This is a genomic window from Halostagnicola bangensis (genome assembly GCF_054653435.1).
On the sequence record NZ_BAAIGG010000002.1, the window covers coordinates 3,094,943 to 3,152,613 of the forward strand.

General features: G+C 53.7%; 49 protein-coding genes and 6 pseudogenes (2 of these 55 running past the window's edge). 29 read left to right on the plus strand and 26 right to left on the minus strand.

Annotated elements, in window-relative coordinates:
- The 4 genes from ACYQ14_RS17135 to ACYQ14_RS17150 all read right to left on the minus strand — a co-directional run.
- On the minus strand, positions 1 to 32 hold the beginning of the coding sequence (locus ACYQ14_RS17135) for a hypothetical protein (RefSeq protein WP_459889659.1). Its footprint begins 1,945 nt before the window's first position; 32 of the gene's 1,977 nt are visible here — the first part of the coding sequence; the start codon lies at positions 30 to 32; its stop codon lies off the left edge, out of view.
- On the minus strand, positions 22 to 984 hold the full coding sequence (locus tag ACYQ14_RS17140) for a glycosyltransferase family 4 protein (protein WP_459889661.1): 963 nt from the start codon (positions 982 to 984) through the stop codon (positions 22 to 24). Before ACYQ14_RS17140 ends, ACYQ14_RS17135 begins: the two co-directional genes overlap by 11 nt.
- 4 nt (positions 985 to 988) lie before the next feature.
- Positions 989 to 2,065, minus strand: coding sequence for a DUF354 domain-containing protein (locus ACYQ14_RS17145; RefSeq protein ID WP_459889663.1), 1,077 nt, complete (start codon positions 2,063 to 2,065; stop codon positions 989 to 991).
- 94 nt (positions 2,066 to 2,159) lie between these two features.
- Positions 2,160 to 3,554 (minus strand): nucleotide sugar dehydrogenase, encoded by a 1,395-nt coding sequence (locus tag ACYQ14_RS17150; protein ID WP_459889665.1) that lies wholly within the window; start codon positions 3,552 to 3,554, stop codon positions 2,160 to 2,162.
- Positions 3,555 to 3,947: 393 nt separating this feature from the next.
- On the opposite strand from ACYQ14_RS17150, the gene ACYQ14_RS17155 reads away from it, so the two are divergent.
- Both ACYQ14_RS17155 and glmS read left to right on the plus strand, forming a co-directional pair.
- Positions 3,948 to 4,559: a helix-turn-helix transcriptional regulator gene (locus tag ACYQ14_RS17155; RefSeq protein WP_283835377.1), complete on the plus strand. Its 612-nt coding sequence runs from the start codon at positions 3,948 to 3,950 to the stop codon at positions 4,557 to 4,559.
- An 815-nt stretch (positions 4,560 to 5,374) separates the two neighbouring features.
- Positions 5,375 to 7,183, plus strand: coding sequence for a glutamine--fructose-6-phosphate transaminase (isomerizing) (gene glmS / locus ACYQ14_RS17160; RefSeq protein ID WP_459889668.1), 1,809 nt, complete (start codon positions 5,375 to 5,377; stop codon positions 7,181 to 7,183).
- Positions 7,184 to 8,009: 826 nt separating this feature from the next.
- On the opposite strand, the gene ACYQ14_RS17165 is transcribed toward glmS, so the two are convergent.
- Positions 8,010 to 9,080, minus strand: a complete 1,071-nt coding sequence (locus tag ACYQ14_RS17165; protein WP_459889670.1) for a carboxypeptidase-like regulatory domain-containing protein — start codon at positions 9,078 to 9,080, stop codon at positions 8,010 to 8,012.
- A gap of 382 nt (positions 9,081 to 9,462) precedes the next feature.
- Between ACYQ14_RS17165 and ACYQ14_RS17170 the strand changes: the two genes are divergently transcribed.
- On the plus strand, positions 9,463 to 11,280 hold the full coding sequence (locus ACYQ14_RS17170) for a carbamoyltransferase family protein (RefSeq protein WP_459889672.1): 1,818 nt from the start codon (positions 9,463 to 9,465) through the stop codon (positions 11,278 to 11,280).
- Positions 11,281 to 12,266: 986 nt separating this feature from the next.
- On the opposite strand, the gene ACYQ14_RS17175 is transcribed toward ACYQ14_RS17170, so the two are convergent.
- Positions 12,267 to 13,442, minus strand: coding sequence for a Fic family protein (locus ACYQ14_RS17175; protein ID WP_459890110.1), 1,176 nt, complete (start codon positions 13,440 to 13,442; stop codon positions 12,267 to 12,269).
- A 182-nt stretch (positions 13,443 to 13,624) separates the two neighbouring features.
- Here ACYQ14_RS17175 and ACYQ14_RS17180 point away from each other — a divergent pair, with 182 nt between their 5' ends.
- From ACYQ14_RS17180 to ACYQ14_RS17195, 4 genes are all read left to right on the plus strand, one after another.
- A complete protein-coding gene (locus tag ACYQ14_RS17180; RefSeq protein ID WP_459889674.1) occupies positions 13,625 to 13,957 on the plus strand; it encodes a hypothetical protein in 333 nt (110 codons plus the stop codon).
- 358 nt (positions 13,958 to 14,315) lie between these two features.
- Entirely contained in the window at positions 14,316 to 14,846 is a 531-nt protein-coding gene (locus tag ACYQ14_RS17185) for a DUF7342 family protein (protein WP_459889676.1), read from the plus strand.
- A 53-nt stretch (positions 14,847 to 14,899) separates the two neighbouring features.
- Positions 14,900 to 15,322, plus strand: coding sequence for a toxin-antitoxin system TumE family protein (locus ACYQ14_RS17190; protein WP_459889678.1), 423 nt, complete (start codon positions 14,900 to 14,902; stop codon positions 15,320 to 15,322).
- Between the two features lie 265 nt (positions 15,323 to 15,587).
- Positions 15,588 to 15,842, plus strand: a complete 255-nt coding sequence (locus tag ACYQ14_RS17195) for a hypothetical protein (RefSeq protein WP_459889680.1) — start codon at positions 15,588 to 15,590, stop codon at positions 15,840 to 15,842.
- A gap of 568 nt (positions 15,843 to 16,410) precedes the next feature.
- Here the strand turns inward: ACYQ14_RS17195 and ACYQ14_RS17200 are convergent.
- A pseudogene (locus ACYQ14_RS17200) lies at positions 16,411 to 16,711 on the minus strand (DUF8008 family protein); the annotation flags it as partial.
- 62 nt (positions 16,712 to 16,773) lie between these two features.
- Here ACYQ14_RS17200 and ACYQ14_RS17205 point away from each other — a divergent pair.
- The 4 genes from ACYQ14_RS17205 to ACYQ14_RS17220 all read left to right on the plus strand — a co-directional run bounded on the left by ACYQ14_RS17205 (position 16,774) and on the right by ACYQ14_RS17220 (position 19,699).
- The gene (locus tag ACYQ14_RS17205) at positions 16,774 to 17,124 is read left to right on the plus strand and encodes a MarR family transcriptional regulator (protein ID WP_459889682.1); all 351 of its coding nucleotides are present in this window, start codon (positions 16,774 to 16,776) and stop codon (positions 17,122 to 17,124) included.
- Positions 17,121 to 17,465, plus strand: coding sequence for a type II toxin-antitoxin system PemK/MazF family toxin (locus ACYQ14_RS17210; protein ID WP_459889684.1), 345 nt, complete (start codon positions 17,121 to 17,123; stop codon positions 17,463 to 17,465). The genes ACYQ14_RS17205 and ACYQ14_RS17210 overlap by 4 nt, the downstream gene beginning before the upstream one ends.
- Positions 17,466 to 17,882: 417 nt before the next feature.
- On the plus strand, positions 17,883 to 18,824 hold the full coding sequence (locus ACYQ14_RS17215; RefSeq protein WP_459889685.1) for a MarR family transcriptional regulator: 942 nt from the start codon (positions 17,883 to 17,885) through the stop codon (positions 18,822 to 18,824).
- Between the two features lie 2 nt (positions 18,825 to 18,826).
- On the plus strand, positions 18,827 to 19,699 hold the full coding sequence (locus ACYQ14_RS17220; protein WP_459889687.1) for a hypothetical protein: 873 nt from the start codon (positions 18,827 to 18,829) through the stop codon (positions 19,697 to 19,699).
- A 232-nt stretch (positions 19,700 to 19,931) separates the two neighbouring features.
- On the opposite strand, the pseudogene ACYQ14_RS17225 reads toward ACYQ14_RS17220, so the two are convergent.
- Positions 19,932 to 20,201 (minus strand): annotated as a pseudogene (locus ACYQ14_RS17225) (DUF8008 family protein); the annotation flags it as partial.
- Between the two features lie 342 nt (positions 20,202 to 20,543).
- On the opposite strand from ACYQ14_RS17225, the gene ACYQ14_RS17230 reads away from it, so the two are divergent.
- Both ACYQ14_RS17230 and ACYQ14_RS17235 read left to right on the plus strand, forming a co-directional pair.
- Positions 20,544 to 21,236 (plus strand): nucleotidyltransferase domain-containing protein, encoded by a 693-nt coding sequence (locus tag ACYQ14_RS17230; protein WP_459889689.1) that lies wholly within the window; start codon positions 20,544 to 20,546, stop codon positions 21,234 to 21,236.
- Positions 21,217 to 21,732: a DUF8154 family protein gene (locus ACYQ14_RS17235; RefSeq protein WP_459889691.1), complete on the plus strand. Its 516-nt coding sequence runs from the start codon at positions 21,217 to 21,219 to the stop codon at positions 21,730 to 21,732. Before ACYQ14_RS17230 ends, ACYQ14_RS17235 begins: the two co-directional genes overlap by 20 nt.
- Before the next feature lie 219 nt (positions 21,733 to 21,951).
- Here the strand turns inward: ACYQ14_RS17235 and ACYQ14_RS17240 are convergent.
- Both ACYQ14_RS17240 and ACYQ14_RS17245 read right to left on the minus strand, forming a co-directional pair.
- Positions 21,952 to 22,365, minus strand: a pseudogene (locus tag ACYQ14_RS17240) (DUF8008 family protein); the annotation flags it as partial.
- Between the two features lie 3 nt (positions 22,366 to 22,368).
- A complete protein-coding gene (locus tag ACYQ14_RS17245; protein ID WP_459889693.1) occupies positions 22,369 to 22,506 on the minus strand; it encodes a hypothetical protein in 138 nt (45 codons plus the stop codon).
- An 80-nt stretch (positions 22,507 to 22,586) separates the two neighbouring features.
- Between ACYQ14_RS17245 and ACYQ14_RS17250 the strand changes: the two genes are divergently transcribed.
- Positions 22,587 to 22,886 carry a toxin-antitoxin system TumE family protein gene (locus tag ACYQ14_RS17250; RefSeq protein WP_459889695.1) on the plus strand — a complete coding sequence of 100 codons (300 nt, stop codon included), beginning with the start codon at positions 22,587 to 22,589 and terminating at the stop codon, positions 22,884 to 22,886.
- The gene (locus tag ACYQ14_RS17255) at positions 22,873 to 23,313 is read left to right on the plus strand and encodes an HVO_A0114 family putative DNA-binding protein (RefSeq protein ID WP_459889697.1); all 441 of its coding nucleotides are present in this window, start codon (positions 22,873 to 22,875) and stop codon (positions 23,311 to 23,313) included. The genes ACYQ14_RS17250 and ACYQ14_RS17255 overlap by 14 nt, the downstream gene beginning before the upstream one ends.
- Before the next feature lie 339 nt (positions 23,314 to 23,652).
- On the opposite strand, the gene ACYQ14_RS17260 is transcribed toward ACYQ14_RS17255, so the two are convergent.
- Positions 23,653 to 24,459, minus strand: a complete 807-nt coding sequence (locus tag ACYQ14_RS17260) for a DUF8008 family protein (RefSeq protein ID WP_459889699.1) — start codon at positions 24,457 to 24,459, stop codon at positions 23,653 to 23,655.
- A complete protein-coding gene (locus ACYQ14_RS17265; protein WP_459889701.1) occupies positions 24,452 to 24,763 on the minus strand; it encodes a hypothetical protein in 312 nt (103 codons plus the stop codon). The genes ACYQ14_RS17260 and ACYQ14_RS17265 overlap by 8 nt, the downstream gene beginning before the upstream one ends.
- 225 nt (positions 24,764 to 24,988) lie before the next feature.
- On the opposite strand from ACYQ14_RS17265, the gene ACYQ14_RS17270 reads away from it, so the two are divergent.
- From ACYQ14_RS17270 to ACYQ14_RS17315, 10 genes and pseudogenes are all read left to right on the plus strand, one after another.
- Positions 24,989 to 25,267: a winged-helix domain-containing protein gene (locus ACYQ14_RS17270; protein ID WP_488193331.1), complete on the plus strand. Its 279-nt coding sequence runs from the start codon at positions 24,989 to 24,991 to the stop codon at positions 25,265 to 25,267.
- Positions 25,268 to 25,567: 300 nt separating this feature from the next.
- Positions 25,568 to 25,786 carry a HalOD1 output domain-containing protein gene (locus ACYQ14_RS17275; RefSeq protein WP_459889703.1) on the plus strand — a complete coding sequence of 73 codons (219 nt, stop codon included), beginning with the start codon at positions 25,568 to 25,570 and terminating at the stop codon, positions 25,784 to 25,786.
- Positions 25,779 to 25,931 carry a hypothetical protein gene (locus ACYQ14_RS17280; protein ID WP_283835535.1) on the plus strand — a complete coding sequence of 51 codons (153 nt, stop codon included), beginning with the start codon at positions 25,779 to 25,781 and terminating at the stop codon, positions 25,929 to 25,931. Before ACYQ14_RS17275 ends, ACYQ14_RS17280 begins: the two co-directional genes overlap by 8 nt.
- A gap of 158 nt (positions 25,932 to 26,089) precedes the next feature.
- Positions 26,090 to 27,910 (plus strand): ABC transporter ATP-binding protein, encoded by a 1,821-nt coding sequence (locus ACYQ14_RS17285; protein ID WP_459889705.1) that lies wholly within the window; start codon positions 26,090 to 26,092, stop codon positions 27,908 to 27,910.
- Positions 27,911 to 28,048: 138 nt separating this feature from the next.
- The gene (locus tag ACYQ14_RS17290) at positions 28,049 to 28,915 is read left to right on the plus strand and encodes an FkbM family methyltransferase (RefSeq protein WP_459889707.1); all 867 of its coding nucleotides are present in this window, start codon (positions 28,049 to 28,051) and stop codon (positions 28,913 to 28,915) included.
- Positions 28,916 to 29,069: 154 nt separating this feature from the next.
- Positions 29,070 to 29,504: pseudogene (locus ACYQ14_RS17295) on the plus strand (transposase); the annotation flags it as partial.
- Positions 29,482 to 30,110 (plus strand): annotated as a pseudogene (locus tag ACYQ14_RS17300) (IS6 family transposase). The pseudogenes ACYQ14_RS17295 and ACYQ14_RS17300, both read left to right, overlap by 23 nt.
- Before the next feature lie 109 nt (positions 30,111 to 30,219).
- The gene (locus ACYQ14_RS17305) at positions 30,220 to 31,509 is read left to right on the plus strand and encodes an oligosaccharide repeat unit polymerase (RefSeq protein WP_459889708.1); all 1,290 of its coding nucleotides are present in this window, start codon (positions 30,220 to 30,222) and stop codon (positions 31,507 to 31,509) included.
- Between the two features lie 437 nt (positions 31,510 to 31,946).
- A pseudogene (locus ACYQ14_RS17310) lies at positions 31,947 to 32,788 on the plus strand (IS1595 family transposase).
- Positions 32,789 to 32,898: 110 nt separating this feature from the next.
- The gene (locus tag ACYQ14_RS17315) at positions 32,899 to 34,005 is read left to right on the plus strand and encodes a glycosyltransferase family 4 protein (protein WP_459889710.1); all 1,107 of its coding nucleotides are present in this window, start codon (positions 32,899 to 32,901) and stop codon (positions 34,003 to 34,005) included.
- A gap of 25 nt (positions 34,006 to 34,030) precedes the next feature.
- On the opposite strand, the gene ACYQ14_RS17320 is transcribed toward ACYQ14_RS17315, so the two are convergent.
- The 5 genes from ACYQ14_RS17320 to ACYQ14_RS17340 all read right to left on the minus strand — a co-directional run bounded on the left by ACYQ14_RS17320 (position 34,031) and on the right by ACYQ14_RS17340 (position 39,697).
- A complete protein-coding gene (locus ACYQ14_RS17320) occupies positions 34,031 to 35,521 on the minus strand; it encodes an asparagine synthase-related protein (RefSeq protein WP_459889712.1) in 1,491 nt (496 codons plus the stop codon).
- 211 nt (positions 35,522 to 35,732) lie between these two features.
- Complete coding sequence (locus tag ACYQ14_RS17325; RefSeq protein WP_459889714.1) at positions 35,733 to 36,824, minus strand: glycosyltransferase; 1,092 nt, start codon at positions 36,822 to 36,824, stop codon at positions 35,733 to 35,735.
- On the minus strand, positions 36,821 to 37,645 hold the full coding sequence (locus ACYQ14_RS17330) for a hypothetical protein (RefSeq protein WP_459889716.1): 825 nt from the start codon (positions 37,643 to 37,645) through the stop codon (positions 36,821 to 36,823). Before ACYQ14_RS17330 ends, ACYQ14_RS17325 begins: the two co-directional genes overlap by 4 nt.
- A 60-nt stretch (positions 37,646 to 37,705) precedes the next feature.
- Positions 37,706 to 38,809 carry a glycosyltransferase family 4 protein gene (locus ACYQ14_RS17335; protein ID WP_459889717.1) on the minus strand — a complete coding sequence of 368 codons (1,104 nt, stop codon included), beginning with the start codon at positions 38,807 to 38,809 and terminating at the stop codon, positions 37,706 to 37,708.
- 120 nt (positions 38,810 to 38,929) lie between these two features.
- Complete coding sequence (locus ACYQ14_RS17340; RefSeq protein ID WP_459889719.1) at positions 38,930 to 39,697, minus strand: class I SAM-dependent methyltransferase; 768 nt, start codon at positions 39,695 to 39,697, stop codon at positions 38,930 to 38,932.
- A 736-nt stretch (positions 39,698 to 40,433) separates the two neighbouring features.
- Between ACYQ14_RS17340 and ACYQ14_RS17345 the strand changes: the two genes are divergently transcribed.
- On the plus strand, positions 40,434 to 42,905 hold the full coding sequence (locus ACYQ14_RS17345) for an MFS transporter (RefSeq protein WP_459889721.1): 2,472 nt from the start codon (positions 40,434 to 40,436) through the stop codon (positions 42,903 to 42,905).
- Between the two features lie 75 nt (positions 42,906 to 42,980).
- On the opposite strand, the gene ACYQ14_RS17350 is transcribed toward ACYQ14_RS17345, so the two are convergent.
- The 4 genes from ACYQ14_RS17350 to ACYQ14_RS17365 all read right to left on the minus strand — a co-directional run bounded on the left by ACYQ14_RS17350 (position 42,981) and on the right by ACYQ14_RS17365 (position 47,878).
- On the minus strand, positions 42,981 to 44,399 hold the full coding sequence (locus ACYQ14_RS17350; RefSeq protein WP_459889723.1) for an ATP-binding protein: 1,419 nt from the start codon (positions 44,397 to 44,399) through the stop codon (positions 42,981 to 42,983).
- 203 nt (positions 44,400 to 44,602) lie between these two features.
- Positions 44,603 to 45,688 carry a glycosyltransferase family 4 protein gene (locus ACYQ14_RS17355; RefSeq protein ID WP_459889725.1) on the minus strand — a complete coding sequence of 362 codons (1,086 nt, stop codon included), beginning with the start codon at positions 45,686 to 45,688 and terminating at the stop codon, positions 44,603 to 44,605.
- A gap of 155 nt (positions 45,689 to 45,843) precedes the next feature.
- Positions 45,844 to 46,344 (minus strand): ArsR family transcriptional regulator, encoded by a 501-nt coding sequence (locus ACYQ14_RS17360; RefSeq protein WP_459889727.1) that lies wholly within the window; start codon positions 46,342 to 46,344, stop codon positions 45,844 to 45,846.
- A gap of 91 nt (positions 46,345 to 46,435) precedes the next feature.
- Complete coding sequence (locus tag ACYQ14_RS17365) at positions 46,436 to 47,878, minus strand: sugar transferase (protein WP_459889729.1); 1,443 nt, start codon at positions 47,876 to 47,878, stop codon at positions 46,436 to 46,438.
- A gap of 984 nt (positions 47,879 to 48,862) precedes the next feature.
- On the opposite strand from ACYQ14_RS17365, the gene ACYQ14_RS17370 reads away from it, so the two are divergent.
- A complete protein-coding gene (locus ACYQ14_RS17370; RefSeq protein ID WP_459889731.1) occupies positions 48,863 to 49,771 on the plus strand; it encodes a hypothetical protein in 909 nt (302 codons plus the stop codon).
- A gap of 386 nt (positions 49,772 to 50,157) precedes the next feature.
- Positions 50,158 to 52,011, plus strand: coding sequence for a receiver/sensor box histidine kinase (locus tag ACYQ14_RS17375; protein ID WP_459889733.1), 1,854 nt, complete (start codon positions 50,158 to 50,160; stop codon positions 52,009 to 52,011).
- 132 nt (positions 52,012 to 52,143) lie between these two features.
- Here the strand turns inward: ACYQ14_RS17375 and ACYQ14_RS17380 are convergent, their stop codons facing one another.
- From ACYQ14_RS17380 to ACYQ14_RS17390, 3 genes are all read right to left on the minus strand, one after another.
- A complete protein-coding gene (locus tag ACYQ14_RS17380; RefSeq protein ID WP_459889735.1) occupies positions 52,144 to 53,049 on the minus strand; it encodes a DUF4097 family beta strand repeat-containing protein in 906 nt (301 codons plus the stop codon).
- Positions 53,050 to 53,378: 329 nt separating this feature from the next.
- Positions 53,379 to 53,786 (minus strand): response regulator, encoded by a 408-nt coding sequence (locus ACYQ14_RS17385; RefSeq protein ID WP_459889737.1) that lies wholly within the window; start codon positions 53,784 to 53,786, stop codon positions 53,379 to 53,381.
- Positions 53,787 to 53,932: 146 nt separating this feature from the next.
- Positions 53,933 to 55,666, minus strand: coding sequence for a PAS domain S-box protein (locus tag ACYQ14_RS17390; RefSeq protein ID WP_459889739.1), 1,734 nt, complete (start codon positions 55,664 to 55,666; stop codon positions 53,933 to 53,935).
- A 385-nt stretch (positions 55,667 to 56,051) separates the two neighbouring features.
- On the opposite strand from ACYQ14_RS17390, the gene ACYQ14_RS17395 reads away from it, so the two are divergent.
- Entirely contained in the window at positions 56,052 to 56,501 is a 450-nt protein-coding gene (locus ACYQ14_RS17395; RefSeq protein WP_459889741.1) for a universal stress protein, read from the plus strand.
- 138 nt (positions 56,502 to 56,639) lie between these two features.
- On the opposite strand, the gene ACYQ14_RS17400 is transcribed toward ACYQ14_RS17395, so the two are convergent.
- Together ACYQ14_RS17400 and ACYQ14_RS17405 are read right to left on the minus strand one after the other, a co-directional pair.
- The gene (locus tag ACYQ14_RS17400) at positions 56,640 to 57,152 is read right to left on the minus strand and encodes a hypothetical protein (RefSeq protein WP_459890114.1); all 513 of its coding nucleotides are present in this window, start codon (positions 57,150 to 57,152) and stop codon (positions 56,640 to 56,642) included.
- 431 nt (positions 57,153 to 57,583) lie between these two features.
- A protein-coding gene (locus ACYQ14_RS17405; protein ID WP_459889743.1) for a hypothetical protein crosses the window boundary here: on the minus strand, positions 57,584 to 57,671 show its 3' portion. It continues 413 nt past the right edge of the window; 88 of the gene's 501 nt are visible here — the last part of the coding sequence; its start codon lies beyond the right edge, outside the window; the stop codon is at positions 57,584 to 57,586.

Below are 57,671 nucleotides of genomic sequence, written 5' to 3' on the forward strand. Positions count from 1 at the left end.
GGCCTGAGTTCCGAGAGGGATTTATATTCCATGGACAACACCCCTTCGAGACGGTGCAGATTCGTTCGTTTCGAGTAACTGTCTGTAAAGGGAGACGAGCGTCTCACCCATCGACTCGAGGCTGAGCCCGTCGATCACCTCGCGTCCATCGGAGCGACCTCGCTTTCGGGCGATGGTGCTGAGACCGTTAACTAGGTCGTCGTCGTCGTCGCTGACGAAACAGTTCGAAACGCCGTCGACGGTCTCGCGAACGAATCCGACATCGGTCGAAACGACCGGAAGGTTACACGCGGATGCCTCTTTGACGACCATTGGGCCGCTTTCACGCTTTGATGTGACCAGAAGGGCGTCGCTCGCGTTCATGTAGTAGGGCATCTCGTCGTGGTCGACGCCGTTTATTGCCCGCAGTTGAAGGTCGGTTTCCGTTTGCTTGGCGAGCGTTCGAGCGCGCTCGAAGTCTTTGACCGACCGCTCCGTGTCGTAGGGAAACAGCACAACCGGTTTGTCGGTATCCCAGCCGACACGCCTTCTCGCTTTTATCTGCGAAATCGGTCGAAAGATATCCGTATCCACGCCGAACGGGATTAGTTCGTGCGGCGTCTCGAGTCGCTTTGCCATCGCTCGACTCGGAGCGACCACGGCGTCCGATCGCCTGGCCCCGTGTTGACTGATCGATCGAAGCCACTTCTGGTCGCTCATCAGATCGGTTCCCCACAGCGTCAGCACGACAGGGCGGGTCGGCTGTGCGAGCGCGAACGGAACGGTAAGTCCGTAGTTCGCGTGGACCAGGTCGAAGTCAGTCGACCGAATGGCTGAAAGAATCTTTGGGTAGTATCGAACGTAGTCGAGCGGCGTTCGACCCGAATCCCCGTCGTATTCGCCCGGGACGCCGAGGACCGTACACTCGATACCGCGGTCCTCGAGAACCGATACCTGTTGTTCGAAAAACGGTCGCGGAGACGTGACCAACTGTAGTACCTTCATTGTGCTAGCTCGGGTTAGTCGCGAGTGCGGACCGATCCGGGTCGACCGCGCCTGCTTTCGTTTCGATGATATCGACGATCAGTTCCGTCACGTCGATGCGTTCCTCCAGGAGACGCTCCCGTCGCCGCTCCCACGTTTCGACGTCGTCGTCTGCCGATTCGACGATCGAAACGGCCTTTTCGAGCGATTTCGCGTGCCGATCCGCATCGTTGAACCCGAACAACAGCTCGTACTCCTCCTCGAGTTCGGTCGTGTATCCGAGCGGTTGGGAATTGACATAGACGGACGGCGTTCCGAGCACCGCTGCCTCCGCTGCCGTCGTCGCCCCCTCACCGACGACGACGTCGGCGAACGCGAGGAGATCATGCATCCGTTCGGGAGCCGCCGTAAATTCGTAGGATTTCAGATCGGCCGGCGGATCGCCTTCCGCGGTGAGCAACACCTTTGCACCGGCCTCCTCGAGTCGGTCGACGACCTCGTGTGGGTCGTCGAACCCCCCCTGTCCGACGTCGTGTGAGGCCTCCCAACTACTCAGTCTGACGACGGCGAAGGTGTCGTCTCGATCCACTCCAACGGTCTCGAGGACGGTCGGATCGGGATCGAACCGGTTGGGATGGAGGTACGCCAGCTCGTGATAGCCGGGGTAGGTTACCTGTTTCGGACCGATTTCGCCGTCGTAACACGCCGGAGTACAGATCACGTCGGCGAAGGGATACCCGAGCTTCTGAATGAGCGCCGCGTGCTCGGTGTCGTAGAAAACGATGCTCTTCGACCGGAGGATCGTCCCAATGTGAGCCGCGGCGACCCCGCCGATCGCGGTGATGACATCGGGCTGGATTCGTTGGGCTCGGCACAACAATCGTGCCTCGTAGGTCGCCTGGACGGTCGCGAGCGATAGCATCGAGTCGGAGTCCGTGGCCAGAAGCTCGTACTCGATTCCGTAGGCCTCGAGCAGGGCAACTGCAACCCCGCTCTCTCGAGCGAAGACGTGAACGTCGTGTCCTCCGGAATCCAGTTCCGAGATGGCGTTGCGAAAGAAGTGGACGTGGCCCGGGTGCTGTATCGTAACGATGATGTCCATTAGTGTTCCCCCTCGTTGTCGAATCGTTTCGCTTGTTTCGTGCTCCCCATCCCGCATCCGTCAGCCGAGTCGATCAACGGCGTTGCGTTGTTCATCATAACTTCCGATAGACGAATCCTGCATCCGCCGCGTCGGCCTCCTCGAGCGCGCCCATTACGTCTACTAGCGCAGGGTTCTCCGCGACATCAGTCGCGACCGCGGAGAGGTCGATGTGTTCGAACTCGGCGTGTGGCGTCGCGAGCAAAATCGCGTCGAATCCGTCGAAGGATAGGGTTTCCTGGACGTCGATGCCGAACGATTCTCGGACGACATCGTTGTCGGCGAACGGATCGTAGCCCTCGATATCGATGTCGTACTCTTGGAGGACTTCAATGACATCGGCGACTTTCGAACTTCGGATGTCACCGACGCCCGGCTTGTACGCCAGGCCGAGCACCAGAACCCGGCTCGTACTGAGCGCCTTTTTGCAGTCGTTGAGCGCTTTGATCGTCAGGTCGGCAACGTGGTTCGGAACAGATTCGTTGACTTTTCGGCTCGTTTCCATTAGCTCCGGAACGAACCCTTCCTGAGTCGATCGATACGTGAAGAAGTACGGGTCGACTGGAATACAGTGCCCCCCCACTAACCCCGGTCGGTATCCGTGGAAGTTCCACTTCGTACTCGCGGCATCGAGGACCTCCTGCGTATCGACGTTCATGTGATCGAACGCGATCGAGAGTTCGTTGACGAAGGCGATATTGAGATCCCGCTGGGTGTTTTCGACGACCTTGGAGGCCTCGGCGACTTCGATCGAGGGGGCGCGGTGAACGCCCGCGTCCACGATGGACTCATATAGCGTCGCGACGTCCTCGAGGACTTTCTCGGTTTGACCGCTGACGACCTTGACGACATCCGCGAGGCCGTGTTCCGCGTCGCCGGGAGTTGCACGTTCCGGTGAGTACCCGACGAAAAAGTCTTCACCAGCGGTCATTCCGGATGCGTTTTCCAGTGCTGGGATGAGCACCTCTCGAGTCGAGCCGGGGTAGACTGTCGATTCCAGAATAACCGTCGTCCCGGCGTCCATCTTCGATCCAACCGTCGTCCCCGCGCTCTCGACGTAGCTCAGATCCGGGCGGTCGTCGTCTCGAACCGGCGTCGGCACGGCGATGATAACGTATTCTGCTTGGGTTAGCGCCGCCGCATCGGTTGTGTACGTGAGTTCGTCCTGCTGGACCGCTTCGTCCGTCAGATCTCCGGTCGTATCCGTCCCCCCCTGCAGCGTCTCGACGGTCGAGTCGTCGACGTCGTACCCGATAACGGGATACGAAGACGATGCGAAGCCGACCGCGAGCGGAAGCCCCACGTAGCCGAGGCCGACCACGCAGACAGTCGGTTTGTCGGCGGCCTGTCCGTGTTCGAGTGAAACACCGTTCTGTTCGGAATTGAGTGTCTGATGGCCGCTTTCTTGCTCGTCATTTCGATCCTCGGTATCGCTAATTGTTGGGGTCATAGGTAATATATCGTTTTGGTCCATCGCACGCGGCTGTGCGACGGAACCGCGTAGACGGCGGTTCCGTATTCGTGGAACCGGCTTCACACTCGACAAGCAGGTTTGATCGGTTTACTATACCGCAGATAAACAGTTGTGGCACCCTCACGTGTGCTCGAACCTATCGATAGCGGCTACAATAGCGGAAATACCGCACAAACAGCGATTTGTATCGCCTCGAGAGTTAGCAGCCTGTTAAACGCGACTGTGTAAACCCATAATGAAGGTGCTATAGAGCGGCTACATAATACGATCAGCGTGCTGTCGAGGCGAGCTCGGCCACGCCCCGATCACCCAAATGGCGAAACTATGGTGCCCAGTTCACAGTCCGATAACGGCGTTTTCCAAGCCGCGGTGACTAGTATTGACTCCGCCGAAACCGTTCCGGGTTCGATTTCGCAATTCGGCGACGTTCCGGACGTATCGACGGTTCACGTCCCAGAAATAATCGAAATTTCGGCAGGGCCTCCCCTCTTGATTCAGATGATTCGGACGGTTTCAGATCTGGAGGCTGCCCTGATCGTGATCCTCTTTCTCATGATCACGGCGCTCGTTGGTATACGGGTTACGGAAGCGATGTCGGATCGCGAACTTTCGGTGCCGACACAGGCGTTGGCCTCCGACGAGCAACGCGAATCCGTCCCACAGAACGAGACGACTCCGCGGGAGCAACCACCCGCCTACGAAAGCGTCGTCTCAGCCGAGACCCCGCCCGAACTGTTAAGCGATGAAGGGCAAGTCGTGCGATTGCTCGTCGAAAACCACGGTCGAATCCGCCAACACCAGATCGCGGAAGAAACCGGATGGTCGAAGTCGAAAGTCAGCCGAACGCTCTCAAAGATGCACGATAGCGGAACGATCGAGAAGACATCGCTCGGGCGCGAGAACGTTATCACGCTCGCGAGAGACGAAATCAACGAAAACAATCAGTCGGACTCGGACAACGTCGGTAACCCGGTCGCCTGACCCCGCCAAATCGGTCTTCGTGGGTGATCGATAGTATCCTCTCGTGTCGAATCGCGTTTCCTCATTTCGCTTCGATCGAATAGTAACGCTGTCAGTATCGGCTGTCAATTACTCATCTCATATCGTTCTTTATTTCCCCGTATTCCGGCCCGACAAACAGCGTCAAGAGGGAACTCCTGTCCAAGATCCTCTCTCGTTTAAAACATCTTATCCGCTTTCGGAGCTCCCGGCGTCGCCACGTTCACCGAAGGTACTAATCGTTTTTTCGCGTCCGTATATCCGCTCTCAGGAGTCAGCTGATCGTGTCTATCTAACAACAATCCTCGGCACTCGTTTGGAGACCTCGGTTAGCAGTTTGATAACGCCAACGAGAAGGGCTGTACACTCCATATCGACGTAGTGCAACTATTTTCCGAGCGCGGGTCGATTGTCTGACGTTCGATCCAACTAGAATCGAATATACACACAGATATACTCAAATAATACACTCTCTTTTGCTTTTTTCTGGAATATATCGGCACAAACCACTCATTATACACTCGATAGGTGGCGGCTTACCTGTACTATAGTAATGGCCCCAAAAGGATATGCGCTAGTAGATACCTGAGTCGTCCCTCAACGGACGCCATATACGGGTATGAGATAACGATGATACGAGACACCACCATATCTGAGGCTACTCTTTCGAGTCGGACTTTCAGTACCGTCGTAGCCAAGGGGCCCGTTTCCAACGACTGTACAGTGACGAACAGAACACTGAAATCTGGCCTACGAGCACGGATGCAACAAGTATCGGCGACTGAGGTGTGTCACTAATGTGTGGTATTATTGCACGGATCGGTCACGGAGATGCCGCAGAAACGCTACTGTCTGGCCTCGAGAACCTCGAGTATCGTGGCTACGATTCCGCAGGTATCGCAGTCCAGAACGGATCGGGCGTCAAAGTCCACAAATGTTCGGGTGAAGTATCCGAGCTCAAGTCACAGCTCGAAGTCCGTCCGAACGGAAACATGGGAATCGGCCACACGCGGTGGAGTACCCACGGACCGCCAACCGACGAGAACGCCCACCCACACACCGATACTGTCGGCGACGTGGCCGTCGTCCATAACGGCGTTATCGACAATTACGACGAACTCAAAGCAGACCTCCAATCGAAGGGGCACGAATTCGAGAGCGATACGGACACGGAAGTGATCCCGCACCTGATCGACGAGTACCGGGACGAGACGGGTGACACCGAAGCGGCCGTTCGAAAGGCCGTCTCGACCCTCGAAGGAAGCTACGCAATCGCCGCTATCGTCGACGGAGAGGAAGCGGTGTACGCCGCTCGAAAGGGATCGCCGCTCGTCCTCGGTCTGGACGACGACGAGTGGTTCCTCGCGAGCGACGTTCCAGCCTTCCTCGATTTCACCGACGAAGTCATCTACCTCGAAGAGGGGGATATCGTCGTGCTCGAACCCGACTCGTATCAGATTACGGATCTCGAGGGAGAGCCGGTTAGCCGCTCGACCGATATCGTCGACTGGGATCCCGAGGACGCGGGCAAGGGCGAGTTCGACCACTACATGCTCAAAGAGATCTACAATCAACCGACCTCGCTCTCGAACACGATCGAGGGTCGTGCCGAGGACGGCGAGGTCGTTTTCGAGGACCTGCCCGCGGGCTCGTTCGACGATATCGACGCCGTCCAGTTCGTCGCCTGTGGCACGTCCTATCACGCCGCGATGTACGGCGGCCAGTTGCTTCGCTCGGCCGGAGTCCGTACCGAAGTCCTGCGAGCGAGCGAGTACGAATCGACGACCGGCCCGGTCGACGAGAACACGCTCGTCGTCGCAGTCACGCAGAGCGGCGAAACCGCCGACACCTTGGAAGCTGTCCGCGAAGCGACCAGTCGCGGTGCTCGCTCGCTCGCGGTCACCAACGTCGTCGGCTCGACCGCCGCCCGGACCGCCGACGATGCCGTCTACATTCGGGCCGGACCGGAAGTCGGCGTCGCCGCAACCAAAACGTACTCGTCTCAGGCGGTCACGCTCGCGTTACTCACTCAGCGTATCGCCACTGACCTGCCCGATGCGGAGCCGGCGGAAGACAAAGAGGGGATGCTCGAGACGCTCCAGGACTTGCCCGGTCACGTCGAGCAGGTGCTCGAATCGAGCCGAGCGGAGACCGTCGCTAAAGAACGCCTGGACAGCAAGTCGTACTTCTTTATCGGCCACGGACTGAGCCACTCGGTCGCGCTCGAGGGGGCGTTGAAGTTCAAAGAGATCACCTACGAGCATGCCGAAGGGTTCGCTTCTGGACAGCTCAAACACGGTCCCCTCGCGCTCGTAACCGATGAGACGCCGATCTTTGCCGTCTATTCAGGTGGTGGAGACGAGAAGACGAAGACGAACGCGATCGAAGCCCAATCTCGGGGTGCGCCGATCGTCGCGGTCGGTCCCGACGACCATTCGCTCGTCGATGTGGCCGACACGCATCTTTCGGTTCCCGACACCCACCCCGTCTGGGCCGGCTTGCTCGCGAACGTTCAGCTCCAGCTCGTTTCCTACCACGCGGCAAAACTGCTCGATCGACCGATCGACAAGCCCCGAAACCTCGCAAAGAGCGTCACGGTCGAATGATACGTTTTCGTTCCTGCTAACCGATCAACTTCGTAGTGGCCTGTTCTCGAACTGAATCAGCACTTCTTAGCGACGTCCACTCGAGTGCGACGTACGGTGCGTTCACGAAGAGGAGGGGATTGGCGGACAAACGTCACAACCACTCGAGGATGGGGTTCGTCCGTCTCAAAGAGATCAGTTCGAATCGACGAGTTGGACGAAGTGCCACGACGACCCAATCACGTTACTGTCGCCGAGCACACCCACTGGATTCCCGACGTGATCGGCCCGCTCTAATTACCGAACTCACAAAATCCAACCGCAGGTTCGGTTGGTGCGTCTGTCCGGGTCGGGGCGCGTAAGCCGCCCAACTGTATCCCGCTTGCTTATCGAGCAGAGGGTGCTATCGCACGGCTGAGGAACTACAAAAGCCTCGGGCCACCGCGCCCAAGGCTGTTTATTCTGGCATCTGTCCAAACCAACGCCACTCGAAGGAACTGTTTCGGGCACCAGGGACACCGACGAACAACCGCTTTCAGAAGGGCAACAACGGACAGACGGGTTCGCATACGCGGATCCGGATCCGGATGAGGTGTGGGGTAGATCGACACGCCGTTACTCGAGCGTGACCCGGCGTGATCAGCGCTTTTCGGGGGCCGACGACTGGTGCCTCCCACTCCGACCAAAATCGAGTTGGCCCAACGCGTGGATAGGACCGACAGCGACTGGCCTTTCTCCGATCAAATAGCAATTACGACGGCTTCGGAGGAAACTGTGGCCGTGCAAGCGAACAACGGCGAGCGAACAGAATACCGGTTAGACGAACGCAGACGCGCCGCCAAACCGGCTACTCCGCTTCGAGTTCGAGCGTGATCTCTTCGTCGTCACCGTCGATATCGACCGAATCTTCCGCTTCTTCGTAACCGTCCGCGTCGGCTGTGACTATGTATTCCCCGTTCTCGCGTTCGAATTCGGCCTCGCCGTCGTCGTCAACTTCCTGGTCTTCGCCACTGAAGGCACCGAAGAAGTCGTCATCGGCGACTTCGACCGTCGCATTGTCGAGCGAATTCCCATCGTCATCCTCGACCACGGTCGTCAGTGTGTGTAGCCCTGCATCGTCGTCTTCGTCATCATCGTCTTCCGCCTCGAGTTCGAGCGTGATCTCTTCGTCGTCACCGTCGATATCGACCGAATCTTCCGCCGCTTCGTAACCGTCGGCGGAGGCAGTGACGGTGTACTCTCCATCCTCGATGCTAAACGCCGCCTCACCATCGTCGTCGGTTGTCGTTTCCGCGTTGACACCAGGCCCGCCGTCGACCTCGACGGTAGCGTCTTCGACTTCATCGCCGTCATCGTTCTCGACCGTGGTCGTTAGCGTGTGTTCTTCGTCTTGCTCGTCATCTTCGCTTTCGTCTGCTTCGTTCTCATCATCTGCTTCGTCTTCATCATCGGCTTCATCGTCGGCTTCATCGTCGGATTCGTCAGCATCAGTATCGTCCGCCGCTGATTCCTCGTCACTGTCGTCCTCATCACCCCCGTCGTCCGCTTCTTCGACTTCTCCATCGTCGCTATCCCCGTCATCGCCATCACCCTCGTCTTCATCGTCATCGCCGGCCGAGGAGTCACCGAACCGGTCACTTACCGAATCGATTGCACTGTTGATCGACACGCCGCTTGCCGCAAAGATGAGCCCTGTCAGTAACAGGAGGACACCGACGACGGTCAACAGAATTTGAATACTGCTTTGAATCGAACGGGTATTTGAACCCTGTTGTCGAGCGTTAGGAGACATAACTGTCGTGTCGATTACCGACTCGGACGGGTTCCCGTCCGCGAGATCCCGACTCGATTCATCTCGAGCGCAAGAGAGTCCGATAGCGCCGATGGTATCGCCCATCGCCGTCCGTATTCCAGCCACTGGCCTGAAAGTGAGCGTCGGGACTTCGATCGAACCGCTGGTCCGATCGGCGATGGCGTAGATGGATGCATTACGATTATGGTTTCTCCTCTGGGCGGTTCACTATAGTGATTATAAGACCGTTTCAAACGGACAACGCTCTTCAACACCAGTGGAAATTGCCAATAGAAATAACAACAACCCGGATTTCCGAGGCTCTATTTCCGTTATTTCCTGTCTTTACAAGACACAGTTGTGAAGAGAATTAATGGCTGGCCAAACGAGCACGTTGGTTCTACTAGTTGCATCTATCCAGTAGGGAAGCATCGTCTTCCTCGTTCTGGAACCTCGTTTGGCGTTTAACAGGTTCATATTATCGGTGATAGATAGACTCTGTTCAGCCATGAGTGACTATACGCTTGCTTTCAAACCCGCAATTGGTCTGTACGGGCAACACGACCCCAGTGCTGTCCTCTTCGAAGACGGGACACCCGTGTTCGGTGTCGAAGAGGAACGGCTCACTCGCCAAAAACACGCCCCCGACACCTTCCCAACGAACGCTATCAATGCCTGTCTGGACTACCGACAACTCGCTCTCAGCGATCTCGACACGATCTTCCTCCCCTACGATCCAAGTCTTCGGTCTAACATTCGATCTCACTACTTCGGCGATGCGATCCGCGCGCCAGGAATAACGAGAAAAATCTCCGCGATCGAAGAAGCCATCGTCACCGAGTTTCAGAGCCAACTGCTTCCGACGCGAAAGATCGAATCCCGTCTCGAAGAAATCGACACGCCCGTTCCACCGATCGAGCGACTCTCACACCACCGATGTCACGCAGCAAGCGCGTTCCACCCGTCCGGGTTCGACGAGTCACTCGTCGTGACGATCGATGCGAAAGGTGAGTACGACTCGACCGTCGTATGGCGGGGTGACCAGGGAGGGCTAGAGCGGGTCAAGACCTACGAACATCCGAACAGCCTCGGGCTATTCTTTGCGATCGTTACCGAGTATCTCGGCTACCGGATGTTCAACGGGGAAGGGAAGGTGATGGGATTGGCTCCCTACGGGAACGAGAATCCGCAGATCGAGCGTGCGTTACGGTCGCTGATCGACGTCGAAGAATCGTACGACGTAACCGAACTCACGAAGCGATGGGGAACCGGCCACGGCGTGGAACTCTTGGAGGAAGTCTTCGACCGGACTCGAAAGGACGAGCCTGAATCGTTCGATCAGTGGGAGAAAGACCTCGCGTACACCGCTCAGAAACTGCTCGAGGAGATCGTTCTCGAAATCGTACAGACGCACACGAGAACCGTCGGTTCGAATAATATCGCTCTCGCCGGCGGCGTCGCTCTCAACTGCAAACTCAACAAGCGTATTCGGGAATCGGAACACGTCGACAACGTGTTCGTCCAACCCGTTGCAAACGACGCGGGACTCGCACTCGGGGCTGGGTGGGTCGGTCAATCACCGGCCACTGTCGACCGACTATCGACGGTATACCTCGGTCCGGAGTACGACTCGAACGAGATCGAATCACAGCTCCGGACCACCAAGATCGACTACAACAAACCGGATAATCTCGAGCGGTACGTCGCCGAACGGATCGCCGACGGCGCGCTGGTCGGGTGGTTCCAGGGTCGAATGGAGATGGGGCCTCGAGCACTCGGCTCGCGGAGCATCCTCGCCGATCCCCGAACGATCGACTCGCGTGACCAGGTTAACCGGTTCGTCAAGCACCGTGAAGAATGGCGTCCGTTCGCCCCCTCTTTGCTCGAAGAAGCGGCTGAGGAGTATCTCATCGACGGTCAGACATCTCCGTTCATGATCGAGGCGTTCGATATCGAACCCGAGAAAGAAGACGAATTGAGCGCCGTCGTTCATCCCGCGGATAGTTCGACGCGCCCCCAGACCGTTCGAGAGGACCAACACGGGCGATACTACAGATTGATCGAAGCGTTCGGTGATATCACGGGCGTCCCGGTCCTCCTGAACACCTCGTTCAATGACAACGGCGAACCGATAGTGAACACGCCGATCGAAGCAGTCAAAGATTTCTACGGAATGGGGCTCGATCTCCTCGTACTCGAGGATTACGTCCTCGAAAAGAATGCGGTGGGTTCGTTCCCGGATCAAGCCACCAACGAACCGGTTACCACTCGGTCCGCCCAGCACGACGGCAGGTACGAACAGAAACGACCGATCCGAAACGGATAGCGGACAGTTCTGCCTCTGTTTTGACACATCTGCGTTCTTTCTGTGGACGCTCGTTGGCCCGCTCGAGGCCGTCGGCAGTTACACAGCACAGTCATTGAATCAGCCCACGGCGGATGCACTCGATTTCGGAACGGGTCTCGTCTCCGATCTCGAGAACGATGGTTGCCGTGTGAGCGTTCTCATCCGAATTCAACGTCGCACTTGCGACTCACGACGTTGTTTGCAAAGAAGTGCTCCGACAGGGATTCGAACCCGATGTAAATCCTCGCTTCACTCGGATTTCCGTGATTCGAATCCAGGGTCGCATTTACGACTCACCGTTTTGTTCGTCGTAAAATGCTCCGACAGGGATTCGAACCCTGGTCATTGCCGTGAGAGGGCCGAAGCAACCCGAGGGGCAATGATGTAAACTTACCCGAACCGTCCTCCTGAAACGGCCGATTTCAACCGTGTAGAGCCACATATGTGCTTGATACGGATAAGGAACCCACTTAATTGCCCGAGACGATTATCCGGTTCACCCGAATCGATTTACACCCGGTCCGACCGAACCCAGGTAGGTTGCCTCGACGGTCAATCGAGGGCAGCAAAGTGGGATCGCTAATCTGCCGATCCTTTATATAAACACCGGGTTGTTTTCAGGGTCGATGCCCCGTTCAACCCAACATAACCGCGTTTCTTTATACGTGCTCGGCAGATCGATCTTACCGGTTATATTCCACTCAGCTCTATTAGGAACTCATCTCTTGACCCGTATTCAAAACATCACACATTGCTGGCAGATTGACCATATAATGCACTGGCCGAACGATACAACTCAGTCTGCGTTTCAGGCATACTCGCAATCCCCGCCGTAGAGAGAGAGACACCACTTCAAAGATCATCGAAATAAGACGTTGTCTTTGGAGTTCCTCATCGCCTTTACGAGGAAAGACGCCGAAGGCGTCTCGAACCACTTGACCCCGAGGCGGTTCACCTATAGAAGTTCAGTATGTTCGCGGTGGTCGCTCGAGAATGTCGAAAATTTCGCGTGCGCGAAACTCCCGATTCCGCTCTTTCTCGGTCGTTTCCTCGAGAACACCTTCTTCCTCGAGGCGATCGAGCGCACGATAGGCAGTCGGCCCAGTCACGTCAAGCAATTGCTTCACCACAGCCGCAGTGAGATACGGCTGTTCGAAGAGGGTACACGCAAGTTGTGCATACGCAGCAGCGTTGTCACCGTATTCGGATTCGTATTCCTGCTGCAACGTGTACAACTCCTGTGAGCGCAACAGCGATTCTTCTGCTTGCTGGCGAATCCCCGTCACAAAAAACTCAATCCAATTCTCCCACTCACCGTACTTCCGGACTGCAGTCATGCGATCCACATACGTCTCCTTGTAGCGATTGAAGTACTCGCTCAGATAGAGTGTCGGCTGCTCGAGGTACCCCTGATTATAGAGTTGGAGCGTGATGAACAGTCGTCCAAGTCGACCGTTGCCATCTCCGTACGGGTGGATCGTCTCGAATTGATAGTGTGTGAGCGCGATATCGATGAGCGGGTGGTAGCTCCCGCCGGTCCGGATGTACGTCAACAGTGCATCCATCAGCCCGTTGACGACGCTCGGAACGGGAGGAACAAACTCACCGAGGTGGTTTGGGACCGTTTTGAACGCTCCGATGGTGTCCGTTTCACGCCGATCGTCCGGAACGTCGGTGAGGAGCGTCTCGTGAAGGCTATGAAAAAGATCAACCGAGATGTCGTCCCCATGATCGAGCGCATCAATGCCGTTCTCGAGTGCTCGTTCGTAATTGAGGACCTCTTGGACGTCTTTCGTTTCGTCGACAGCTCTGGCTGGGTCGCTGTCGGATTCCGGATTGTCTAGAGATCTGGTTTCGAAACTATAGAGTGCGTTGTAATCGATATCTGCCCCCTCGATTTCAGCTGACTCCATCGCTTCTTTTCGAAGCAGCGATGTGTACAAGACAGGAGCGAAATCAGTTGTCTGGCTAAAGCCACTGAGTTTTCCGAGCCAAAACGTCGCCTCCGAAAGCGTTTCGTAAAAATCCTCCTCAAACTGCAGTGCAGTATCAGGCGGGAGCGGATCTGGACTATAATATGGACGCCGGTCGTATGGGACAAGTCGTCCAGGGGCCTCCTCAGATAACTCTTGCAGTGCCATTTGCAACTATTGAGTTATACACCCACCATTAGTTAAATATTGCGTCCCTAATATAACTAGCTCTGCGCCTACAAAGGGCTGCATTCAGTCTCAACGCATATTGAAAGGATATCGATTACGGGTGATTCGGCGTAACAGATTTGCAAATATTTTTTATAATGAATCAACCTTCTCGGTATGTTATGCCATTTGATGGGTTTCAGGGATTCACAGCGTGGGATCCAAAAGAAGATGATTTGTCTGAACCGTGTCTCGGGAACGATCTAATAATGGAGTTCAGGCGTGACGATGATGTAGTATTCATATATGATTCACCAGATCATGGGGTGTACGCAGTGTATCACGATCTCCACTATCTTCATAATGTTTATTACATGAATTCGTTACAATCACTCCTCCCGGTAGTCCCGTCATTGTTGAACACCAATTGGGAAGTAACAGAGTATAATGCTGAATTTGTCAACGAACAATTCGATACTCAATTACCAGCCGCTGTGACTTCCTCAAAGAAATAACAGTACTCAACAATCTGGCTTACATTCGTAACTTCTCCATCGGGGCGGCCAAAAGGTATGAAAGTGGGTTCGGTCACTGACGCCAGGTTTCAGCGATATCGAGACGCGGAGTTGGTGGAGCCAAACGGCTTCGACGTACACCGGGCTGGCGAATTCCCGCCGTTTCAAGAAATCGTATTGGACAGCGAAGACGCCCTCGCAATCTTGGTGAGAGGAGAAGTGCAGTCCTCCATCAACCCGTGTAGAGTGAGGAAAGCCACTCATTGGCTCTTAGGCGTACTGATACGCACCCGACAGCCTAGGGAGATGAGAATAGCATCCCGAAGAGTGATATATTCACGTCTCGTACGTTGATTCGATGCCAGAGTCTGCCCCGGCGTTCGAGGACGTGAACGAACGCGCCAAAGAGGAGTGGAAACGTGATACCAGCCCGTTCGACCGTGTACGGTCAGTGATGCGCACGGCGTACGAACCCATGAGCGCGGCGACCGTTGCCGAGAACGCCCTTACGTCGGAGCAGACAGCACGCAAGCATCTTCGTTCGCTCACCGAGCACGGCTACGTGGCAGAGACTGCGTCGCCAGACTCGGCGGGGACGCTGTATCAGCGGTCCAAGGACTCACTCGCCCTCGAACAGGCCCGACGTATCCTCGACGAGACGGACACCGAGACGCTCTCGACACGCGTTCTGGAGATGCGCGAGGAGCTTCAGGAGTACGGCGACCGGTTCGGCGCTAACTCGCCCGACGACGCCGTCCGATCCCACACGGATATCGACGCAGAGACGCTCCTAGAGTGGCGAACGACGCGGCGGAACCTCGCATTCGCTGAGGTGGCGCTCGCGCTCAGTGCGGTCGAAAACCCTACTGGTGGCACAGAAGCAGTCTGATGCAATTCGATAATGGAGACGGCGACTCTCACGCACTTCGAGGCACTATCGACGTGACGAAACTCGATGCGTTCCGAGATGCGTTCAGCGCCATCGAACCGATGGCCTCAGGCGAAATCGATGACCGACTCAACCCCCGAGAACTCCGGCTCACGATACCATATGGCATCGGGGAGGCAGATACAACTATATTCACAGTTCGATGGACGACAGCGGGCGACTACAATATTCACTACTCGGATACGTCCGGGCGCAACCTTCGGTGGGATATCCACCCTCACGACTTTTCAGCACCGCCCGACGACCGACACTTCCACCCGCCACCAGACGCATCAAGCGTGGATACCCACGTAGAGACATCGTGTCTCAGAGAACCCTCAGTTGACATCGTTGCCCGGGCAGTTCACCTCTTGTGGCGACAAGCACTTGACGAGGGTTCGATGACAAACATAAACGCCGGAACGAACCAATCCTGACCGCGCTCAGTACAGGGGGAAACATGACTGGGAGAGTACCTACTTCTATGATAACTGCCAAAAACGCGCGCTAAACACAGAGGATGGATGCAGCACAAGGTATCTCGATCATTCATCACAAAATGTCGTAAATCAGCTGGTCAGTATGCGTGGAGGTAAAGGATATAGAAGCGCGCTGTTAACCCGCTTGAGATCCGTGGCCGTGATGAGGCGAGCGGGCCCGAATCCTAAAGTGGGATCGTTAACAACGGATAGCGCATCATCTATGAAACCACCTGAGTTCCGAACTAAAGAAGAAGAGCGAAAATTGTTGCGAAAAGAACTCAATTTAGTAGGAAAAATCGCGGTGGTCCTATCGATAGTTCCGATGTGTATTGGGATCCTCTTCCTAATCATGGGAATAGGAGAAGATGAACCACTCGCGGTGCTCGGTGCCTCAATTCCTGCAACAGGTTTTTTCACCCTCACACTGGCATTGATCGGATACGGCCTCTACTGCGAGATTCGATACTCGAAGTAAGGTAGTGAGCAATGACCCGGTGTTTTTCCCACAAGTCCATAACTGACCATGAGGGCCCGTACTGAACGATCACTTCTCTTGCAAATCGAACTAAATTTCACACGTCCCCCCTGTTGTATCCATCTTAAATCACCAAAATCTCGCTATTTGATAGAACATGTAGCGTTCCATTTGCACGTGTAGTGTGCAATATCTTCACGAGACCGTGTTGAATCGCCATAAGGCGGTAGGATTCACTGTTTCACGGCTCGCTTGATGTTATAGACGACACAATCAGGGCGATCTCTCGGAACTCACGGAACCAGGACCACGCTCGCACGGCGTAATGAGTGACGGAAGTTATGGGCATGGGCTGAGATGGGCGAGTAATGGGAGGAGACCGGCGAGGCGATCTCAGCCCATGCCCATAACTTCCGTCACTCATTAAGCTTTTGTGCAGCCCATCAGAAATCTTAATGATCGAGAGAAGTATTGGGAACAGCTGTACGAGGGAGTACCACTACAGGCCCCAGCTGCCGATAAGTGGGGTAGACCCCATTCCCAGAACTTAGCTAATTCATTATGATTTCTGAGGACGGCGAATCCAGTGTTTGAGATCACTGGCTTTGACGTATTCAGCTATCTCTCTGCGCCCGTTCTCTCACGGATTATCGCCAACACTCGAGTCAGTCCGTGCGTGCCAACTTCGTCGCTACTCGCGTCGGCAACGCATTCGCTGCTGAGCGCCGCATCTCTTCGTTCATTCTGGCGAGTTGTTGGGCTATAAGCAAGTCCTCGGAGGCGAGCTAGACTTCACCTCAACCAAGCGGGTCTGCAATCCCGGAGAGTCGGTAGGACGTCTCATCGTCGTCTTTGATGAGGCGATCGAGAATACAATCATACGCCACATTCAGGGGATAGAAATAATACACAACGTCCCCATGAGACGTACATGTCGATCGATATCAATCGATTCAACGAGAGCTCCTCGGAAGAACTCGAGGAAATAAGCAATCCGGAGTTAGTCCTTCGATTTCTCTGGGAGAACCGAGACCAGGCCTGGAAGGCGAAGAAGATCGCCCGGCGAACGGAGATTACTGAGAATTCGATCCATCCAGTACTTTCCCGCCTCGAGGATCGCGGGCTTGTCCGACACAAGGGTGCGTATTGGGCCATCACGGACGATAGTGAGCGACTTCGACAGGCGTACGATGTCCATCGATCCAACCAACTCTTTAACGACCTCTACGGCGAGGAGGATCGCGACAAGTGGATCGAAGCGAGCGAGCAGGCAAACGAATGACGGTGTCGCGAGGGACGATCGTTTACGGGGACGATCCCTTCAAAGGTGAAGACGCAACTCGACCGTGGGTCGTGATCAGCACTACTGAGATGCCGTTTCACGGCGATCAGTACGTTGCTCTCACGCTCACAACAAAGACTTGGTACGACGAGCACCTCCCGATCAATGAAACCGATCTTGTCGACGGTGGGCTCCCAGAACAGAGTTCGATCCTTCCCTGGGCTGTCGCCTCTCTCAGTCCAGATCACATCACTCGAGAACTCGGACAACTCGACGATTCCACCGTCAACGAGGCCGTCCTAGAACTGGTGTCGTATCTCGGGGTCGGTTCTCTAGAGTAGTTCACTGTCCATTTTGCGTGTCTCTTTTTGCAGGATTCTCCAGTGACAGCTGTTGTCTTCAGATTCACCTTCGATCCTTGTCCGTCAGTGTGACCACCGACGACCACTCGAGAAACGGACCCACCACTACCGAACCCATATGAAGTACCCCGCGCACGGTGACGCGGGGCATCCGTGTTTAGTCCTGCACTGCTGAAGCAACGGTTTCGGACGGGCCCTTGTGGGGTTTGAAGCCTCACGAAGCGGCCGCACCACGCCGTCGAGTGGGTTTCAGACACGAGAGGATCGAAGTATGCGAGCAAGCACCGAGATATTTTGGTCAGTCGAAGAGCGTCTGCAAATTGGGAGTAATATTCACTACAAGTGTTGAATCTTAGTGTCCAAGCGTATTTATATGAGTAGACATTAGATTTCAATATGATCCCGAGGGCTGCTTTGGCCATCCTCGATGTTATAAACAGCCAGCAAGAGGTGACGATCGATAGCCTAGTATCTGAGACGGATTATTCCAAGAAGCAAATTTACCGTGCTGTTGATCTACTGGTTGTGCTTAATGAAATCTCAGAGCGACGAGGATCTAAGCAGCGGAGAATTTTCCAACCTGGTACCGGGAAGATGATGACAGCGTTCCAGCGACTCTCGGTAAGCGCAAGCCACGTCGACTGGGGGAGTATTTTGAGGCCTTCTCTTCTTCGAGTCTGTTGGTATTTAGACGAGCCCCGGAAGATAGCCACGGTCGCGGAGCGGTTGGGGAAGACGGAGAGGGCAGTCTACTCGGCCCTCCAACCAATAACAGACCGAGCCATGCTCTCACCGTCTGGTCCACGGTACGCCCTCTCGGAGAACGTTCTCCAACTCCAAGGATTTGCAGATGCGTTCGTTCACCAGTGTCATCGATTGCGACTTCGGGACGTCTCGAGTAGCGGGATTATCGAATGGTACGAACCAACGCGAGTTCTGGTTCGCTCTCATAACCCGGAAGCGACAGCAAAATTCGAAAGAGCAGATGGCTGGCAAAAGACTGGTGTTGCCGCACTCGAGGAATATGGCCATCCGTTCCATCTACCCAGTGAGCCACTCTTCTGGCAGGGTCCAGAAGATGAACTCTCGCCCGAACAGGTCGTCTGCCACGTGATTCAGAGCGATCCAGAGCCTCGGCGCGTTAGTTACGCGATGCTTGTGATTGTGGATCTCGACCTCGATATTGACGTAATTTCTGAATTGGCAGACTGGTACGGAATTGCGGACATTGCCGAAGAGATCTGTATGGCCCTTGGGGAGAGTAGTAACTGGGGGGAATCTCGAAGATTACCCAGTCGTCGTGAGTTCAATCAGCTGAAGGCCCAGTATGGTGTATGATTATGGATGAATTCAGCAACTCAACCCAGATCAAATCATTTCTCGAGACAGTCGATGGCTGGTTGTCCGAAGACGTATCGCTCTCTTTGATGGGCGGGGCAGCGATGACCGCTCGGCGGATCAAGCCTCGAACAGACGATATCGACTTCGGATTCAGCACGGAAGAGCACTTCCAACACGTCCTCAATCGCTTTTTAGACAACGGATTTCTGATTGCTGAAGAGCCGACGAAGTCGATTGAGGGAGTTGGACGGACTGTCAAGATGTACAACGACGATGCGGGCGTTGAGGTGGATATCTTCGAACGACAGGTCGTGGGGAAGGTGTGGATCACGGACCGTATGCGAGAACGGGCAGATGCGTTCTGGACGGGGGAGCGGATTGAGGCACATCTGCTGAGTGAGGTGGATATTTTCCTACTTAAGGCAGTTTCAGGTGGTGACATTGGGGTTGGCCGGCGAACTGACATCGACGACCTACTACGGACTGCTCAGGCAGGTATTGATTGGGACCTCTTGGTCGGGGAAATCGTACATCAGCGGCCGTTCAATACGGGTCGTCACGAAGCGAGACTTCTACGCGATGGATCACATCCCCTACTCGCAATTGATATTTCGGTAAGCCATCTTGACGGGCTTCCCGACAACTTCACCGAGAGAGTAACCCAACTTGGGACGGATGCACAGCTTGAGCGGGTTGTTATTCAAACTATCGACGATGGAATCATGGAACCCAAGACGATCAGAGAAGGTGTGACCTCGAGTGTTGCCATACTCGACGAGGACGAATCAGAGCGAGTGACGGACGCGATCGAACGGTTGGTAGAGAAAGACGTTCTCCAACGCTGTGAGGGGAGCTTGCATCTAGCTGAGTGAACGATGAGTTGGAGACTCCAGTGACAGCTGGTGTCTTCAGGATTCCCTCCAAGACCTGTCCGTCAGTGTGACCACCGACGACCACTCGAGGGACACACCAACCGGTACCCAACCTGCATACAGCCGCGTTTTTGCTGTGGAATACGCTTCCCAGCACGCCCTTCGACCTCTCTCGAGGCGTCCTGTGAGTCACTGTCCCCGGTCATCCGAGGACACCAACTGTCACCGGTGCTTAGTCACCGTCTGTCGTTTCCCCGGGGATGTCGGCGTCGGCGGGCAGGACGAGCCGCCGTTCGGTGTACTCGAGGCCGTTTTTTCGTTCGGTTCGCTTGCGGACCGCGAGGCGGTGCTTGGAAAGCTCGAGGATCGCGTCGATGGTTCTCGAGACGAGTTTCTTCGCGTAGGTTTCGCTGGTGCCGGGTTCCTGGCGTCGGATCCAGTGTTTGAGATTACTGGCTTTGATGTATTCAGTTATCTCTCTGCGCCCGTTCTCCCACGGATCGCTCTTGTCTAGCACATTGTTGGTGTAGAGCGATCTTGCGATTCTATGCTAACCCAACCGAGAGTAGAACCCGGTCGCTTGGTCCTTAGACCGCTAGTCTCTGTTCCGGCGCTACCGTGGAGAACTGTATCAACAATTTCCTACGGAAGAGCGATTGTGTGTTCTTACCAACCATACTCATTGTTGCTAGTACAGTATTCTTATTCAAACCTCCCCGTGAAAGAAGTCGGGGCTGGTCACGGTGGTTCCAATTCAAGCGATGTTACTGTACTTGTAACACCTTATAAGCTAATATCGGTATTGTAATAAGGTTTAAGTTGTAGTGCAAAGTAATCCTTTACGATGAAAACAATATCGAACGATAATCAAGTTGATAGTACTTGTATAACGGTCGATATACCCCTTCTAGACGGTCGCTTATTCAAGGGCGAAGCCACAGATGACATCCTTCTATTTTTGACACGACATCACGACGAGTCGTTCTCAATGACGGACATCGCTGAGGCTGTCGACTATACGCGGCCGACGATTACGAAAACAGTTGACGTCCTCTCCAGCAACGACCTCGTCGTCGAAGAACGCGACGGGTCGCGTCGGCTCGTGCAGATCAACCGCGACCGGTTGACTCGACCAGACGAGCCCTACCTCGAAATTCCACAATCGGAGTTCCACGCTCCGGTGAAGGCCGCAACTGAGGTGTTACTGGACAAACTTGATGGCGTCCTCGCGGTCATCCTCTACGGAAGCATCGCCCGTGGAGAGGCCGACCGCCGCAGCGATATCGACCTCTGGGTGTTGGTACGCGAGGACAGGATGGGTAACCAACGGCGGGCGAACCAAGTCAGGCAATCCCTCGAAGCGGATACATTCGACGGCAACCGCTATGCCTTCGAGATTGATGTCGAGGGCCTCCAAGCCGTTCCGAATTACGCGGACGACCTGCAGGAAATCCTTCGCGACGGCATTGCCATCCACCGAACGAATGAGTTCGACACCGTCCGCGATATGGTTCTGCATGGTGATCTCGATGAGTGATCCCAATACTGTCAGGGAGGCACTTGACGCGGCCGTCGACGCCTTCAACGAGGAGGGTCACGGCATTCCGACCCGAGAATCGGAGATCGACACGGAGGCTGACTGGAAGACCCAACTCACAAAGGGATGTCGGCTCCTTGCCATCGTCGAGGAAATCGAGAGTAGTGGCTACTATACCGCTGTTGTCGAACTATGCTTTGGCACCGTTGAGCGGTCGCTGGAGGCGTTCGCCATTGCAGAGGGTGGCGATGAGTTGCGCGAGTTCCAAACGGACTCCCACGATCGCTGCTACGACCGGGCGGCGCGGTTCGGTCTTTTCACGCGGGATCTAACGCGTGAACTCAAAGACCTGTATGAGAACAATCGGACGGACAGCTACTATGGCGGCCGACACCCAACGAAGCGGCAGGCAAAAACGATGCATCGGTTAGCTCGTGAAATCCACCGTCACGTCACCAACCAGATCCGCGAAGGCGGCGTCTGCAACTGCGACTAGCAACCAAGTGACAGCTGTTGTCTTCAGATTCACCTTCGATCCTTGTCCGTCAGTGTGACCACCGACGACCACTCGAGAAATATACCAACCGGTAACAATCCCTTGTACACCCGCTCTCGTGCTGTGAATTAGTTTTCCGATAGAGTCACCAGGCCTCTCTCGAGGCGTCCTGTAATCCACTGTCCCCGGTCATCCGAGGACACCACCTGTCACCGGCGCTTACTCACTTTTCGTTTCACCAGGAATGTCAGCGTCGGCGGGAAGCACGAGCCGCCGTTCGGTGTACTCGAGGCCGTTCTTTCGTTCGGTTCGCTTGCGGACCGCGAGGCGGTGCTTGGAGAGCTCGAGAATCGCGTCGATGGTCCTCGAGACGAGTTTCTTCGCGTAGGTCTCGCTCGTGCCGGGTTCTTTCCGGCGGATCCAGTGTTTCAAATCGCTCGCGGTGACGTACTCCGCGACGCTCTTGCACCCGTCGTTCCAGGGAGTATCGTCGACGGTATCGTCAGTCCGCGCTTGCCACAACTTTGCTACCAACCGCGTCGGTACCGTATTCGCAGCGGAGCGACGCATTTCGTCGTCCATTCTGGCGAACTGCTGTCTCGGCAGCAAGTGGCCGTAGGCGAGCGAGACCTCTCCTCAATCGAACGGGCCCGCGCGAGCGCGAATTCTCTTCTGGTCTTCCTCTTTCTCGACCCCCTTCTCACCTGCTGTCACGTCCATCTCGTCGGCTTCACACACGTCCGACAGCGTCAACGCGTCCAGTTCACTACACACCTCCTCGAGATTGCGCCTAGCAGTCAGCAACCACCACAATTATATTGTATCGGGTTATAGGAGATAGTACGAAGGGCAACATGGCTGATGGAGATGTCGTCCTCGATCGAAACTTCGAGGTTGATGCTGGTGAAGGGACGCGCGTCCGGTTGTTCGCAGTCGAAAACTCCAGCGAACCTGGTGGGTATTACTACCGGTTTCAGTACTACGCGCCGGACGAAGGCGAGCAGATCCTTCGGTACGATAACGCCCACGATTCCGACGTCGGCCCACATCACCGCCACGAAGGTGATGCTGTGTCCGGAATCGAGTTCGATGGCTTCGAGGCCCATGTTGCCCGCTTTCGAAAGGAGGTGCTCCAGATCAATGCCCAACGATAATCACACTGCCCCCGTCCCTGGAAACGTGGACTATCCCGAGACGCTTCGTATCACAATCGCCTCGGCAGAGGATGCCTTTAACGAAGCGCTCGATGCTGCAAGCGCTGCCGAAGAGGGTGAACAGTCAGATGCAGTCGTCTCCTTCGAGAACGCCAAAGGGATACGACGGTTGCTTACCGACCGCCGGCTCGAGCTATTGGAGTCGCTGATGGGGAAGCCTGGTGAAAGCATCACCGAACTGTCGAACCGGCTAGACCGCAGCTATTCGGTCGTCCACGACGACGTCGAGGTACTCGCGGAGAATGGCATTGTGAAGTTCCGGCAGGAAGGCCAATCGAAGCAACCGTTCGTTCCGTACGAGACGATCGAGTTCGACGTGACGGTACGTGCGCCAGTTACTGGTGGCGATACTGAAGCGCCGGCCTGAGTACCGACGGTCAAAAATGCCGCCTGTCCGTACTGCAAGAACATCCTTTCCGAACAGAAAGAGTGGATGGAATTCCTGCAGCGGCTCTTTTGGGAAGGAGACTGGAACCGATGAGTTGGAGACTCCAGTGACAGCTGTTGTCTTCAGGATATCCACCAATCCCCGTCCTTCAGTATAACCACCGACGACCACTCGAGGGACACACCAACCGGTAACCAACCTGCATACAGCCGCGCTCTTCCTGTGAGTTTGACTTCTCAGAGCGTAACTCAACCTTTCTCGAGGCTACCGCTTCCCCACTGTCCCCGGTCATCCGAGGACACCAACTGTCACCGGCGCTTAGTCACCTTTTGTTTCACCAGGAATGTCGGCGTCGGCGGGAAGGACGAGTCGCCGTTCGGTGTACTCGAGGCCGTTCTTTCGTTCGGTTCGCTTGCGGACCGCGAGGCGGTGCTTGGAGAGCTCGAGTATCGCGTCGATAGTTCTCGAGACGAGTTTCTTCGCGTAGGTCTCGCTCGTGCCCGGTTCCCGTCGCCGGATCCAGTGTTTCAAATCGCTCGCGGTGACGTACTCCGCGACCGTCTTGCACCCAGTTTTCCAGGGATCGTCGCCGACAGCGGGATCGGTTCGGGCCTCCCAGAGTTTCGCGGCGAGTCTCGAGGGCAAGGCGTTCGCCGTCGAACGGCGCATGTCCGCGTCCATCCTGGCGAGTTGTTGAATCGGCAGGAGGTCGGCGTAGGCGAGCGAGACCCGTCCGTTCTCGAGCGGGTCGGCGCTTTCGGGAACGCGGAAGTAGGTCTTTCCGTCATCCTTGGTGATCCGCTCGAGTCGATCGCCAGGGACGTCGAGTTCGTGGATTGCCACGTTCGACGCGTGCAGGTGGGCACCCTTCTCGAGTTCTCTCGCCTGGAGTTCCTCGATCCGTTCCTTGTTGGTCCCGGCCTTGTTCAACGCCGCGTCGACGGCGCTCTCACAGCGCGTGCGCTCGCGTTCGCACGCCTCGAGTCGCTCCTCGAGGGACTGGACCCGCTCCGTTAATCGGTCGCGGTCGCGCTCGAGGTTTTCGATCCGGTCGGTTTTGGTCTCGAGTTCGGCCTCGAGGCTCTCGACGCGCGTTTCGAGGGCGGCGAATCGGTCGTCACTCATTTCGCTCACCTCGCGGGTCGTCGTCGGTGTTGTCGGGCTCTGGAATCGTCGCCTCGGGGCCGACCACGAGGAGAAGGGTGCGGTTCGTCTCCGCGCTGATCTCGCGCAGGCGTCTGCGGACAGCTCTCTGTTCGGCCGACTCGAGGTGCTCGAGTGCTGTTGGTCGGGTCGTCTCCTCGAGGAGGATGTTTGTGAGGTGGTCGATGGTCTCGAGGCGTTCTCGAAAGAGTCGCGTCGCGTGGTCTCGAGTCGATGCGTCTTGTCGGTCGGGACTTTGATTACCCCGTGGATTGTCGTCTGACATGGCTTCCGTAGAGTGGTTACGGGAGCTTTTCGCGGGCTGGTGGGGCTAACACCAGTCCGTTATCTGGACCGCTGAGCGATGAGTCCGAGTAGCTTCCGTACAGTTGCCCAACAAATCCCACCCACTTATAGACTAGCGTATTTACGCTATTATTGGGTACTGTATGAGCTACGATATCACAAAACCAAATCAAGTTAATGCGCGTCGGTGGGACCACTGCTTCGAATGCGTCCTCGACCAGAGTGGATGTCGTTGAAAGACGGGCTCATCCTCGAGTTCCTCGCCGAGCACGATCTCGAACTACCAGCGAAGCCACTCTATCGGAATCTCAATCGCCACGGCCACGAGATCGGCTACTCGACGGTTCGGCAACGATTGGGTGTTCTCGAGGACTACGGCCTGATCGAGAAAGTCGACGAGGCTGGCTATTATGCGATCAGTTCGAACGGAGAAGCCTATTTAGCGGGCGACCTCGACATTTCGGAACTCGAGCCAGCGGACTAGCTTTCTGTTCGGTGAGCCGGACTCGAGTAGCTGTTCTCGAGAGATAATTTCCAGTTTGAAACAGTAGTTATATGACACTACAGGGCATTGGGTCAAACGGAAGCCATGAATAGCGCAGATGGGCGTTTCCGTTGAAATGCCCCGGGTGGTCACGCACCCGAGACGTGGCTTCCAATCGCACAATGGATCGGTTGCCATGATTGGATTACTTCTCCGCGGGCTTAAACATCCCGTCCGACAGACGAATCGAAGTCGAACACACTGCGATGGTACTCGCGCTTTCAGCAGAGGGAGATCACCATGAGCACGACTACCGATAACCTGGTCGTGGACATCGTGCGAACGCTCGAGGAACACGGCCTTCCTCGAGACGAGTATCAGTTGGGTACAGAGTTCGATCCCGAAGCACTCGAGCGGTTGGTACAATCTGGCGATCAGTCAATCGAGGTCCGACTCGAGGTGCAGGGAATTCCGCTAATCGTGACTCCCGATGGAATACGGGTGCGTCGCGATGAGTGAGGGCGAGGAGCAGAGCGAGGACGACTGTCCGTTTCCGCTCTGTCCCCGCTGTGGGGAACCCGTGCTTCTCGTCACGAGTCGCGGTCCGCACGACCACGAAGCCAACCCCTGTGGCTGTCGAGTGAGTGGAAACCTGCTCGAGTAATTGGTTTCTCGAGTAGTCGGACCGTTTCTCGAACAGCAACTCTGTACGATTCCCCTTCTCGTTTCAAATCCCCGGAGAGAGCGACGGGATTTTATACTGCGCTGTGTGAGTACCGAATAATCCAACCCGCGCGTTCTCGCACGGGATGCTCTCTTCCAATGTCCGAAACTACTGATGGCGACCTCGATCTAACCTGGCGCGAAAAAGGCCAGGCGCTGTATCGCGTAGCGAAGTTTCAGCCGTTTTTCGCAGCCGGCGTTATTGTATTGGCTGTGATTGCGGCGCTGCTCGAGGGTATTGGGCTTAGTTTTCTGATGCCGATCGTCGAGGTTGCGCAAGGTGAGACTGCTGCTGAGAATGCAGATGGGATTCTCGGCGCGTTTTTTACAGTCTATGAGTTTCTGGGAATTGATTTCACGCTCGGCTATCTTGTTGCTGGTGTCGCGTTGATTATGACCGTGAGGTTCACGACATCCTTTTTAGTAGGATGGTTTCGGGCTGCGATCGAAACTAAGTATGTACGACATTTACAAGAGGAGTCGTTCACTCATGCATTAGATGCAGAAATTGCATATTTCGATGAAGAGGGGTCAGATGATATCCTTAACGCAATTGTCACACAGGCAGAATACGCGGGACAGGTAATTAGGTACACGATTAATGTAATAGAGCAAGGTCTTCTTGCATTGATGTATCTTTCAATTGCAATGATCTTATCTCCATCACTTACAATATTGACAATGGTTCTTCTCGGTGGAGCGACGTTCCTATTTCGTTCCGTCCTCGAAACTGGCTACTCTCTTGGAGATCAGGTCGCAGATGCTAAAGAGGGAATTCAATCGAGTGCACAGGCAGGTACGCAAGGAATTCGTGAGGTGAAGTTGTTCGGGATGACTGAGGAACTAAAACAGGAGTTCTCCAGGTCAGCAGAACGGTTTGAGACAAATCGAATTAAAGTTGAGAGAAATGATGCGGCAATCACTAATTTTTATCAATTGGCGACAGCGGTAACAGTCTTTGTCCTAATTTACCTTGCACTTACATTTTCGGCAATGAACCTTGCTGAACTGGGTGTGTTCCTTTTTGCAATGTTTCAGTTAGGTCCGAAAGTAAGTAACCTGAACAAGTACGTGTATCGCGTCGAAAGTGAACTCCCACATTTGGTGAGAACACAAGAATTCATTGATGAGCTAGTACAAAATAGTGAACCTAACAAGGAATCAGTAGCAACCCCGTCCCCGATAAAACATACGCACTTCAATAATGTTTATTTTTCATATGGAGAGGAGAACGAAAACACGCTTCAGAATATTTCATTTAAATTTGATGAGGGCGACTTTGTTGCATTCGTTGGCCCTTCAGGGGCTGGTAAGTCCACAATTGCTTCTCTCCTTGCGCGGATGTACGAACCAGACCATGGCGAAATTACCGCAAATGGAATCCCTATACAAAACCTTGACATTCGAGAGTGGAGATCAAGAGTGACTGTAGTAAGACAAGAACCACACATATTCAATGACACACTTCTACAGAACATCACCATAGGAAACCAAAATGCAACAAAAGTAGAGATTATAGAGGCATGTGATATCGCACAGGTTACTGAATTCCTCGATGATCTTCCAAATAGCTACGACACAGTCCTTGGAGATCAAGGTGTAAAGCTTTCTGGAGGGCAACGCCAGCGTGTGGCTATCGCAAGAGCACTGCTGAAGGATGCCGATTTACTGATCTTGGATGAAGCGACAAGTGACTTAGACACGTCTCTTGAAAAGAAAGTTCATGAGGGCATTGAAACAATGGATCGAGAGTACGCAATGCTTGTTATTGCACATCGTCTATCTACTGTGACAAACGCAGATAGAATATACACAATGGAAGAAGGAAATATCGTTGAATCAGGCTCCCATAAGAGACTTGTGTCTCGAGAAGGAAAGTACTCAGAATTGTATTCATTGCAGTCAACCCATTCAGAGTGAATATGACACACGCCCATATGTGACTGTTAAATTAAGACCATTTGCGGACAGAATCATGATGTGAATTGTGGTGCTTGTATAGGACAAGGTTTCGATAGCAACAAAGTATTTAATAATATTGGCGATTGATTCTCATTAATGATAGAATTGTTCTTGAAGGGATTTCGGATAGCGAGATCAGAAGGCATTGGATCATTCATACACAAAATATGGAGATACGTACTATTTTATAGCGGAATGAGCATGAATAATTGGCTCATTCAAAGAGGAATGTTCTTCATATATTGGCTACCATATGGTCGAATTATCACTAGATCAAATGGTGACTGGGTTATTCATGATCTCTTCGGAGAAAACCACTTCCACTGCCCAAAATTAGAGGATACATTACGGTATACTAAGCCATATAGAGAAAAGACACATCTCTATTACTTCGAAAATGAGCCTTGCCAAGTGGAGACCGGTGACATTGTGTTTGATATTGGAGCATTCCTAGGAATAAGCTCAATAGTTATTGAAGACGTGGCTAAAAAAGTATACGCTATTGAACCAAGTCCCAGAAACGCCGAGTACCTTCATAAGAACACACAGAATTACGAAAATATTGAGGTTTTGAACGTAGGCGCCTGGGATCAATCGAGTACTCTTGAACTTCAAGAAGGAAAGCATAATAGTGAGGATTCAATAATTGATCCGGATGATGGGGGAACTGGAACTAAAGTTGAAATAAATGTAGATACAATTGAAAATATTGCCAATGATATCGGAGTTGATAAAGTTGATTTATTGAAAATTGAGGCGGAGGGGGTTGAACCAGAGGTTGTTCAGGGCATAAATGAGTTAGAAATTGGTAAAATTGTTAGTGCATGTAATGCCGAACGTCATGGAAAAACTACAGATGAGGAGGTTCGTATGATACTTGAGAATAATGGGTATATAGTGTCTGTTGACAAAGATCACCCGTACAACATTCTCTGTGCGTTACCATCTGATAATAGTGTATAGACACACGTTTTACTTAAGAATAATTCGGTACTTGTATTTTTGATATCGGAATTAACCCATTTACGCTCTTCTGTAGGAGGTTGTTGATACTGTTCAGTAGTCGTTGTGGGATCGAAGAGGGCAAGAACACCGCGTCAGCCGTTGTCCGATACGTATGATTCCGATATATGTGTTTGGACCGGAATCGGTCGCAGTGAACCTGTTACAGCAGATTCGCTGGCGTAACGGAGTTTCCTGTCCTCGCTGCCGTTCTGACCGCATGGTCAAGAACGGGAGCTTTGGTCACTTTCAGCGCTATCTCTGTAAGAATTGCGACCGTACGTTCAACGACAAGACTGGCACGATCTTCGCCCATTCGAAGATTGTGCTCAGAAAGTGGCTGTTCTCGATTTGCGCGTTTCTCCGCTTTAACACGAGTCTCCGCCAGCTTCAACCCGAAATCGATGTACAGTACAAGACGGTCTACCAGCGCGCCTTCGCTCACCCCGTTGACCCGGTCGAGATCGACGAAGTTTACGTCTATGAGGGGATGAAAGGCCGCGAGCGCGACCGGCCGTCGCACTCGCGTGGCCTCTCCACGCGCGGACGGCAACGCCGTTAGGGCATTCGCCGTCCGTCTCCACGCCACCGGTTGTTCGCTTCGGGAGACAACAGCAATTCTCGCTGAATTAGGCGTGGAACGCTCTCATGGAGCAGTTTGGAATTGGGTTCATCGCCTGGCTGACAGCGTTTCTGACCCTCCGTCGGCTTCGCCGACGTGGGTCGCGGTTGACGAGACCGCTGTCAAAATTAACGGCGAATTGTCTTGGTTGTATACTGCAATAGACCTCGACACAAAGTTGATTCTCGACACCTAGTTGTTCGGACGCTACGGCACCGATCCGGCAGCTGCGTTCCTGCATGGACTCCACGAGAAACACGATCTCTCCGAAACCATGTTTCTCGTCGATCAGTTTGGATATCGGACTTCCCTTGCTCGATTGGGGTTGAACGGTCGGGTTGACTATACTGATCGAAACTTCATCGAAAGTGGTTTCACACGCTCAAAATGCGAGTTGATCGTTTCCATAACTCGTGGGTGGGCAGTCGGGCGAGCGCACGCGAATGGATTGAACAATTCGTACATTACTACAACCATCAAAGACCGCATCAATCGCTCGACGGACGAATGCCAGCTGACGAGGTGCTAAACTAGACAGTACCGATAGCCAATACTATCAATGATCAGATATATTTTTTAGTTACAAGATTATACAAGAAGCTCAGGTTTAATGTTCCTCCGCGACAATTATAAAAGAGTATCCATGGAACAGACAATATCTATCTTAATACTTTTTATCCTATCTATCTTTATTGTTATTAACGAGGTGAGAAGATCGAAAATCGATGCGCTATTTGTGTTTAGTCTTTTTTATTTTGGAGCATTTGTATTTGTACCGGCGCATATAATATTATGGAGAAGCATATTCACACCTTCACATTATATGCAACCATCTGGGGATCCAATCCTTGCTGTGTTAGCTATAGCGGTATTCTATATTGTTGTTGTAATAGTCTACGATTCAATTCCAAAACTTGAGCCAAAGTTTGAACCGAAAGTATCTAAGCGCTTTACTGTTATAAGTGCCGCAATTTTAATCACAATCTCATCAATATCAATGATCGTATATATGCTCCAATTTGATTCAATGATAGTACCCATCCGTGATGCTGCTCTAATAAGGGCAGGTAGTGTTACAGGGGGGAGTCTCGTCTTCACCAAGACATTAGTACCTTTTTCCTTTCTAGCTTTTCTACTTATCTATTCTTTATTCTTACGAGAAGGGGCAAGCAGTAGGGTTATTTTATTTGGTTCCATCACAATACTTTTATCATTACTAGCCTTCACTTTATTATCTGGGAGAAGATACATAATCGATGTTATATTAGTTATTTCTATAACAATTTTATATCGGTCTGAACGAATTAGGTTTAAAAAAATAGCGCTCTTATCTGGAATCGCACTTAGTGTCCTTGTGTTTGGTAATGCATTCTTTTCTGCATTATTTATTGGTCCTGAAAGGTTTTTAACAGAACTATCTGAGATAAGCCTATTTGGGATATATGTATCATTAATTCAAATATTTTCTCATATATATATCAGTATTGAATTAGCAATACAGCAAGATAGCATTCTCTATAGAGGTGTACTTGATTACATACTTGGCCTATTTCATTTGCTTCCTGAGCGGGTATTAGGTATTGCACCACCGGACACCGTTCTTGATGCACACACTAATAAAATGGTTGGTGAAAATGGTAGTACTACTCCGCCGGGTATTGTTGCCTTCGCATGGTACTCTGGTGGATGGATTGGAATAATAATTCATGGTATGCTTCTAGGGACCCTATTCAAATTCATAGACGAGATTTTTTTCACAAATCGTGACAATCCAACTGTTCTTATCATATACGTCTCCCTTACTATCATCATTGCGTATTTCTTTATTCGTAATGGCAGTCCTAGGTTAGTATATCGAGGAATGATTACGTGGATTCTGTTTATAATATCTGTTACAATATTCTATTATATTTATAGCAAAGTCAATAACTGATTGACTAGCCTGGTGGGATGAGAGTCTGCTAAGTTCCCATGCATGGATGAAAGGGGATGGCAAAAGCTGACAATTAGACGGCGCAGTCAGAAGCGCGTGGCACTAATTAGCCGAAATACCAAGGAAGCGCCATCATGAGACCAAGCCCGACTGCCCGGGAGGCAGTCGGGCGATGACCTCGAATAGGTGCAGCTCCTCCATGTATCACCATCTCAGAGGAAGCTATGTACTACCCCAGAATTAACATTCATAAACGTGACTCGTACATCGCTGTGTTGGACGACGACGGTGATGTGGTCGAAGAGGTTCGCGTCATAATGATTTAGACGTGATTTGAACAGTTCAGAATTCGGCGAGTAGAAGGGTGTTACTGCTCGTTCACCAAGATAGTGATCGCACATCCCGACCAGTCGTAACTTCCAGTAACGAGGAGTTCGTTGGTTGCTGTTGATGGACAGGACTCGATAGACGTGTTCCTTCCAGAGCCGGAAGACTGCTACGAGCGACTCCGTCGCGCCGAAGCAGGCGCGACGGTGTCGTGCGTTTATTTCAGAGAGAGATCCAGTTATCAAGAAGGGGACGACCTGTAAAGACGCCCAGCAGTAACGGTGTCAAGAGTGTGAGGCGTATTTCAACGATCCCATGGGTACGTTTTTTGAGCACCGCAAATTCCCGGTCGAGGAGATGTTCTATACGATCAAGGAGATGCGATCTGTGCCGACCGCACAGATCGCCTCGGAATTGGGTCGGGACTACGAGCGGGTTGAACTTCCGCCACGATTTACAGGAACGGTGTGGAGAACTGTACGGTCTCATGCTCTCGGATGTGTGAAGCCGACGAGATTTACGTGGCAGCTGGTGAGAAAGGCATCGAAAACGAGGATGAGAGTCCGCGCAAGCGCAGACTTAAAAAGGGACGAGCGAGTTTCGAGTCAGACAAACCGCCAGTCGTGACGCTCGTCCTCGCTCCGACGGACGAGTTGAGTTTTTGGTTCGAGAGAATCTCCAGGACGTAGATAAAGAGATTACTGAACTGGGCGATGGAACGGTGATTCTGTGTACTGACGAGCACACGACCTACGACGATGACACGTACGTGATCGGTGACATTCACGTCAACAGTTGTGAGAAGCGCCACAGCTTCCTTCGCCAATAGCTAGCGAAGTTCACAGGCGTCTTGAAGCATCATCTCCAAGAATATCTCAACTTGCTGGCTATTTTGCTGAACAACGACACCAACTGGTTCAGCAAAATTCTGAGTTACGAGTTATCGAGATAAGCAACCTTCTCTAACCCATTACAGGGTGTTTGGGTGCGCTCGTTCTTCAACCCCTCATCTATACAGCCCCTCCTTAACTTATTAATGACTGGACGATATAGTCTCTACAGATGACGCGTGTGTGCTTCATATCTTTATCAGCATATGGATACTTTAATAATGACCCAAGTGCCGGTGGAGGAGCACAACGCCAACTCTATCTTATCAGCACAGAACTCACAGAGGTTTTTGATGTGCATTTTATTGTTGGAGATTATGGTCAGCCAGATATTGAAATTCGGGAAGGAGTAACCCTACACCGAGCTTACACACCTAATCGATCTGCATCTGCATTTCAACGAATTAATCAACTTTATCGTCTTTGGGAGTCTCTACGTGATGTCGATGCAGATGTGTATATTGTCAGGTGTCATCCTCGAAAATTGTCTGTTCTATATCCACTTATCACCTGCCTTGGTCATCCGCTCGTATACCATGTAGCTGCAGACTCATTTGTGGAAAGATCTCAACTAGATATATCTAACCTTCAAAAGAAGGTGTATGATCACGCTTTAAACTCTAATTTGAGTATAGTAACACAGACCCCATATCAAGCTAACCAAATCCAAAGTAATTGGAACGAGCCATCAACTACCATACCGAATGGATATACTTCTGTTGATGCTGTTGACCTCCACAAAAATCGAGAACACTATCTTTGGGTTGGACGTCTTAATAAGGTTGAAAAAAGACCACATCTCTTTTTAGATATTGCTGCTGAGTTCCACAATCAAAAATTCATTCTTATTGGTTCTACAGATGGTCAAACAGAATATGCAGACAAAATCATCAATCGTGCATCAGATATGGAGAACGTGAAATGTGAAATAAACGTACCACCGTCTGAAGTACATGATTTTTATCGCCGAGCAATTGCAGTTATTAATACTTCTAGGGTAGAAGGGTTTCCAAACACGTTTCTTGAAGCATGGAGATATGCGACACCTGTTCTGTCATTGAAAATAGATCCTAAACGGTTCTTGAAAACAGATACTGAGTGTTCAGGCTATGCAAGTAATGACCTTTCAGCCCTTAAGTCACATGTTGATACACTTTCAAACGATACACAAAAGAGAAAGAATTTAGGAAAGTCTGGAATGAAATCTTTTACCAAAAACTATCATTTGGATACTGTTTCTGGCAAATATGAGAGGTTACTAAGAAATATAATGTGTTAATTATTAATTTGGAACACATATGGCATCACTTTCGCACAATATTACGTGCAGTTTGGTAGGTAGCAGCATGTACTGGACCAATTATTCCATTAATACGATCTAAGGAACTTGTGTCTGTATTTGGAACGTTAATCGAATAAGTGTCTAAGAAAATTGTTAATGATGCTAGCCATGCGACAATATCATCTACTTTATTCATCGAAATTGTTGATCCATGTGTCCAAATACGAAACAACCGGTCTATAGCCTGTTCATTAAAGAGATGGTCTACTACAGGCCCACTATTGATAAGATCAATTAGTTGGGTTCGAAGATCATTCCGTAACCAAACACCATATTTGTGAGAATGTGTGTATAATTCATCATTAGTTGCTGTATTATCCTTGAATAAGTTTCCCCGCTTTGCATCCGGAATAGTATGCAGAGATCCTGGCAATTGTTTTAGTAGTTTTTTATAATGAGAAAGTCCGCGTATTTCTGGTTTTAAAGACCACATCAGTTCCACTACCTCGGGTGATGTGAATAGTTGGTGTAATGGAGTTCGCTCAGCTACATGAGTCATACATGATTGAAGACCACGCCGCATGTAGTGTAACTGTTGTTCGATCTCTTGATACTGGTATAATTCACTCCGATTAGTGCGGGATCGATAGCCATATCCATCTCCATAAACAGTATGAGAGTGCTTTGAAATTACCTTTTGAGGTAGTAGACCAAATTTATTTAACCGCTTTGGAATGATCGGATCCAGTTGTGTCACTTTTGAACCAGAGTATTCTCCACGGCCAATACTATTTCCATAACTCCCAGCGATAATAACATCAACGTTATTCTTCTCTCTGATCTCCGGAAGTGCATGTAGATGATAAGGCGCAAATTCGGCACCGAGTTTGCCAGTGAGGATTATATTATCCCATAGCTGTTCTGGAGATAACTCAATGTGTTCAAAATCCCACCCAAAGTCTACAGAAATTCTTTTTGCATATTCCACATCTTTACACCCATTAATGCCCCAGGTATATGCCGATACTGAATCAATATATCCTTCTATCTGAAGTTGCCGAAGAATTCCACTAACGACTCTACTATCAAGACCTCCAGAAAGAAGTATACCCACGGATTTTGCATTCGAAATGTATCTTTTTGCTTCATCATACAGCTTTGTTTTTAGCTCATCTACAATATCATTGTCTGGTCTAATTCTCGTATTATGGTTTGGAATGTCATGAAACGACCACCCTGATTCTGAAGGCTTAGCTAACCAAGGACTTCTTCTAACCCCTTGTACAAGTGTTCTGTCTGCAAATAGTCGTCGATAAAACAATATTTCAATAACACCCGAAACATCTAGCTCACGTTCTGATTTAGGTATATTTTCAATTATATCACCAATATCCAAACTTACATAATTTGGGTTTGGATTCCTATAATACGGATAATGACTTCCAATATGTGTAGTGGTATTAAGCCAGTCTGGCCATCCTGTTGGTAATGAGTTTTCAAACCTGTCCGACATTGTGATACCTTCATTTATTCAAGCAGAGAAATAAAACATTCGCCTTAGATACCAATTAACCTCCTACTAGAATAGCCGAAAGTGAGAACTGCTGTGAAACCTCAACAGTCGTTATCAATGGCCCTTCAAACACTACCACTTCGTGCTGGTATTGAAGTCACGTTCCCAACACCTATCTATCAAGGTGGAACCCCACGCTCGGCTAAACAGGCTATTCATATAACTGTGAAAACTCCGACGCCATTGATTGAAGAGTAAAATTCGTTTCTGCACGCTTCTGTGCACCCTCAGCAAGCTGTTCTCTTTTGTCGATATCCTCGAGTAAAGCTATGAGTCGACCCGAGATCTGATCCGGAGATTTCACAGTAACAAATAATCCTGATTCCCCATCAACGATCAACTCGGAGTTTCCATCGACGGGAGTACAAACAATAGGCAATCCGGCAGCCATCGCCTCGAGTAACGCCCCAGGCAATCCCTCAAAGTGCGAGGGAAAAACGAAGATGTCCAATAGGGCAAGCAATTCCGGTACATCATCCCGCATTCCAAGAAAGCGAACACTCGAGGCACAGCCAAGGGCTGTCGCAAACTTTTGCAATGCTTCTCGCTCCGGTCCGTCTCCAACGAGGAGCAGTGTTGCGTTCGGATAGTTCTCCAAGACAGTTGGCCATGCTTCGAGCAGATCGTAGTGCCCTTTACGCTCGATGAGCCGTCCGACTGTCCCAATCACGGGCCCTTTGTCGATCGCGAGTTTATCTGAGAGTTCTGAGGGGGCTTCAGCCGACGAATAGCGCTCAATATTCCGTCCGTTGTATATAACGGAAACCGAATTGGGATTCGCACCGTTTTCTACAATCCACTCTGCACCCGCTATCGAATTCGAGACGATATGATCTGAGAGTGGCAATGTTGCCCGATCGATAAGCGACCTAAACAGCGGTCGCTGATCCGGAACAGCTCGAACACCGGTGATGACAATGGTTTCCGGGCTGAGTGCTCCTGCTAGTCGAGCAAGTGTATTATCGAAGAAGAGAAACGATTGTAGAATTGGTGGGCGCTCTCGGCGAACAGATTGAAGGAAATACAATATGGCTACAATGTCGGTCTTATTTTCCGCACCGATACTTCGATATGTAACGTGTTCCTCCAGTTCGGATCGGAGCGGACCTCTGTCTTGGATGGTCCAAACGGTCACTTCGTAGTCCGTTCTGGGCAGTGAATTTGCGAGATCTACCAGCGTTTTTTCGGCACCACCCTGCGTGAGGTTTCCGATGAGATACCAAATTTCCGTTTTTCCGGTCATTGCTGTAAATCCTGAAGATCAGGATGATCGGTATATTCAGACAATTGATCAGGGACTCGAGCGGTACCATCGTGATTGGATACTGCGTCTCGTACTCGTTGCCAGTTAACGTGTCTACGTAGGACAATAACCGGAATCGACTCGAGTTGTAATATCTTGGTCATGGCCAGTCTGTGTCGACCATCGACGAATAGGAACTCTCCATTCCGTCCAATATCGACTTTGATCTCGTCTAATGAGGGGACAAGGTAGTTCGCTCGTTTTGCATTGTCCAATGGATCGTTGCCTGAACGCTCTTCACCGGAAAGATAGCCGTTTTCCTTAATAGAGCGGTACAGTTCCTCAAGTTTCTCACATCGTTGATCGAATTCTTCGACGGTTTCGCATCCGAACTTCATTTCACCCGATTCAATCTGTGCCACAACTCGACGATAGAACTCGGTTTCTGACCAGGAAACCCCGTCTACGAATCGATCTTCGAAAGCGTGATACATGTCGTAGTCGTGGAAGGATTCGGTCGACTGATCCCAGTCGCCTTCAACTACCTGTCCAAGACTGGAGACATCATATTCCAACCCAGACATATAACGAATCTTGCCAGGGTCAACGTTGAGTTTCTTGTATGGATCTGGGAGAGCATCATGCTTACTCAGATTCGTACGTTTCCATCGAACGTATCGTCGATATACAGGGCCAATGGGACCCCGATATTTTAGGAATGCGCCACCTTTCCGGATGAGGCGAATAAAACCATCTTCCCGCAAAATTTGGAAGGCACGTTTTGCCGTATACACACTGGGAAGGTACTTTGTTTCGATCATAATGAGTATGCTATTTGAGTTCCAAAGATTTGGTGTAGAGTTCTTTGTTGACTTGTTAGACTATACGATCTCTTGGAGGTACCGGGTTGTCTCATCGACAGTGTTCTGCCAATCATAGTCACCGGTTTCGATCACCGACCGAGGCGAGCACTTGGTGTCTGAACCCGTCAATTCACGTTTAAGATCTGTCGAAAATTGTTTCGTGTTTCCGGGTGTAGCGGTTCGTCCGGCCCCCTCAATAATTTCAGAAACTTGTTCAAGGTCACTCATAACAACCGGAATATTAGTGGCCATTGCTTCTAAAACGGTCCGAGGAACGCCTTCTGAGTGGCTTGGCAGAACTAAGACATTTGAAACACGGTAGATCTCCGGCATTTCGTCGTAGGGTATATGCCCAAGAAATGTCACACGGTTCTCCAGATCAAGGTCACAAGCAATTGATTCCAAGTCACTCCGAAGAGGCCCTTCTCCACAGAAGTATAGTTCAATATCTGGGTAGGAATCTTGCACTTGTGCTACTGCTCGTACTACCTCAAGTGGCTGCTTCCCCTCAACCAAACGTCCAACAAACAAGATTACGGGACCTTCTTTTTCAATCAACCCACTCTCGGGTCCTTCGGGCGTAAATCGACCTGTATCGATTCCATTAGAAACAACTTCGATCCGACTTGACACAGCGAACTCCTGAACTCTTTCTCGGTCAATTTCTGTATAGCAAAATGCTACGTCAGCCTGGTTGAAAGCCCACCGTCCAACACTCCGCAGATACAGGTTGAACACCCACTTTGGCGCGTTCTGTGAGTACAACCCGTGGTTCGTAATCGCGAGTGGGATATCTCCCAGAAGCCGCTTCAATGCGGTCAGATTCGTCGAGAAATACAGGTGCGAATGGGCGTGTATCACGTCGAAATCGTCGGCTCCAGCCAGATACCACGCTAGGCCCGGACTGATATCGTTGCCCAACAGCTTCACAGCAGGATCGTATCGGACCAGTGTATACCCGTCCCGTTCCTCTACGTGCGGTAACTCGGGGTCGGTTCGAATCGTTACCACGGTTACGTCGTGGCCCATCGCAGCCTGATCGCGACTCATCGCGTGAACGTGGTACGGCCCACCGCCCTTCACGTCGGGATAGATCTTTTGTGCGACCCGGAGAATCCGCATTGGTAATCGAATACTCGAGTCACGTGTTATGTTATTCGGTTCGAAACAACAATTTTATAACCATTATTGGTATGGTAGAGTTAACTTATTCAAAGCAACCTGCTTTCGAGTGATACATCTTTAATGGGCTTCAGGATGGTCTGCTCGTGCAATATAGCGACAAGGCAAATAGCGGTGTGGAGCTGGGATTAATGTTGCCTTTGGAATTTTCCTCTGGAGGAGTACACCGACGTGAGTGTCCTTAGAGATGACCTCAAATCCCCTATTTGCTAATTCGCTCTCAATCCATTTTACACTTGGAATTGGGGCATGATATTCAGTTTTTGAGTTGATCAGCCTACGATACCACCCATATTCACTATCGGCATCCGGGTCGTATCTGATAGATCGATTCAAGACCGATGGTGTAACCGGATGCTCAATACATAACGTCTCATCTGCCAAATTAGTCACTTTATCCAAGAATGCAGTTTGGTCTTGTATATAATGGAGTACACCAAAGCAAATCACTACATCGAAAGTAGTATCAAAGTCATATTCCATTACATCGCCTATTTGAATATCGAGTTCGAAATTAAAAATATCATTAAAAATAGAATACACTTCTTCCCTTTCTGGATGGATGTCAATTGCTGTGACAGACTCTGCATTTCTATTCATAGCTTCAATGGAGTAGAAACCATGTTTGGGTCCGATCTCAAGGACAGATTTACCGCTTAGGTCCTTTGGAAGATGTTTAGTTTTCAACTTCTGGTTTCCTAGATGCACAAATCCATCTGTTTGTATCGATTCGGTGAATGGAATGGAATGGTGCCAATCGCGGCCACTTATTTTCTCCAAGATATCTTCATTAGAAACTGACGAGCGTATCAAGTGGCTATAATCCATTTCTACAATAGGTGTTGTTATAGCATCTTAGTATTTGTTTTTTCTGGGTTCGGAATGCATTCGGTTTGTCGGATGGTATTGGCAGATCAACAACACTCGAAGCATTGTCCGAGATCTCAATGGCTGTATCATGAATATTTTCGGTGATGCTGTCTTCTGCATCCTTATCAACACGAAGAATATGTGTTGTCACGCAATGGCGTCTCAGAACTCCAAGTAAGACACTTTGATCCCCCAGACTGAGGCATCTTCGACCAATTAACTAACATATCATTATTCGAGTCGGGTTGGAACAGCATATTATTGATGAGTAAATTGTCCCTGTTTACTGAAATCCTTGGCTGCTAGCAGTGCGGAAATCAAGATTTCATATTGAAATATCGTCGACTTCAATTTCAGTTAGGTTGTTGGAAAAGTCAAGGAATGCCCATCCCAACCATCAATAATCATACCATCTTCGATTGTATTCTAATCATCGCTACGATCATTATTTTCTCCCGAGGTGACGACAACATAGCCTACTTCGCCAGCTTCTGCTATCGTATGTGAGATTGATCGCACCCCCTCATCTACGAGTGTTCCGCCATTGAACTAAAATTCAGATAGGAGAAGCACGGATGGCCGCTTATGTTGTGAAGACTGATCCAATAACAATCAACTCAACCTATCAGTGCCCTCCTTCACAATTCCCAACAGAGCGAAAGGATGATCATGCCACACCCGGTCGTACGCGATAATGGCTGGCCTCCCAGATCCCGCCGAAATCGCCGACAGAGCGGCGACCTTCTGCGAAGAACGAGTCGACGGCGAGGATACACTCGAGGAACTCCTCGAGACCGACGTGAACCACGAGACGTGGACGTTCGAGGACCTTTCAATCGACTCTGGAACCTTCGGAGAGCTAGTCTCCAGAGATCTCGTCACCAAGGTCGATGGCGAGTACAAAGTTTCGAGCCGAAAGGGTATTCGAGCAGGGCTCGAGGGCGAGTCCATCACAACTAACGCTGAAACCAAGACCGACTACGAGTTCTCGAGCCCGATTTCGTTCGACAACCGAACGATGATAGCCCTTCTCGGCTCGCTCGTATTCCTCTTTTTCATGCGGATCTTGAACTTCCGGTCCGTCTTTCGGGGGGACGAGGTCGTCTCGCCGGGGAACGATCCCTACTTCTATCGTCACTGGACCGAACAATTGATAGCTGAATCAAACGGGATAACGGATTTCGGCGTGATTGCAAATATGCCCGATCGGGCCGCACGTACGCGGCCGTTCACCAACGCCGCGAACTGGTTCCTTGCCGAACTGCTCGGCGGCGATCAGTGGGCCGCGGATATGGTCGCCGCGTGGCTCCCCGTCGTCGCCACCCTCGCCCTCGGACTTCTCATCTACTGGCTCGCAGTGATCGTTACGAACGATGTCCGCGTCGGTATCGCATCCGTTGTCCTCCTCGCGCTCACACCGGTCCACGCGGTCTACTCGGGGGTTGGATTCCTCGAGCATCGCCTCCACCAGTATCTCTGGCTCGGCGTGACGCTGGTCGCGTTCGCCTGGCTCGCCGTCGACCTGCAACGCCGACGTGATCGAACGACAACCGATAAAGAACGGTCGACAGTCTCCACGGCAATTCGCGACCACCTGCAATCTCCGTGGACGTGGGTTACGGCGGTCGCACTCGGAGCCGGATTGAGTTTTTCATCCCTTGCATGGGGTGGCTCGGTGCTGATGTTCGTTCCCGCCGCGGCGTACGTCGGGCTGAAAGTCGCACTCGATGCTCGAGAGGACGTTTCCCCACTCATCGCGAATCTACCCATCGTTGGTGGTCTTCTCGTCGCGAGCGCCCTTACGGCGTTCCTTCATTTCCGCTGGGGCTGGCACGACGCGTTCGTTGCCATCGTTCCGGTCCTCACAGTCGCTGCTGCCCTCGCCTTCATGGCCCTCGGAGAACTCTGGCAACGTCTCGAGTGGCCGACTGGTGGACTGGTCGGTCTCGAGGCGATACTGGCCGGTGGCGGCGTCCTCGTGTTTCGATACGTGCGCCCCGAGGACTGGGCACGCCTCCGAGAACGAGCCAACGATGTGTTCTTCAGAGAAGGAGCAACCGAAACGGCGTCGCTGTTCTCGGCCGACATGGCCGTCATCCACGGCCCGTTGTCCCAGCTCGGCATTCAGTTCTTCGTCGCACTCGCGGTCCTCCTCTGGACCTGCTGGGTAGCGTACAAACGGTACGAGCCCGCCTGGTTGCTCCTCAGCGTCTACGTTGTCTTCTGGATCGCCATGGCAGCCATACAAGTTCGTTTCGCCGCCCAACTCGCGGTGCCCCTGTCCGTACTGGGCGGACTTGGCCTTGTCCACATGATCGCTTGGGTCGATCTGGCTCGAGTCCCCGTTCCGTTTCGCGAAGACGAGCCCGATGGCCGCTCGAGTCGACAAAGCGCCCCGACCCAAACGGCGAGAACTGATGGAAGCGGCGACGAAGAACCGAGCATCGTCTTCCCGAGCGATTTCTCGACGGTGTTCCACCTCGCCCTGATCGCGCTGATCGTCTGCGGGATGAGTCTGATATTCGTCCCCTCCTTGGTCGCACAGACTGCCCACGACGACGGGCAGGTCGACGCCGCGATGGCGATCGATGAACACGCTGAAGCAATCGACCGGGAATATCCGGAGAACTTCGTCCTGAGCGAGTGGGGTGACAACCGGATGTACAACTATTTAGTTAGCGGTGAATCGGATCATTACGGCTATGCCAACTCCAATTTCCAGGACTTCCAAACAGACGGCGATCCGGACGCCTGGTACGACCAGTTCGAGAGTGACAACGTCGGCTACGTCGTGATGACCGACACCGATTCCGACGTCCCCGCGAACACGACCCAGCACCAACTCCACGAGAACCTCGGGACCGGCAACGAAGAAGCCGACGCGCTCGCCCACTACAAACTCCTCGAGACCAACGAAGACGCCACAGCGTTCGCTGTCGTCCCAGGAGCGACTATCCAGACCACTACCGACTCCGACTCACCAGTCACGGTCACCACCGAACAAACGATCGGCGACGAGGCCATCACCTACGAACGCGAGGTCGAGCCCGAGGACGGCACCCTCGAGGTAACGGTTCCCTACAGTGGCGAGTACACGATCGGCGACGACACAATAGAAGTCGAGGAAGAAGACGTCCTCGAGGGCACCGAACTCCAACTCGAGTAACGTGAGATGGAGCTCTCTCCGAGACGGGGCACGAATATCGAGACGCTCCCGAACCGTCGCACCGATGAGAAACGATCAGCGGTCTTCGTCCGAGGCTTCCAGGGTGGAGACGACATCACCGAGAGAATACAGCCGGAGATCATCCCGATCGGTGGCTGCTTCCGTGACGGACGACGTGAATCCTGATCGGCTGAACAACGCATACTCGTATTTTGGCTCGCCGCCGCTCCCGGGCGTCCAATCGATGTACTCGACAGTGTTCTCGAGTCTCGAGAGCACATCGTATCCGAGCGGTGAGTTTGTGAACTTTGCTTCACCAGCGAGAAGCGTCTTCCCATCGGTCGGTGCAACGATATCGATCTCGTGACCTTTGTACCACCACTGTGACGGTTTCTCCGTAAGTCTGTACGCCGAATACAGTTCCGGAAGTGCCGTATGGCAAAGCGATTCGAAGGTCGTACTGACGAAGTCGGGTAACTCCGGTTCGATATGATCCTCGTATGCATTCTCCCCGTACAGTTCGTACTGTCCACTCCGCCCGTACAGATATCTGTAATAAAATCGGAAGACGGGATCCCGAATCCGATATCGAGTCCGTTTACTGCGTGTTGGATCGGCTAAGGCCGGATACTGTTTTTCGATAATCCGGAGTGTCTCGAGTCGGTCGAAGTAGTACGACGTGTTCGTACTATCGATTCCCGCGCCTTGTGCAACCTCGTTTCGACGTCGGTTTCCGCTGGCAATCGATTCTAAGAGGGAAAAATACCGATCAACCTCTCTGAGCTCCATTTGTAGCACGGTTTCTGGTTCGGAATGGAGCGATCCATCCGGATCACAGAGAAGTCGGATTACGTTCTCATCGAGCGTACTGGTCGGATCGATCGGCTTCAGATATCGCGGTGTTCCACCGAAGATTCCGTACGTGTATACACGGTCTTCGGCATCGTAGTCGGGGACGAACTCCTGAACCGTCTCAAAGGGAAGTTGCGTGAGTTCGATCTGCCCGTTCGGTCGCTGTGAGACACGACCGTACAGGGGTGCCCCACCGTCGAGAACGTGGGTGTGCATCATGCCAATTGCAGATCCCGTAAGAACGAGCGTCGCATGGCTGTCATCCGTATTTGTGTCCCACAGATGCTGGATGATCGACGGAAGACTGTCATCCGTATCGATGAGATACGGGAACTCGTCTACTACAATCACCGCATCTTGCGCCACAAGATATGAGAAGAGCGATTCCCACTCCTCTTTGATCGCTGTGATTCCGGGATACGTCGTTGTAGCCGCATCGACGAAACGGGATTTCTGCGTCGTTGGTGTCCCCTTGATAGCTTGGTAGTAAACGGCATCGTCTCGGTCACGAATTGATCGCCGGACGAGTTCGCTCTTTCCAATCTGCCGACGCCCATAGATGATTGCGAGTTCCGCATGTTCCGTTTCATAGAGCGCTCGCAATCGTTCGAGTTCTGAGACACGGTTGACGAACTGGTCCATATGCTGTTTTTGGTTTCACTGTTCGTAACTGTTCCGGAGTTATAGTTTAGACTATTATAGTGTAGACTCTAATAGTCTGGGTGATAGCTAGCTGGTGGATATCCATTGACTTGTATCCCAACCACAGGACCTGCACACTCGAGGGCACCGAACTCCACCTCGAGTAACACCAAAACAACGCCAACCCCCAAGCAACCAACCCCTCACTCCACGATCGAGGCCAGCGCCGCCGTCGTCCGGTCCACCGTCTCCGTCCATGCCTGTGACCCGCCGTCGGCCGATCCGCCGTCCTCGAGCGCCTCGAGAACGCCGCGCGCAAGCCCATCCACATCGCCGATCTCGAAGGTCCGCCCGTTCGGGCCGAGCGCGCTCGAGATCTGCTCGAGGTTCGAGGCGACCACGGGCGTCCCCGAGGACTGGGCCTCGAGGACGGTCCGCGGGAGCCCTTCGGCCCGACTCGGAAGGACGAGAACGTCCGCACTCCGATACACCTTCGGCATCTCGTCGTAGGAAAGGTGCCCGAGAAACTGCACGGAGTCACGAATCCCCAACTCGGCTGCCAGCGTCTCTAACTCCTCGCGTAACGCCCCGGAACCGCATAGAGACAGCGTCGCGTCGGGATAGCGATCCAGAACGTCGACCAGCGCACGAATTGCATCTTCGGGTCGCTTCCCCTCGACCAATCGGCCGACGAACAACAACGCGGGCCCCGTCGATGTAACCCGTTCACTCTCCGCACCGGTCGGCGTGAACCGCTCCGTATCGATCCCGTTCGAAACGACCTCGATCCGACTCGAGACGCTGAACTCCCGTACCCGCCGTTTATCAGTCTCAGTATAACAAAACACGACGTCGGCCCGGTTGAACGTCCACCGTCCGAGACTCCGCAGATACAGGTTGAACACCCATTGTGGCGCGTTCTGTGAGTACAGCCCGTGGTTCGTGATCGCGAGCGGAATATCTCCCACAAATCGCTTCAACGCGGCCAGGTTCGTCGCGAAGTACAGATGGGAGTGAGCGTGCATCACGTCGAAATCGTCGGCTCCAGCCAGATACCGCGCCAGCCCCGGACTGATATCGTTGCCCAACAGCTTCACAGCCGGATCGTATCGAACCAGAGTATACCCGTCCCGTTCTTCGACGTGCGGTAACTCGGGATCGGTTCGAACCGTCGCCACCGTCACGTCGTGGCCCATCGCGGCCTGATCGCGACTCATCGCGTGGACGTGGTAGGGACCGCCGCCTTTTACGTCCGGATAGATCTTCTGTGCAATACGAAGGATCCGCATTAGGTACTGATTCTCAACTCTCCTGTTATGTTATTCGGTTCGAAACACCGAGAGAGTTCGGTGGTCGGTGCGTGAAAAATAACCGTTCACAGCTACTGAGCCGAACCACCCTCGAGGAAACCATCTCTTATGGAGCGGAATACACGATCGATATCCTAGTCAACGGGATCAAGATCTGGCTCGTCGAACTCGAGTGCTTTCCCAACAGTTTCGGGAAGCTTAGGGCGCGGTGCCGACTCGTGGCGTTCAATTTTCTCGGTTTTGCGGGTCTTCTCATAGAGGGCGCGGGCGACTGGGAGGCCGCGCAGATACTTGTACTCGTGAAGAATCTCGCCGCCTCGCTCCGTGAAGCCGTAGAACTGTGAGGCAAGAGCGCGTTTCTCCTCGCTCGGTTCGTGCGTATATCGTGCGAGGATTCCGGCCTCGATCAGCGTCTCCAGTTGGTCTTTGATGGCTGCCTGGCTCTTCCCGATCATATACTCGAGTTCGGCGAGAGACATAAGGTGGGCGGGATGACCCAGAAGCTCCTGGATGATGAGGTGACGCGTATCCTGTGACAGCAGCTTGAACAGTCGCTGCTGTTCCGCAAACGGCCCCAAATCGGCCGTTCCGCTGTGGCTCTCGCTAATACGTGTCTCTACAAGTAGCGACGCCATAATTACCTGTCCTCGTAGCATCCACTTTATTACGAAGCTCGAGACAAGATCGACAATTCACAGGGAAAGCGGACTGAGTGCCCGACAACTGCTACCGGATCGTCGCCCACGTGTCCCGACACACTTTCCAGATCTGTCGGAGCACAATCTTCAGGTCGAACCAGAACGACTGTCGGCGGATGTACTCGAGGTCGTAACGCAACTTCGCATCGGGCTTGGTGCTGTTCGCATCGTTCACTTGCGCCAGTCCGGTCAAACCGGGCTTGACGAACCAGCGCTTTCGCCAGGACGTCGTCTCACGCTCGATGACCTGCTCTTCGTCGGTCCAGGCCGCTCGCGGGCCGACGACGCTCATCCGGCCCAGCAGGATCGCCATCAGCTGCGGGAGTTCGTCCAGGTGGGTCTTCCGGAGCACGCGCCCGACTCGAGTGATACGGTCGTTTTCCTCGTCTTCGGACGGGTTGGCAGACTCGCCCTCCGGAACCATCGTTCGGAACTTCGAGACGGTAAACGTCTCGCCGAAGCCGGCGGTCCGCTCCTGACTGTACAGCGCCGGGCCCGGGCTGTCGAGCGTGATCGCCAGCGCGATCAGGATCATTAGCGGGGCGAACACGATCATGCCGACGAGCGCGAACACCACGTCGAACACCCGTTTGAACATGTAATCCAGCGGGTCCCAGGGCTCGAGGTCGACATCGACTAACTCCCCGATTTCGTCCTCCGAAACGAGCACGCTGTCGGCGTACTCGCGGTGGACCTTCGCGTCGACGCCGTGCTCGAAACAGGCGTCCAGCGATCCGAAGAACTCGGCCCGATCGGGCTGGTGGAACGCGAGCACGACGGTGTCGACGTCGTACTCGACGAGGATGTCTTCGATCCGCGAGAGGCCACCGAGTCGTTCCAGACTACTGTGTCTGCCGTACTCGAGGAGGACTTCCTCACCTGCCTGCACCCCGCCATCGGGGACGGCCTCGATGCCGGCTCCCTCCTCGACTCCCTGGGACGAACGGACGTTCGTGGGACAGAGATAGCCCAGCACGGGGCCGGCTACCTGGGGTGTGATCTGGTGGATCTGGTCCGGATCGTCGCCGACGATCAGCGTCCGGCCTGGATCGCCGCTGGGTCGGCGTCGCATCCAGACGAACCACAGCGGCATCGCGATCGACAGCAAGCCGACGACCATCACGAGGGTTGCTCGAGGGAGTCGGTGCGACCACTTGAAAAAGCCGAAGGTGGCGATGGCGAGTCCGCCGGTGACCACTCGTTTTTGGGTCAAAAGGATCGTATCGAGGACGCGACGCGGCCGGGGCTTGTAAAGCGGGATCAGACACCCGAGCATGACGACCGAACAGAGAAAGATGGCCCACAGAAAGAGCCTCCCGCCGAGCGTCTGGACCTCCAGTCGATTGAACAGGGGAACGTAGCTCGTGAAGAACTGTTGGGTGACTGAATGGTTTGCAATGAACACGGCGGCTACGGTCAGACCGACCACTCCGACAGCACTGACGACTCGATAGCGCCATCCAGTCAGCATGCGTTTCAGAGATCAGACGGATCGTATATAACACCTGTTGTATTCCCATCGGTCAAATTTGATGTTGTGTCATCATCTTTTCGGCCGACGGCTATCGCTCGAGAGAACTCGGACAATACAGTGAAAAACGGACACGTATTGTCGGCTCGGGATATCCGCGCAGTCGTGTTGTTTGGTCCCCATGAAACGGAGAACGCTCGTACGTCTCTCCGACGAGGTACTCGCCGGGGACGATCCGGAATGTCCTGACGAACGGCACGATTAGCTCGTGAACGCACGCGGCTACCCCGTTTTATCCCGACCAGCCGACGGGCCGGTGGTGAGTAACGCCGTGTCCCCGGCTGAAACAATCCGGGACAAACTGAGGGGAGAACCCGGAACCGAACCCGATAGCCCACATGATCCTGAACTGCCGGCCGATCAGCTCCGAGGCCGGCTCCAGAACGCGTTCTGGACCAGCGGGAACTCGAATGATCGCCGGGGGTGGCTTCCCCTGGCCTAGGTACTGTTAGGTGCGCTTTCATCCGTTGGTGAGCGCGAGTCGTCACAACGCGGAAGGCGGTGAGCAGATTCGGCGAACTGTGCGTTCGCACGGGCGACGATCGTCTCGAGCATTCGCCCCGTCGTACGTCAGAACGGAGATTTCCTTCGACGCGAGCGCCCCTGCTAGCGATTTTCCGTCTCGAGTCGAGGTATCCGTCGGCGGCGTGACGGTCTGGAACGAATTGGGACTCCAGCAACACACCTCCTGGACGGACCCATTCTCCGATCCGAATAACCACTACTGCTGAAAGACGAACACGTCATTTTATATATTCTTATTTCCCAATCCTACATGAGAGTCAACCGGAGGACGGAGATTGGGGGTAAGAAAGCATCGAGGCACGCACGAAACGATGAGCGAACTGCTCACGGCGATCTCCTTCATCACGGGAGAAGCATAGAGTGTACCGGAACCCACGGTTAAAACAGCAACATCAATACATGTCATCAAACACTTACGTAAGCAAAGTTAGACAGTATCTATCGCGACAAGGGTGGGAAACGACAACCACCCAGGTACAGGAGGGAGTCGTCCTGTTCAAGGGCACTCGAGCGGACTCGGAACCGAACACGTGTGCGGGGCTCGTCGTAACAGCGCCCGAACCGACCACCACCACGACCCATCTCGAGTATCTCGTCAAGACCTGCCGGGAAAATCAGATTAACAACGTGCTGTTGTCCCACACGGTCGGGATTTCCAACGATGCCAGACGGGCCGCAGACAACTACGACGTGGAGGTTATCGATTCTGATCAGCTCGGCGGGACTTCAGATGGTCTCGATCAGGGGTCGCTGTCGTCGGATACCCAGCCACCGACGCAACCGTCATCTGGTCCCCAGGGAGTCTCGGATATCCTCTCACAATCGAGCACAAAGACACGCCTCGTAAACGGAGTCGGAATCTTCGCCGTTGCCGGCATCGGGTTTGGCCTGACCAGTACGTTCAGTGCCCGACTGTTACTCGATGGTTCGGCGTTCGGTCAATTGCTAGGGGTTACACTTATTTTATTCGTGCTCGCGGTGATGCTTTTTTCTGGGCCGGTGTTCGGAGTGATCACCGGCTTACTCGCAGCGAGAGACATCTCGAAGACGCGAGAGTCGATGATTACGGCCGCTGCGACCGGCACGATCGGCTACGTTGTAATGACGGTCCTGGGTGCGGTGATCACGATTACGTTCCTGCCCAGTTCCGATAGCGGTGAGACGAGCGAGCCCGAACCGAACGGACAGGAAGCAGGCGGAAGCGAGCTCCAGTTGCTCGAGGTCGGTGAACTCGTGGTTCCACTCGTTGTGATGGCGATTCCCGTCGGGATTGTGGCCGCCGGAGTCGTCTACGTTCGACACCGGTAACTGCGGAACGCCTCGTTTCCGTAGTGCAACTGAAAATCGCACGTTCGCGATGAGCCGATTGGTAACAACAACACGTGCCCTCATCCGTCCGATGTATCCGATACGTATCGTTTCCCACCAGTACTATTTCATTTCATCTATGACACACATTGTAAAGACGGATCACAGTCGACCGGCACAAACTGGCGGAGAGATCGCGTCGATCCCGATGGAGCAATTCTTCCCGAGAACCTCTTTGAGAGGGTTTTTGCAAAATTAGCTCGGGTTCTGAGTGACCAGTAATCGAAGCGGATTCGGTGTGAGGTGAACGAATAACAATTTCGCGTCGATCGACAAAATATCCATAACCCAAAGCGTTATTCAGGAATACATATACTAGTACAATGATGACTCAGATCCGTGTGCTCTCCGTCGACGACGATCCGTCATTCGCGGATCTGACAGCGACGCACCTCGAGCGCGAGAGAGATCGCCTGGAGGTCAGCACCGAAACGACCGTCGAAGACGCGGTAGCTGTCCTCGAGGCGAACGCCTCCGACATCGATTGTATCGTAAGCGAGTACGAGCTGTCCGAACGAGACGGCCTCGAGTTCCTGCAGACGGTTCGACGGGAGTACGGAGATCTCCCGTTTATCCTCTTTACCGGGACCGGGAGCGAGAAGGTCGCCAGCGACGCGATCACCGCCGGCGTCACCGATTATCTCCCGAAGGGGAGCGTCGAACAGTTTTCGCAGTTGGCGACCCAGATCCACGACGGCGTCGAGAGACACCGCGCCAGACAGGCGGCCGAGCGCTCCGAGCGGCAACTGCAGGAACTCGCCGAGAAATCGAACGACATGCTGTGGATGTCTTCTAGCGACTGGCAGGAGCTGATTTTCGTCAGCGACGCCGTCGAAGATCTGTTCGGTCTTACGCCCGACCAGCTACGGAAGAACGCTCAACGGTTTCTCGAGACGATCCATTCGGCGGATCGAGAGCGGGTTCGGGATGCGATGGACCGACTATCCGCGGGCCACTCCGTCGATATCGAATGTCGTGTCTCCGAAATCGAGGACGAAACTCGCTGGGTCTGGATGGACATCAAACCGGTGTTCGACGACGACGGCACCGTCGAACGGACTGTCGGCTTCGTCCGGGATATCACCGAACACAGAGAGCGCGAGGAGGCGCTGCAGGCGCTCAACGATGTCGCGGTCGATCTCAACACCGCCGGAACGGAGACGGATATCTACGGCCGAACGATCGACGCGAGCGAGGACATCCTCAAGTTCGATCTGAGCGTGATCGACACCGAGGAAGACGGCCGACTCACCAAAGCGGCGATCTCCGAAAACGTCGCGCAGGCCGAGACGGCGTCGATGTCGATCGAAGAAGGGATCGCCGGCAAAACGTACCGCACCGGCGAATCGATGTTGATCGAGGACATCGCCGAAATCCCGGAAGCCAACCCGCAGGGGCCGTTTCAGTCGGGGATCAGCATCCCGGTCGACACCTACGGCGTCTTCCAGGCCGTCGCAGAGGTGCCCGGACTGTTCGACGAAACCGATCTCGAACTCGCCGAACTCTTGATCAGTCACACCATCAGCGCGTTAGATCGCCTCGAGCGCGAACAACAGCTCCAGTACCAGAACGATCGGCTCGAGAAGTTCACGCAGATCGTCTCGCACGATCTCAGAAACCCGTTGAACGTCCTCGACGGGTCGCTCGAACTCGCGAGCGAGGAGTGTGACTCACCGCATATCGAGACTGCGACGGAGATGGTCACCCGCATGGAGACGATTATCGAGGACACGCTCACGCTCACCGCCGAGGGGACGCTCGTCAACGAAACGTCAACGGTGAATCTCGAGTCGATTACGCGGGACTGTTGGCAGACCGTCTCGACCGCGCAAGCCACGCTCACAGTCGATGCCGACGCGGAGATCAGCGCCGCTCGAGGCCAGGTCTATCACATCTTCGAGAACGTCTTTCGAAACGCCGTCGAACACGGCGGCTCCGAGGTGACGGTCCGCGTCGGCGATACCGCGGATGGATTTTATATCGAGGATGACGGCCGGGGGATTCCAGACCGGAAGCGCGAACAGGTGCTCGAACTCGGCTATACGGACGGCGGCGGGTCCGGGTTCGGACTGGCCATCGTCGAGCAGATCGCCGAGGCTCACGGTTGGACGGTTCGAGTCACTGACGGAACGGACGGCGGTGCGCGGTTCGAGTTCGAGGGTGTCGAGAGCCAGCGATAAAGACGCCTCAAGCGTCGTCAGTACGGCATATGCCGGTGTAGTACCGCGAATCGGGAGCCAAAGAAACAACCCCTGCGAACGGCTTCTATGAAGCGACGATATCGAATTTCGGTGAGAGTGATCCGAACGCGTTCACGACTCGGGGGAGTCGCCCGTGATCGTGCTTGGGGGATTTTTGCTCACGTTAGTACTGGATCCGGCATCGATACTGGCGTCGCCGTCGATCGTACTGTTCCTAAGCGAGAGGTTCCCGTTGACACCGGCATCGATAGCGACATCGCCGTTGATCGTACTGTTGTTCATATTCAGTGTCCCATCTGATCCGGCATCGATTGTAACGTCGCCGTCGATCGTACTATTCCGTAGATCGATGATACCGTTAGTTGCGGGGACGACAAGGGTGACATCGCCATCGATTGCACTATTGCTCATATCCAGCGAACCGGACTGTGACCCCTCTATATACACGTCTCCCGAAACAGTCGTGTTCGGATTGATCGTCAGATGCGCGTTCATCGTCTCCACCACGACGTCACAGCTCGTGTCGCCGTAGAGCGTCGTCGGGCCGGTGTACTCGTCGACGCACGTCTCGTCGGCCGGTTCGCAGTGAACGTCGATATCCCGCTCTAACTCGACGGAGTTATCGGGCCCCTCGGCGACGATCTGTAACGAGACGAGATCCGCCACAGTGGACGCACACGATAGCTCACCGACGATTGGTGCTCGCTCACCGGACGCCAGTGTCGTCGGTTGATCGGAGCTGTCAAGGGTCAGTTGATCTCCGTCATCCGTCGTTATCTCGAAGGACGAGAGCGTCCCTGAGAACTCGTTCGTGAGCGTCGCGAGTTCGACCTCCTCGCCTGCTTCCCCCGAAATATTCTCGTTAGGTTCGATTTTGAGCAGGGCCTCGTCATCGCTCGAGATGCCGAGATTGAACTGGCGAGACGCCTGGGCGACATCGAATGCCCCGCTCGCGTGGACCGCTCCGAGTCCGACCCCGCTGGCAGTAAGCATCGTCAGGATAGACCGGCGGCTCATCACCCCTGTCTTCCCTCGGGACCGTCTCCGTTTTCTGGACATTTTCGATACGCTAGATGTTCGTAGATACAACAACGGAATCCCGCCGGATCAGTGTTTCTATCGGGCAGATACCGACTCGGTGTTCAACTAACAGGACAAACGGCTGAATCGAACGAGACGCGCCGGCTGACTCGAGTCGCCCTTCCTCGGGCCCATCGGCGGACGAAAACGGGCCACGCGTTGGCCATGACGGTGGGAAAATGGACATGTTCGCCCCTCGAGGGGAATGCGTCTCGAGGGACCGGCGATGGATACTCCGTTCTGCCTCCGAAAGCAGCAGTGACGCCTCAATTACCGACTGCTTCCGTGATACGTTGGGCTAGGACGGTGTACTGGTCGGCGTCGGTGCCTTTGCGTCGAAATTCGGTTGCGCCCGCACGAAGCGCAGCGGTTTCGAGGCTCTCGGCGGGCTTCCCGGTGAACAGAATAAAGGGAAGATCGGGCGAGCGTGCCCGAACGAATTCCAGAAATTCCAGCCCGTCGTGGCCCGGCATATCGTAATCGCTGATCACGCAATCGATCGGCTGGGCATCGAGAACGTCGAGTGCGTCTTCGACGGACGACTCCGTCGTCACTTCGATCAGGTCGCTCTCTCGCTCGAGGAAGATTGCGGCGAGGTCTACCAGTGCCTCGTCGTCGTCGACGTGTAACACCCGAATCGGATCGGACCGAGTAACTAATTCATTTCCTGACACGCTGTTCTCCTCTCTATCGAATATTTCCAATGGTGTCGTGATAACTCTACTGGCCCGAAAACCGCCGACTTCACGATCGGGAAACTGCATTATCAGGCGCTTCCGCCCGGTAGCGCGTCGAAGCAACCCGCAGCGAGCGCTCACGCCTAGTCGCTTTCGTCCACGGACTCGACGTTCGAGATCTCGAACAGCGCGCCACCGGCCGGCCCATCAGCGAGAGAGATCTCCCAATCGTGTGCCTGAACGACCTGCTCGACGATGCGCAACCCGAATCCGGTTCCGTCGGTAGCCGTCGAGTAGCCGGGCTCGAAGACGTCATCTCGGTGGGCCGAGGGAATACCGGGGCCGTCGTCCGCGACGAAAAAACCGGTCTCCGTCTGTCCGACGGTGACGGTAACGTCCCTTCCCCCGTGCTCGACCGCGTTGGCGAACAGATTTTCGAACAGCTGACGAAGGCGATCCTCGTCGGCGGACACGGTTCGATCGGTTTCGACGATAAGCGTACCAGCGGCCGTCTCGACGGCGCTCCAACATCGCTCGACGAGCGGAGCCAGTTCGACGGGTTCGGCACTGATCGCGCTCGAGCCCTGCCGGGCGAGTGTGAGGAGGTCGTCGGTCAGCGTTTCCATCCGATGAAGTGCGTAGTCGATGTCGTCGAGTTGTTCGCTCTCGACTTCGCTTCGAAGTACCGTCAACCGACCCTGTGCGATCTGTAGCGGGTTTCGAAGGTCGTGCGAGACAGCGCTTGCGAACCGATTCAGGCGTTCGTTCTGCCGAACGAGATCCTCCTCCCGTTGTTTTCGTTCGGTGATCTCGCGATCCATCGCGACGAACCGATCCTCTCCGTCGAGATCGAGTCGCATCAGGTGAATCTCGACCGGGAACGTCGAGCCGTCTTTCCGCTCCAGGACCCCTTCGAATCGCCGCGGCGAATTCGTGGGAAGATCGGTCCAGAACGCCCGTGCTTCGGACGGCTCTACGGTCGTATCGAGATCCCAAACGGCCTTTCCGACGAGTTCCTCCGGTTCGTATCCCAACTCGTCACAGAATCGCCGGTTGACGTCCCGTAATCTCCCCTCCGCATCGTGAATCCCGATTAGGTCCGGCGAGTTCTCGAACAACGCCTCGAGTCGGGCCTTACTCGAGCGGAGTTGCTCCTCGCGCTCCTTGTGAGCGGTAATATCGCGGATGGTCCCGACGATCCGCGAAACGTCGCCGTCGGAGTCGATGATGGGGGTCGCCTCCTCCCGCATCCAGCGCCGCGTCCCCTCCTCGAGAACGATTCGGTACTCGATGTCGTCGCGGTCGCCCCCGGAGAGCGTTTCCATAAACGATCGGACTCGGTCGCGATCCGCTGGCTGGATATGCTCGAGAAACGCCATCGGATCGTCGCTGATTTTTCGGATAGAACCGCCCCATTCGTCCTCGTACGCCGAGTTCATGAACAGAAGCTCGGTCCAGTCGGCCGAAAACATGTAGAGGACTTCGTCGGTCTTCTCGACGATCCGGGCGAATTTCTCCTTGGTTGCTCTCGCGGATTGCCTCGTCTGATATTGCTCGACTGCGTTCTGGATCCTGTTGGTGAGAACGACGTACTGACCGCTTCCGCCCCCCTTCTGTAGGTAGTCCGTGACGCCCGCGGAGATCGCCTCGCTTGCGATTTCCTCGCTTCCCTTTCCGGTGTACAGAATAAACGGCAGCTCCGGATGGTCGGCTCGAACCCGCTCGAGAAACTCGATCCCGTTGCACTCCGGCATATCGTAATCGGATACGACGCAATCGATATCCCTCTCGGCGAGGACCTCGAGTCCATCCACAGGGCTGGTCGTGGTCCGAACCGCCAACTGCGGATCGTTCCGCTCTAAAAACGTCGCGACCATGTCGCAAAACGGCTGGTCATCGTCGACATGTAATACGGATATCGTATCAGAATAAAGAGTCATAAATGAATACAGTTAGTGCACAGTTATCGGTTCCACCCGTAAAATTTGTCCTTCTGGAAAGGTAATTGTCACTTTTGCGAGAAACCGATCCGATACGGTTCCGGCTCCCGTCGGAGTCCCGTTTGGGTCCCTCGAGACGGACGTCCGATCCGCCTGACCGTCGAGCGGAGAATCTGCCTTGTGTATCGTCTCCAATTATGCGGATCCGAGAGTTCGGATGGCGCGCGTGCCGGACGAGCGAACGGCCTCGAGTGCGAAAGAACTACGCTAGTAGCAAAAACTATACGAACGCCATCCGAAAGGCAAAATTAGAACACAAACGATGAGTAACACAATAGTTATTCCCACGGACGGGAGCGAATACGCTGAATCCGCGGCCGAAGTTGGATTCGGTATCGCCACAACGATGAACGCGACCGTCCACGCGCTGTCCGTCGGAGACGTGAACTTGACACAGATCTCCTCGATCGGCGGGGGACCGCCAAAAACGAAAGATGACGTCACGGATATCGCAGCCGAGTGGGCGACCGAACTTGCAGAACTGGCTCGAGCGGAGGGCCTCGAGGCGAAGGAGGTCGTCCGAACGGGAACGCCGGCCAAGGAGATCGCCGACTACGCCGAGGAGGTCGACGCCGATATGATCGTCATCGGAACCGCCGGGCGAAGCGGCATCGAGCGGATGGTCGTCGGGAGCGTCACCAACAAAGTCGTTCGAACGGCTCCGGTTCCGGTCGTTACCGTCCGACCCGATGGGACCGTCGATGCGGCCTAGGGCTTCGATATTCGGGTCGCGACTCTCTGACAGCTCCGGAGAAGGTCGGGCTTTACGGGCACGACGAAACTCCGCACTCGCCGTCCGAAGGCGGGTTTTCGAGGACGGCGAGCAGACGCGTCGAGGGCGAAAAGGAAGTTACGCACCCTCGTCGGGTTCCGGTTCGGCGACGGCGGCCTCGAGGAGCGTCTGTCGGTCCGGAAAGTACGCCGGTGCGTCGCGATCGGCCTCGAACTGGACGAGACGCTCGAGTGCCGCCTGGCCGTCATCGGCGTCTCGTTGTAGCTCCGTGGCGAGTTCAGTGTAGGCCGATGCGAGTTCCTGAAACGCCTTCATCCGTACCTGCTTGGCTTCGACGATCGTCTGTTTTTCCTCGAGATCTGCTTCGAGCTCTTCGATAGCCGCGATATCCAGATCGGGGTCCTGACCGCCGGGAGCCGCCGCCGAGGACGGCGATTCGGGTTCGGTCACGGCGTCCGATCGGCCCTCGAGGCGAGTCCGGATCTCCGCCATTTCGTCGTCGATTTCGTCCAGTAACTCGTCGGCTTCTGCTCCCATCGTTTCGACGGCTCCGGAGAGAAGCCCCGCCTGCGTGCGGCAGTATTCGACGAGTTCGTCGACCGTCACCGTCTCCGCGTCGTCCTCGCCCATGCCCGACCGTTCGAACTCCGAGTGCAAGTCAGTTGGGACCGCCACGGTGATCGAGTGGCCCTTCATTTCAGACCGAACCGTCGATCGATCCCTTCGAGTTTCGTTACTCACTCGCCTTGAGTCCCGTTACTCACTCCCTTACGTTTCGTTACTCGATTTCCCCGTCCCTGAATCGGTCCGCGACGTCGAGAAGAAGCACGGTTCGCCGCGGCCGGCTATCAACGGCTGGGTTCGTCACCCGGAGACTGATCTACCGATACTGCTTCGTGGGGTCCGTTGAATTGACATCCTCCACGCGGTGAACGACGTGGAATCAACCGCAATACGGCCGAAGTCGACGTTTCGCTTGGAGACAAGGGAGACGACGATCAACAGATACGAGCAGTGGTCCGCGAGAACGGGATTCGTCCCTCAGAAACTATCGGACGTTCTCACCCGGCTAACCGAGTCAACACTCGAAAGAGAACGCCGTAGACCACCCCAAGTATTCCGCCGAAGATCACTAAGCCGACGAGGCTC

Excerpts from the sequence above, each read along its gene's own strand:
- ACYQ14_RS17350 (WP_459889723.1), bottom strand. The coding sequence starts at position 44,399 with ATGGACCAGTTCGTCAACCGTGTCTCAGAACTCGAACGATTGCGAGCG.
- ACYQ14_RS17325 (WP_459889714.1), bottom strand. The coding sequence starts at position 36,824 with ATGACCGGAAAAACGGAAATTTGGTATCTCATCGGAAACCTCACGCAG.
- ACYQ14_RS17255 (WP_459889697.1), top strand. The coding sequence starts at position 22,873 with ATGCCCAACGATAATCACACTGCCCCCGTCCCTGGAAACGTGGACTAT.
- ACYQ14_RS17395 (WP_459889741.1), top strand. The coding sequence starts at position 56,052 with ATGAGTAACACAATAGTTATTCCCACGGACGGGAGCGAATACGCTGAA.
- ACYQ14_RS17260 (WP_459889699.1), bottom strand. The coding sequence starts at position 24,459 with ATGAGTGACGACCGATTCGCCGCCCTCGAAACGCGCGTCGAGAGCCTC.
- ACYQ14_RS17140 (WP_459889661.1), bottom strand. The coding sequence starts at position 984 with ATGAAGGTACTACAGTTGGTCACGTCTCCGCGACCGTTTTTCGAACAA.
- ACYQ14_RS17380 (WP_459889735.1), bottom strand. The coding sequence starts at position 53,049 with ATGAGCCGCCGGTCTATCCTGACGATGCTTACTGCCAGCGGGGTCGGA.
- ACYQ14_RS17290 (WP_459889707.1), top strand. The coding sequence starts at position 28,049 with ATGATAGAATTGTTCTTGAAGGGATTTCGGATAGCGAGATCAGAAGGC.
- ACYQ14_RS17390 (WP_459889739.1), bottom strand. The coding sequence starts at position 55,666 with ATGGTCGCGACGTTTTTAGAGCGGAACGATCCGCAGTTGGCGGTTCGG.
- ACYQ14_RS17270 (WP_488193331.1), top strand. The coding sequence starts at position 24,989 with ATGCGTCCTCGACCAGAGTGGATGTCGTTGAAAGACGGGCTCATCCTC.
- ACYQ14_RS17220 (WP_459889687.1), top strand. The coding sequence starts at position 18,827 with ATGGATGAATTCAGCAACTCAACCCAGATCAAATCATTTCTCGAGACA.
- ACYQ14_RS17195 (WP_459889680.1), top strand. The coding sequence starts at position 15,588 with ATGAAACCACCTGAGTTCCGAACTAAAGAAGAAGAGCGAAAATTGTTG.
- ACYQ14_RS17250 (WP_459889695.1), top strand. The coding sequence starts at position 22,587 with ATGGCTGATGGAGATGTCGTCCTCGATCGAAACTTCGAGGTTGATGCT.
- ACYQ14_RS17205 (WP_459889682.1), top strand. The coding sequence starts at position 16,774 with ATGTCGATCGATATCAATCGATTCAACGAGAGCTCCTCGGAAGAACTC.
- ACYQ14_RS17315 (WP_459889710.1), top strand. The coding sequence starts at position 32,899 with ATGACGCGTGTGTGCTTCATATCTTTATCAGCATATGGATACTTTAAT.
- ACYQ14_RS17170 (WP_459889672.1), top strand. The coding sequence starts at position 9,463 with ATGAGTGACTATACGCTTGCTTTCAAACCCGCAATTGGTCTGTACGGG.
- ACYQ14_RS17280 (WP_283835535.1), top strand. The coding sequence starts at position 25,779 with ATGAGTGAGGGCGAGGAGCAGAGCGAGGACGACTGTCCGTTTCCGCTC.
- ACYQ14_RS17235 (WP_459889691.1), top strand. The coding sequence starts at position 21,217 with ATGGTGATCTCGATGAGTGATCCCAATACTGTCAGGGAGGCACTTGAC.
- ACYQ14_RS17320 (WP_459889712.1), bottom strand. The coding sequence starts at position 35,521 with ATGTCGGACAGGTTTGAAAACTCATTACCAACAGGATGGCCAGACTGG.
- ACYQ14_RS17150 (WP_459889665.1), bottom strand. The coding sequence starts at position 3,554 with ATGACCCCAACAATTAGCGATACCGAGGATCGAAATGACGAGCAAGAA.
- ACYQ14_RS17340 (WP_459889719.1), bottom strand. The coding sequence starts at position 39,697 with ATGGATTATAGCCACTTGATACGCTCGTCAGTTTCTAATGAAGATATC.
- ACYQ14_RS17175 (WP_459890110.1), bottom strand. The coding sequence starts at position 13,442 with ATGGCACTGCAAGAGTTATCTGAGGAGGCCCCTGGACGACTTGTCCCA.
- ACYQ14_RS17330 (WP_459889716.1), bottom strand. The coding sequence starts at position 37,645 with ATGATCGAAACAAAGTACCTTCCCAGTGTGTATACGGCAAAACGTGCC.
- ACYQ14_RS17360 (WP_459889727.1), bottom strand. The coding sequence starts at position 46,344 with ATGGCGTCGCTACTTGTAGAGACACGTATTAGCGAGAGCCACAGCGGA.
- ACYQ14_RS17215 (WP_459889685.1), top strand. The coding sequence starts at position 17,883 with ATGATCCCGAGGGCTGCTTTGGCCATCCTCGATGTTATAAACAGCCAG.
- ACYQ14_RS17230 (WP_459889689.1), top strand. The coding sequence starts at position 20,544 with ATGAAAACAATATCGAACGATAATCAAGTTGATAGTACTTGTATAACG.
- glmS (WP_459889668.1), top strand. The coding sequence starts at position 5,375 with ATGTGTGGTATTATTGCACGGATCGGTCACGGAGATGCCGCAGAAACG.
- ACYQ14_RS17400 (WP_459890114.1), bottom strand. The coding sequence starts at position 57,152 with ATGGGCGAGGACGACGCGGAGACGGTGACGGTCGACGAACTCGTCGAA.
- ACYQ14_RS17210 (WP_459889684.1), top strand. The coding sequence starts at position 17,121 with ATGACGGTGTCGCGAGGGACGATCGTTTACGGGGACGATCCCTTCAAA.
- ACYQ14_RS17345 (WP_459889721.1), top strand. The coding sequence starts at position 40,434 with ATGGCTGGCCTCCCAGATCCCGCCGAAATCGCCGACAGAGCGGCGACC.
- ACYQ14_RS17265 (WP_459889701.1), bottom strand. The coding sequence starts at position 24,763 with ATGTCAGACGACAATCCACGGGGTAATCAAAGTCCCGACCGACAAGAC.
- ACYQ14_RS17275 (WP_459889703.1), top strand. The coding sequence starts at position 25,568 with ATGAGCACGACTACCGATAACCTGGTCGTGGACATCGTGCGAACGCTC.
- ACYQ14_RS17370 (WP_459889731.1), top strand. The coding sequence starts at position 48,863 with ATGTCATCAAACACTTACGTAAGCAAAGTTAGACAGTATCTATCGCGA.
- ACYQ14_RS17180 (WP_459889674.1), top strand. The coding sequence starts at position 13,625 with ATGCCATTTGATGGGTTTCAGGGATTCACAGCGTGGGATCCAAAAGAA.
- ACYQ14_RS17305 (WP_459889708.1), top strand. The coding sequence starts at position 30,220 with ATGGAACAGACAATATCTATCTTAATACTTTTTATCCTATCTATCTTT.
- ACYQ14_RS17365 (WP_459889729.1), bottom strand. The coding sequence starts at position 47,878 with ATGCTGACTGGATGGCGCTATCGAGTCGTCAGTGCTGTCGGAGTGGTC.
- ACYQ14_RS17335 (WP_459889717.1), bottom strand. The coding sequence starts at position 38,809 with ATGCGGATTCTCCGGGTCGCACAAAAGATCTATCCCGACGTGAAGGGC.
- ACYQ14_RS17185 (WP_459889676.1), top strand. The coding sequence starts at position 14,316 with ATGCCAGAGTCTGCCCCGGCGTTCGAGGACGTGAACGAACGCGCCAAA.
- ACYQ14_RS17145 (WP_459889663.1), bottom strand. The coding sequence starts at position 2,065 with ATGGACATCATCGTTACGATACAGCACCCGGGCCACGTCCACTTCTTT.
- ACYQ14_RS17355 (WP_459889725.1), bottom strand. The coding sequence starts at position 45,688 with ATGCGGATCCTTCGTATTGCACAGAAGATCTATCCGGACGTAAAAGGC.
- ACYQ14_RS17375 (WP_459889733.1), top strand. The coding sequence starts at position 50,158 with ATGACTCAGATCCGTGTGCTCTCCGTCGACGACGATCCGTCATTCGCG.
- ACYQ14_RS17285 (WP_459889705.1), top strand. The coding sequence starts at position 26,090 with ATGTCCGAAACTACTGATGGCGACCTCGATCTAACCTGGCGCGAAAAA.